General features: G+C 62.8%; 46 protein-coding genes and 1 pseudogene. 26 read left to right on the top strand and 21 right to left on the bottom strand.

The window, feature by feature from the left end; all coding sequences use genetic code 11:
- Positions 1 to 291 precede the first annotated feature (291 nt).
- The gene (locus ATY29_RS21795; RefSeq protein WP_025415643.1) at positions 292 to 807 is read right to left on the bottom strand and encodes a MarR family winged helix-turn-helix transcriptional regulator; all 516 of its coding nucleotides are present in this window, start codon (positions 805 to 807) and stop codon (positions 292 to 294) included.
- A gap of 87 nt (positions 808 to 894) precedes the next feature.
- Here ATY29_RS21795 and ATY29_RS21800 point away from each other — a divergent pair, with 87 nt between their 5' ends.
- Genes ATY29_RS21800 through ATY29_RS21810 form a run of 3 tightly spaced genes read left to right on the top strand, consistent with a single transcriptional unit; the run spans position 895 to position 2,947 of the window.
- Positions 895 to 1,623, top strand: a complete 729-nt coding sequence (locus tag ATY29_RS21800; RefSeq protein WP_097537332.1) for a DUF899 domain-containing protein — start codon at positions 895 to 897, stop codon at positions 1,621 to 1,623.
- Between the two features lie 31 nt (positions 1,624 to 1,654).
- Positions 1,655 to 2,119, top strand: coding sequence for a DUF1579 domain-containing protein (locus tag ATY29_RS21805; protein WP_097537309.1), 465 nt, complete (start codon positions 1,655 to 1,657; stop codon positions 2,117 to 2,119).
- Between the two features lie 48 nt (positions 2,120 to 2,167).
- Complete coding sequence (locus ATY29_RS21810) at positions 2,168 to 2,947, top strand: VOC family protein (protein WP_097537310.1); 780 nt, start codon at positions 2,168 to 2,170, stop codon at positions 2,945 to 2,947.
- Between the two features lie 190 nt (positions 2,948 to 3,137).
- On the opposite strand, the gene ATY29_RS21820 is transcribed toward ATY29_RS21810, so the two are convergent.
- Both ATY29_RS21820 and ATY29_RS21830 read right to left on the bottom strand, forming a co-directional pair.
- Complete coding sequence (locus ATY29_RS21820) at positions 3,138 to 4,658, bottom strand: ABC-F family ATP-binding cassette domain-containing protein (protein ID WP_097537311.1); 1,521 nt, start codon at positions 4,656 to 4,658, stop codon at positions 3,138 to 3,140.
- A gap of 437 nt (positions 4,659 to 5,095) precedes the next feature.
- Positions 5,096 to 6,691, bottom strand: a complete 1,596-nt coding sequence (locus ATY29_RS21830; protein WP_097537313.1) for an ABC-F family ATP-binding cassette domain-containing protein — start codon at positions 6,689 to 6,691, stop codon at positions 5,096 to 5,098.
- Between ATY29_RS21830 and ATY29_RS36945 the strand changes: the two genes are divergently transcribed.
- A complete protein-coding gene (locus tag ATY29_RS36945) occupies positions 6,690 to 6,869 on the top strand; it encodes a hypothetical protein (protein WP_165779447.1) in 180 nt (59 codons plus the stop codon). The two genes, ATY29_RS21830 and ATY29_RS36945, sit on opposite strands and share 2 nt — an antisense overlap.
- A 134-nt stretch (positions 6,870 to 7,003) precedes the next feature.
- Here ATY29_RS36945 and ATY29_RS21835 read toward each other — a convergent pair whose 3' ends face one another.
- Entirely contained in the window at positions 7,004 to 8,572 is a 1,569-nt protein-coding gene (locus tag ATY29_RS21835; RefSeq protein ID WP_097537314.1) for a helicase HerA-like C-terminal domain-containing protein, read from the bottom strand.
- A gap of 197 nt (positions 8,573 to 8,769) precedes the next feature.
- Between ATY29_RS21835 and ATY29_RS21840 the strand changes: the two genes are divergently transcribed.
- Both ATY29_RS21840 and ATY29_RS21845 read left to right on the top strand, forming a co-directional pair.
- Positions 8,770 to 9,162, top strand: coding sequence for a hypothetical protein (locus tag ATY29_RS21840; protein ID WP_003569508.1), 393 nt, complete (start codon positions 8,770 to 8,772; stop codon positions 9,160 to 9,162).
- A 149-nt stretch (positions 9,163 to 9,311) separates the two neighbouring features.
- Positions 9,312 to 9,635: a hypothetical protein gene (locus ATY29_RS21845; RefSeq protein ID WP_003569506.1), complete on the top strand. Its 324-nt coding sequence runs from the start codon at positions 9,312 to 9,314 to the stop codon at positions 9,633 to 9,635.
- 125 nt (positions 9,636 to 9,760) lie between these two features.
- On the opposite strand, the gene zwf is transcribed toward ATY29_RS21845, so the two are convergent.
- From zwf to ATY29_RS21865, 4 genes are all read right to left on the bottom strand, one after another.
- Positions 9,761 to 11,272 (bottom strand): glucose-6-phosphate dehydrogenase, encoded by a 1,512-nt coding sequence (gene zwf / locus ATY29_RS21850; protein ID WP_097537315.1) that lies wholly within the window; start codon positions 11,270 to 11,272, stop codon positions 9,761 to 9,763.
- A gap of 296 nt (positions 11,273 to 11,568) precedes the next feature.
- Positions 11,569 to 12,339, bottom strand: a complete 771-nt coding sequence (gene tam, locus ATY29_RS21855; RefSeq protein WP_097537333.1) for a trans-aconitate 2-methyltransferase — start codon at positions 12,337 to 12,339, stop codon at positions 11,569 to 11,571.
- An 85-nt stretch (positions 12,340 to 12,424) separates the two neighbouring features.
- Entirely contained in the window at positions 12,425 to 13,699 is a 1,275-nt protein-coding gene (locus ATY29_RS21860) for a hemolysin family protein (RefSeq protein WP_097537316.1), read from the bottom strand.
- A 489-nt stretch (positions 13,700 to 14,188) separates the two neighbouring features.
- On the bottom strand, positions 14,189 to 14,668 hold the full coding sequence (locus tag ATY29_RS21865) for a cupin domain-containing protein (protein ID WP_037092438.1): 480 nt from the start codon (positions 14,666 to 14,668) through the stop codon (positions 14,189 to 14,191).
- A gap of 219 nt (positions 14,669 to 14,887) precedes the next feature.
- On the opposite strand from ATY29_RS21865, the pseudogene ATY29_RS21870 reads away from it, so the two are divergent.
- Positions 14,888 to 15,257 (top strand): annotated as a pseudogene (locus ATY29_RS21870) (sugar phosphate isomerase/epimerase family protein); the annotation flags it as partial.
- A 33-nt stretch (positions 15,258 to 15,290) separates the two neighbouring features.
- Here ATY29_RS21870 and ATY29_RS21875 read toward each other — a convergent pair.
- On the bottom strand, positions 15,291 to 16,334 hold the full coding sequence (locus ATY29_RS21875; protein ID WP_003569495.1) for a zinc-dependent alcohol dehydrogenase family protein: 1,044 nt from the start codon (positions 16,332 to 16,334) through the stop codon (positions 15,291 to 15,293).
- 241 nt (positions 16,335 to 16,575) lie between these two features.
- Here ATY29_RS21875 and ATY29_RS21880 point away from each other — a divergent pair, with 241 nt between their 5' ends.
- The gene (locus tag ATY29_RS21880) at positions 16,576 to 17,463 is read left to right on the top strand and encodes a branched-chain amino acid aminotransferase (RefSeq protein WP_097537317.1); all 888 of its coding nucleotides are present in this window, start codon (positions 16,576 to 16,578) and stop codon (positions 17,461 to 17,463) included.
- A 284-nt stretch (positions 17,464 to 17,747) separates the two neighbouring features.
- On the opposite strand, the gene ATY29_RS21885 is transcribed toward ATY29_RS21880, so the two are convergent.
- The gene (locus tag ATY29_RS21885; protein WP_003569492.1) at positions 17,748 to 18,650 is read right to left on the bottom strand and encodes a LysR family transcriptional regulator; all 903 of its coding nucleotides are present in this window, start codon (positions 18,648 to 18,650) and stop codon (positions 17,748 to 17,750) included.
- A 135-nt stretch (positions 18,651 to 18,785) separates the two neighbouring features.
- On the opposite strand from ATY29_RS21885, the gene ATY29_RS21890 reads away from it, so the two are divergent.
- From ATY29_RS21890 to nadE, 4 genes are all read left to right on the top strand, one after another.
- Entirely contained in the window at positions 18,786 to 20,003 is a 1,218-nt protein-coding gene (locus ATY29_RS21890; protein ID WP_097537318.1) for an HlyD family secretion protein, read from the top strand.
- A 99-nt stretch (positions 20,004 to 20,102) separates the two neighbouring features.
- A complete protein-coding gene (locus ATY29_RS21895; RefSeq protein WP_097537319.1) occupies positions 20,103 to 21,722 on the top strand; it encodes an MDR family MFS transporter in 1,620 nt (539 codons plus the stop codon).
- Positions 21,723 to 21,745: 23 nt separating this feature from the next.
- Positions 21,746 to 22,951: an adenylate/guanylate cyclase domain-containing protein gene (locus ATY29_RS21900; RefSeq protein WP_003569489.1), complete on the top strand. Its 1,206-nt coding sequence runs from the start codon at positions 21,746 to 21,748 to the stop codon at positions 22,949 to 22,951.
- A gap of 78 nt (positions 22,952 to 23,029) precedes the next feature.
- A complete protein-coding gene (gene nadE / locus ATY29_RS21905; RefSeq protein ID WP_003569488.1) occupies positions 23,030 to 23,863 on the top strand; it encodes an NAD(+) synthase in 834 nt (277 codons plus the stop codon).
- An 11-nt stretch (positions 23,864 to 23,874) separates the two neighbouring features.
- Here the strand turns inward: nadE and ATY29_RS21910 are convergent, their stop codons facing one another.
- Complete coding sequence (locus tag ATY29_RS21910) at positions 23,875 to 24,546, bottom strand: glutathione S-transferase N-terminal domain-containing protein (RefSeq protein ID WP_097537320.1); 672 nt, start codon at positions 24,544 to 24,546, stop codon at positions 23,875 to 23,877.
- Positions 24,547 to 24,662: 116 nt separating this feature from the next.
- Here ATY29_RS21910 and ATY29_RS21915 point away from each other — a divergent pair, with 116 nt between their 5' ends.
- Positions 24,663 to 25,274, top strand: coding sequence for a TetR/AcrR family transcriptional regulator (locus ATY29_RS21915; protein ID WP_025415664.1), 612 nt, complete (start codon positions 24,663 to 24,665; stop codon positions 25,272 to 25,274).
- On the opposite strand, the gene ATY29_RS21920 is transcribed toward ATY29_RS21915, so the two are convergent.
- Positions 25,242 to 26,513: a multidrug efflux MFS transporter gene (locus ATY29_RS21920; RefSeq protein WP_097537321.1), complete on the bottom strand. Its 1,272-nt coding sequence runs from the start codon at positions 26,511 to 26,513 to the stop codon at positions 25,242 to 25,244. The two genes, ATY29_RS21915 and ATY29_RS21920, sit on opposite strands and share 33 nt — an antisense overlap.
- Positions 26,514 to 26,628: 115 nt before the next feature.
- Between ATY29_RS21920 and ATY29_RS21925 the strand changes: the two genes are divergently transcribed.
- Positions 26,629 to 26,970 carry a nuclear transport factor 2 family protein gene (locus ATY29_RS21925; RefSeq protein ID WP_003569484.1) on the top strand — a complete coding sequence of 114 codons (342 nt, stop codon included), beginning with the start codon at positions 26,629 to 26,631 and terminating at the stop codon, positions 26,968 to 26,970.
- A 25-nt stretch (positions 26,971 to 26,995) separates the two neighbouring features.
- Here the strand turns inward: ATY29_RS21925 and ATY29_RS21930 are convergent, their stop codons facing one another.
- The 3 genes from ATY29_RS21930 to ATY29_RS21940 form a co-directional block, all read right to left on the bottom strand.
- Entirely contained in the window at positions 26,996 to 27,727 is a 732-nt protein-coding gene (locus ATY29_RS21930; protein WP_097537322.1) for a sulfite exporter TauE/SafE family protein, read from the bottom strand.
- 76 nt (positions 27,728 to 27,803) lie between these two features.
- Positions 27,804 to 28,457 carry a class I SAM-dependent methyltransferase gene (locus ATY29_RS21935; protein ID WP_003569481.1) on the bottom strand — a complete coding sequence of 218 codons (654 nt, stop codon included), beginning with the start codon at positions 28,455 to 28,457 and terminating at the stop codon, positions 27,804 to 27,806.
- A gap of 215 nt (positions 28,458 to 28,672) precedes the next feature.
- The gene (locus ATY29_RS21940; protein WP_003569479.1) at positions 28,673 to 28,999 is read right to left on the bottom strand and encodes a hypothetical protein; all 327 of its coding nucleotides are present in this window, start codon (positions 28,997 to 28,999) and stop codon (positions 28,673 to 28,675) included.
- A 223-nt stretch (positions 29,000 to 29,222) separates the two neighbouring features.
- On the opposite strand from ATY29_RS21940, the gene ATY29_RS21945 reads away from it, so the two are divergent.
- Both ATY29_RS21945 and ATY29_RS21950 read left to right on the top strand, forming a co-directional pair.
- Complete coding sequence (locus ATY29_RS21945; protein WP_003569477.1) at positions 29,223 to 29,825, top strand: superoxide dismutase; 603 nt, start codon at positions 29,223 to 29,225, stop codon at positions 29,823 to 29,825.
- Between the two features lie 108 nt (positions 29,826 to 29,933).
- On the top strand, positions 29,934 to 30,779 hold the full coding sequence (locus ATY29_RS21950; RefSeq protein ID WP_097537323.1) for a metallophosphoesterase: 846 nt from the start codon (positions 29,934 to 29,936) through the stop codon (positions 30,777 to 30,779).
- Between the two features lie 201 nt (positions 30,780 to 30,980).
- Here the strand turns inward: ATY29_RS21950 and ATY29_RS21955 are convergent, their stop codons facing one another.
- Complete coding sequence (locus ATY29_RS21955) at positions 30,981 to 31,673, bottom strand: helix-turn-helix transcriptional regulator (protein ID WP_097537324.1); 693 nt, start codon at positions 31,671 to 31,673, stop codon at positions 30,981 to 30,983.
- A gap of 129 nt (positions 31,674 to 31,802) precedes the next feature.
- Between ATY29_RS21955 and ATY29_RS21960 the strand changes: the two genes are divergently transcribed.
- The 4 genes from ATY29_RS21960 (at position 31,803) to ATY29_RS21975 (ending at position 34,452) form a co-directional block, all read left to right on the top strand.
- Complete coding sequence (locus ATY29_RS21960; RefSeq protein WP_097537325.1) at positions 31,803 to 32,438, top strand: LysE family translocator; 636 nt, start codon at positions 31,803 to 31,805, stop codon at positions 32,436 to 32,438.
- 262 nt (positions 32,439 to 32,700) lie between these two features.
- Positions 32,701 to 33,141: a c-type cytochrome gene (locus ATY29_RS21965; RefSeq protein WP_003569471.1), complete on the top strand. Its 441-nt coding sequence runs from the start codon at positions 32,701 to 32,703 to the stop codon at positions 33,139 to 33,141.
- A 133-nt stretch (positions 33,142 to 33,274) separates the two neighbouring features.
- Positions 33,275 to 34,189: a c-type cytochrome gene (locus ATY29_RS21970; protein ID WP_003569469.1), complete on the top strand. Its 915-nt coding sequence runs from the start codon at positions 33,275 to 33,277 to the stop codon at positions 34,187 to 34,189.
- A gap of 50 nt (positions 34,190 to 34,239) precedes the next feature.
- Positions 34,240 to 34,452 (top strand): hypothetical protein, encoded by a 213-nt coding sequence (locus ATY29_RS21975; protein ID WP_097537326.1) that lies wholly within the window; start codon positions 34,240 to 34,242, stop codon positions 34,450 to 34,452.
- On the opposite strand, the gene ATY29_RS21980 is transcribed toward ATY29_RS21975, so the two are convergent.
- Entirely contained in the window at positions 34,449 to 34,943 is a 495-nt protein-coding gene (locus ATY29_RS21980) for a GNAT family N-acetyltransferase (protein WP_097537327.1), read from the bottom strand. The two genes, ATY29_RS21975 and ATY29_RS21980, sit on opposite strands and share 4 nt — an antisense overlap.
- 260 nt (positions 34,944 to 35,203) lie before the next feature.
- On the opposite strand from ATY29_RS21980, the gene dmeR reads away from it, so the two are divergent.
- The 3 genes from dmeR to bla all read left to right on the top strand — a co-directional run bounded on the left by dmeR (position 35,204) and on the right by bla (position 37,512).
- Entirely contained in the window at positions 35,204 to 35,476 is a 273-nt protein-coding gene (dmeR, locus tag ATY29_RS21985; protein WP_003569463.1) for a Ni(II)/Co(II)-sensing transcriptional repressor DmeR, read from the top strand.
- Between the two features lie 24 nt (positions 35,477 to 35,500).
- The gene (gene dmeF, locus ATY29_RS21990) at positions 35,501 to 36,487 is read left to right on the top strand and encodes a CDF family Co(II)/Ni(II) efflux transporter DmeF (RefSeq protein ID WP_003569461.1); all 987 of its coding nucleotides are present in this window, start codon (positions 35,501 to 35,503) and stop codon (positions 36,485 to 36,487) included.
- 107 nt (positions 36,488 to 36,594) lie between these two features.
- Positions 36,595 to 37,512, top strand: coding sequence for a class A beta-lactamase (gene bla / locus ATY29_RS21995; protein ID WP_003569459.1), 918 nt, complete (start codon positions 36,595 to 36,597; stop codon positions 37,510 to 37,512).
- Between the two features lie 346 nt (positions 37,513 to 37,858).
- Here bla and ATY29_RS22000 read toward each other — a convergent pair whose 3' ends face one another.
- Positions 37,859 to 40,198 (bottom strand): glucose/quinate/shikimate family membrane-bound PQQ-dependent dehydrogenase, encoded by a 2,340-nt coding sequence (locus tag ATY29_RS22000; protein WP_097537328.1) that lies wholly within the window; start codon positions 40,196 to 40,198, stop codon positions 37,859 to 37,861.
- 142 nt (positions 40,199 to 40,340) lie between these two features.
- On the bottom strand, positions 40,341 to 41,843 hold the full coding sequence (locus ATY29_RS22005) for a protein adenylyltransferase SelO (RefSeq protein ID WP_097537329.1): 1,503 nt from the start codon (positions 41,841 to 41,843) through the stop codon (positions 40,341 to 40,343).
- Between the two features lie 253 nt (positions 41,844 to 42,096).
- Between ATY29_RS22005 and ATY29_RS22010 the strand changes: the two genes are divergently transcribed.
- Positions 42,097 to 43,554, top strand: a complete 1,458-nt coding sequence (locus ATY29_RS22010) for an MFS transporter (RefSeq protein ID WP_097537330.1) — start codon at positions 42,097 to 42,099, stop codon at positions 43,552 to 43,554.
- A gap of 35 nt (positions 43,555 to 43,589) precedes the next feature.
- Here the strand turns inward: ATY29_RS22010 and ATY29_RS22015 are convergent, their stop codons facing one another.
- Positions 43,590 to 44,114, bottom strand: coding sequence for a DUF1697 domain-containing protein (locus ATY29_RS22015; RefSeq protein WP_025415679.1), 525 nt, complete (start codon positions 44,112 to 44,114; stop codon positions 43,590 to 43,592).
- Positions 44,115 to 44,168: 54 nt separating this feature from the next.
- The gene (locus tag ATY29_RS22020) at positions 44,169 to 46,277 is read right to left on the bottom strand and encodes a S9 family peptidase (protein WP_025415680.1); all 2,109 of its coding nucleotides are present in this window, start codon (positions 46,275 to 46,277) and stop codon (positions 44,169 to 44,171) included.
- A gap of 254 nt (positions 46,278 to 46,531) precedes the next feature.
- Between ATY29_RS22020 and ATY29_RS22025 the strand changes: the two genes are divergently transcribed.
- The gene (locus tag ATY29_RS22025) at positions 46,532 to 46,921 is read left to right on the top strand and encodes a DUF930 domain-containing protein (RefSeq protein ID WP_003569446.1); all 390 of its coding nucleotides are present in this window, start codon (positions 46,532 to 46,534) and stop codon (positions 46,919 to 46,921) included.
- A gap of 96 nt (positions 46,922 to 47,017) precedes the next feature.
- On the top strand, positions 47,018 to 47,812 hold the full coding sequence (locus ATY29_RS22030; RefSeq protein ID WP_097537331.1) for a polysaccharide deacetylase family protein: 795 nt from the start codon (positions 47,018 to 47,020) through the stop codon (positions 47,810 to 47,812).
- The last annotated feature ends 104 nt before the right edge of the window (positions 47,813 to 47,916 follow it).

The raw sequence follows: 47,916 nt of genomic DNA on the forward strand, positions 1-47,916 counted from the left end.
ACACAATCCTCTTTCGCAAGACCGAATGGACGCCACAATACAGCAAAAATTAAACATGGTTGCTCCCCGCAGGCGGGGAGAAGGGGATATGCCGCAACCTTTCCGTTCCTCGCTGGCCTTTCGCAGGGCACGTCCCCTCTCCCCGTTTTACGGGGAGAGGGTTAGGGTGAGGGGCCGCCATCGGCGCCAACCGGAAGCCGTGGCTTGCAGAACCATCCAGGCACACACTGCCGTGTATGGCGGAAACGGCGGCAGATTTCTCGAATATCCCAGAGCGACGTTCAACTCGCCCTATTCGCCCATTGCCCGTGCACTCTGACGCGGCCGGCTTGACGTCCCAGCAGATTTCGGCGTTTCACTCCCTGACAACGCCTGCAGATCCTGCCGCAGCCGCGCCGCACCGCCATCCGGTAGCCCGTCGTCGAGGGCCGCGTGTGTCTCTATCCAGATCGGCAGCGCCCGCGCCAGCACAGCCTTGCCTTCGGCGGTAAGGCTGAGCAGCCGGCCGCGCCTGTCCCTCGGGTTCTCCATCACCATCACCCAGCCCTTGCGCTGCAGCGGCTTCAGCGCCGCCGTCAGCGTCGTCTGGTCCATGGCGAGCAGGGCGGCAACCGGTCCCATCGGTGGCGGCTCCGGCCGGTTCAGCGACATCATCAGCGAAAACTGCCCGTTGGTCAGCCCGGCCGGCCGCAGCGCATCGTCGAACAGCCGGGCCAGCGCCCGCGCCGCGCGCTGCACATGCAGGCACAGGCAGGTGTCGCGCACCAGCAGCGTCGTGGAAAAGGGAATCTCGATCGAATTTGACATGCTCTATTTCTATTGATATCAATCTATTTAGTCAAGGAGAAGGAGATGAGCCGGCTTCACCGGCAGGCGCCGGAGGAGGGCGCATCCATGCAGAATGAAGTTGTTTCCCGTGAGCAATGGCTGGAAGCCCGCCGTGCCCTGCTGCTGAAGGAAAAAGAGGCAACGCGGCTGCGCGACATTGTCAATGCCCAGCGCCTGGCGTTGCCCTGGGTCAAGGTCGACAAGGATTATGGTTTCGAAACGCCCGCGGGCAGCAAATCGCTTGCCGATCTCTTCGACGGCCGCAGCCAGCTGCTGATCTATCATTTCATGCTCGGCCCGGATTGGGATGCCGGCTGCCCCGGCTGCTCCTTCCTGTGTGATCACGTCGATGGCGCCCTGACGCATCTGAACCATCACGACGTCACCTGGGTCGCCGTCTCGCGCGCGCCGCTCGACAAGATCGCCGCCTACAAAAGCCGTATGGGCTGGCAATTTCCCTGGGTCTCTTCCTTCGGCAGCGATTTCAATTTCGATTATCACGTCTCTTTCAGCCCCGAGGATCTTGCCAAAGACAAGGTCTTTTACAATTTCACTCCCATGCCGCCTGATGACGCCAATGACGAGCTACCGGGCATCAGCGCTTTCTACCGCAACGACAAGGGCGAGGTCTTCCATACCTATTCGAGTTATGCCCGCGGCCCGGAGGAGCTGATCGGCACCCTGATGATCCTCGATCGCGCGCCGAAAGGCCGCAACGAGGACGGCACGATGAATTTCGTGCGCCGCCATGACGAATATGAGGAGGCTCCGAAGGCGCCATCCTGCTGTCATTGACATAGGCCACCGTCACTCACGGGAGAAGAGGATGATGAAGACTGCAGAAGTGCTGAAGGAGCATTCCTTCCTGGAAAGACTGGTCGGCGACTTGACCGTCACCGCACCCGAGATGTCCGGCGAGCCCTGGACGGAGACCGTCCGCTCGCTGCACGGCATCTGGTTCGTCGCCGAAGGCACCGGCCGCATGCCGGATGGCAAGCAGGCTACCAGCATCCTGACGCTCGGCTACAACGCCGCAAAGGCCAAGTACGTCGGCAGCTGGATCGGCAGCATGATGGACTTTATGTGGGTCTACGAGGGTGAGCTCCACGCTTCGGGCAATGTGCTGGACCTCTATACGACAGGGCCCGACTTCAACGGCGAAGGTCTTGCCGATTACCGCGAGCAGATCGCCTTTTCCGACGCCGATCACCGCACCTTCATCTCCAGCGCCAGGCAGCCGGATGGCACCTGGAAGCAATTCATGGAAGCGCACTACACCCGCAGGACCTGACAATCACGGCCCCGACCTGGAAAAAGGGCGCCGATAAGGGAGAGTACGATGTCTGAGACGCATGGAAAGTTCATCTGGTGCGAGTTGATGACCCCCGACACGTCGGCTGCCGCGAAATTCTACAGCTCGGTTGTCGGCTGGACCACCTCTGAGATGAAAGTGGAGGGCATGCCGACCTATACGATCTTCGAGGCGAACGGCATCGGCGTCGGCGGCCTGATGGAATTTCCGGCCGAACTCGAGGGAACCGGCATTCCGCCGAACTGGACGGCTTATGTCTGTGTCGACGACGTCGACCAGTCGGCGAGGGACTACGTCGCCAATGGCGGTTCGGTCCGCCGCCCGCCGGAAGACATCCCGACCATCGGCCGGTTCGCCGTCGTCGCCGATCCGCAGGGTGCCGTGCTCTGCATCATGACGCCGGCGCCGATGGACAAAACCTGGCCGGAACTGGCCCCCGATGCCCCCGGCAATATCGGCTGGCACGAACTCTATGCCGGCAACGGCAAAGACGCCGTCTCCTTCTATTCCAAGCTGTTCGGCTGGACGAAGGACAGCGAAATGGACATGGGTCCGATGGGCGTCTACTACCTCTTCGCCCATAATGGCAAGCAGATCGGCGGCATGATGACCAAGCCGGAAAATATGCCGATGCCGTTCTGGTGCTATTATTTCATCGTGCCGACCCTCGATGCCGCGATCGAACGCGTCACCTCAGGCGGCGGCAAGGTCGTCAACGGCCCGATGGAAGTCCCCGGCGGCAGCTGGATCATCCAGGCCACGGACCCCCAGGGCGCCTTCTTCTGTCTTGTGGCGCCGAAGCGGTAGGTTTTATCGCGTCGAGTGGGCCAGCCCCTCATCCGCCTGCCGGCATCTTCTCCCCGCACGCGGGGCGAAGGGGGATAGCAGCGACCTCTTCCTCCATCTCGACGTTGCGTTTGGCACGTCCCCTCTCCCCGTCAATACGGGGAGAAGGTTAGGGTGAGGGGCAGCCCCCTTGGTCCGAACCTCACCCCCATCACCCCGCAACCGAAGCGAAGAATCCCTCCGGGCTCTCCACCTCCACCAGCCTCTTCTTCTCGATCAGCCAGAACCGGTTTCCCACCGCCCGCACGAAACTGCGGTCGTGCGAAACCAGCAGGCAGCTCGCCTCCTGCGCCATCAGTTCACCCTCCAGCGCTTCCTGTCCCTCGATGTCGAGATGGTTGGTCGGCTCGTCGAGCAGGTAAAAGTTCGGCTCGGTCAGCCTGAGCACCAGCATGCCGAGCCGCGCCTTCTGGCCGCCGGAAAGCTGGCGGATCGGTTTTGCCTGCATGTCGATGGTCATGCCGGCACCCGCCAGCAAAGCGCGTGCCCGCTGATCGCCGACGTCGAAGCGGCGGATGATCGTGCCGATCGGCGTGTCCTGGTCGGCAAGATCGGCAAGCGCCTGGTCGCCATAGCCGAGAACGACCGACGGCGTCGCCTTGATGCCGCCCTGTTCCGCCTCTGGTCTTTCGATCGCCTGTTTCAGCATCGACACCAGTCGTGACTTGCCGGCGCCATTGAGGCCGAGCAAGACGATGCGGTCGCCCTGGCAGAGGAACTGTCGGCCGGTCTTGAACAGCAACGTTCCGTCCGGCGTCGTCACCGCCGCGTCTTCCAAGGTCACCAGCACCTTGGCATGCGTGCCGCGATTGGTGAGCCGGATGGCGCCGGCCGAGCGTTCGAGATGCGCCGGCTTTGCCGCATCCTCCAGTTTATCCGCCCGCTGCTTCAGCTGCTTGGTTTTGACGACGAGCAGATCGCTGCCGGAATTGATGCCGATATTGTTGAGCTTTGCCGCCTGTTTGCGCAGTCGCTCCGCCGTCTTCATGTCGCGCTCGTAGCGCCTGGCTTCGGAGGCGTCGGCCTCGTCGAGGGCGGCGCGCGCCCGTGTGTAGGGCAGGGCAAAGATCGGCGATTGCTCCGGCCCCAGGAACAGCGTGCGGTTGGTCGTCGCATCGAGGAAGGCGCGGTCATGGCTGGAGAGGATGACCGGCACGTCGCGCGGCAGGCCATTCAGCCAGCCCTCCAGCTGCGCGATCTTTTCGAGGTCGAGATGGTTGGTCGGCTCGTCGAGCAGCAGCACATCAGGCTCGGTGACCCAGGTGCGGGCAAGCATGGCGAGCCGCTGCCATCCGCCGCTCAAATGCTTGAGCGGCCGCCTGCGCATGACCTCCGGCACTTCAAGCGATTCCAGCGCCACGTCGACGCGCCAGCTCTCGCTCTCGGCCTGATCGGCCGGTAGCGCCTGCAGCACCGCATCGTAGAACGGCGTGTCGAACAGGGCGACCGGCACATTCTGGGCGACATGGCCGATGGTCAGCCCGCGCGCCTTGGTGATCTCGCCCGCGCTCGGCTCCAACGCGCCGGCGATACAGGCAAAGAGCGTCGATTTCCCCCGGCCGTTGGCGGCAACAAGGCCGATGCGGTCGCCTGAATTGACGACGAGGTTCAGATTCGAAAACAGCGGATTGCCCAGCGTCACGCCGAGATTACGGATATTGATGAGGGTCATGATCGTTCTCTGGTCTTGACCGGGGGACGCGATCCCAAGCGTTCAGCCATCACGGGATTGCGCCTATCGAGCCCGGGAAGTTGCAGGAATGGGCGCGAACCTTGGGAAACGGCGCCGCATTGGCCACGAAGGGCAGACCAGGAAGAGATGTCGAAAACGGTCTCTGGTCAGCCCTGCAAACGCGTTTGCAGGGCGTTGACGGGACCACGCTGGCGATTAAACCGGAAATAATGCTGCATGGCGTGATCCTCCTTTCTCGAAAGGGTTGCGGGATTCAATTACCATTGCCGGTGGTAAGAGGCAAGGGAGCCCCAGTAAGCTCAACAGAGCCTCTCCTGAGGTGCCCGCAGCGGCCTCGAAAGGACGCGGTGGGTGCGGCTGATGGCTGATGGACGCAAGAGGCAGTGTCGAGCGCGTCGCTGCGACCCATCCCGAAATTATCCCGCCGGATCACCACCCGACAATTCTAGCCGCCGCCCTATCCCGATGCTCTCGAGAAACGTCTCGTCGTGGCTGACGACCAGCAGCGCCCCGTCATAAGCACGCAGCCCGGCTTCGACCGCTGCGATCGAGTCGATGTCGAGATGATTGGTCGGCTCGTCGAGGATCAGCAGCGGCGGCGGTGCCGAGCCGAGAACGCAGGCAAGGCCGGCACGCAGCAATTGTCCGCCGCTGAGCGTCGAGACAGCCTGCAGCGCCGCGTCGGCCCTGAACATGAAGCGGGCAAGGGCAGCCCGGCAGGTGTTTTCATCGGCCTGACGGTTGATCCGGCGAAAATTATCGCGGATCGAGGCCGACGGATCGAGAAGGCTGACCTTCTGATCGAGCATGGCGAAACCGGTCATGACGCCGATCATGCCGGCCCATGGCTCGAGTTCGCCGGTAATAAGCGAAAGCAGCGTCGTCTTGCCCGAGCCGTTGCCGCCGGTGACGGCAATGCGCTCCGGTCCCGTCACGTCGAAGGAGAGATCGCGGATGACGGGTTCACCCGGCCGATAACCCGCTGTCACGCCATCCAATTTCAGCACGGTTTTGCTCGCGGGTAGCCCGGTCGGCGGCAAAGTGACCGACAAGGGCTGCAGGATCTCGATTTTCTCGCGCGCTGCCTTTGCCTCGTCCAGAGCCTGGGCCCGCCGGCGTTCGGCGAGACGGGCATTGTCGCCGCCGGTCGTTTCGCTCCGCTCCTTCATGCCGCCGAGCATGATGCGCGGGATACCGCCCTTGGCGGCCATCTTCCGCCCAGTGCTATCCCTGTGCGCCTGACGCTCCACCGTCGCCTGCGCCTTGCTCGCGACCTCGGCCATGCGTTTTTCGGCATCGGCGAGATCGTGCTCTGCCGCCGCAAGCTCCAGCGCCTTGCGCTGGCGATAATGGCTCCAGCTGCCGCCATAACGGGTGGCGCCGAGCGACGTCAGTTCGACGATCGCATCCATGCTTTCGAGCAGTTCCCGGTCATGGCTGACGATGATCGCGCCGGCCCGCCAGCCCGATATCAGCGCGATCACCGCCTCGCGGCCGTCGCGGTCGAGGTTGTTTGTCGGTTCGTCGAGCAGCAGAAAATCCGGCTCGGTGAAAACAAGCGCGGCCAGCCCGGCTCGGGTGCGCTGCCCGCCGGATAGCGCGGCAAGCGGCGTCTGCGGCTCTGCGTCGAGCCCGGTGCGATGAAGCGCTGCGGCCATGCGCGCCTCCAGCGTCCAGTCGGCCGATGAAAGCTCGTCGGCCGTCGCCTCGCCGTCTTCGGCCCGACGAAGGACAGCAAGCGCATCGGCCACGCCGAAGAGATCGGCGACGGTCTCATCCGGTGCGACCTGAACGCTCTGACGGAGAATGCCGAGGCTGCCGTTGACGGAGATCGCCCCCGATTGCGGCTTGATGTCACCGCAGACGAGCTTCAACAGCGTCGTCTTGCCGACGCCGTTGCGGCCGACGAGACCGCTGCGGTCCGTCCCGAAGCTCAGATCGAGATCGGAAAAAAGCGGCCGCCCGTCAGGCGTGGCCCATGAAATTTTCGAGAGAGTGATGGATGCAGGCATGGATACGGATTTCCCCATTGGCAAGGCGAACTGGCATTGCGATCGGGTTGAAATCCATTGCGGCACACATCCTGTTGAATCGATGGCAGGGAATTTAGGGAATGAATGCGTGCAGTTCAAGGCGGGGAACGATTACGCAGATGGATCGCTGCCCCTCACCCTAACCCTCTCCCCGTAAACGGGGCGAGGGGACGTGCCATGCGAGAGGTTGCCGAGGGACGAGAGGCTGCGGCATATCCCCTTCGCCCCGTTTACGGCGAGACGGTGCCGGCAGGCGGATGAGGGGCTTCCGACGCGCCGCCGGCGAAATAGCTACCGCTTCAAGCTCCCCAATATCCCGCGCACCAGCGCCCGGCCGACCTGGGTCGCCACTGTGCGCGCCACGCTCTTCATCGCCGCTTCCACCACCGTTTCGCGCTGGTAGCCGGAAGACCTGCCGCGCGATTGGCCGCGGCCCTGCTGATTGTCGTGGTTGCTGCCGCCGAAGCCCGGCAGGTTCCAGCCGGAGGTCGTGCTTTCGGGCTGATGTTGTGCCGCTTCTTCCTGCGCCCGCTTGGCGGCCTCGGCATCGGCCGCCTTCTTGGCGCGCGCCGCCAACAACTCGAAGGCGGATTCGCGGTCGACATCCTCGTCATAGACGCCGAGAACCGGGCTCCTGTCCATGATCTGCTGGCGCTCGCTATCCGTCAGCGGGCCGACGCGGCCGGAGGGCGGGCGGATCAGCGTGCGCTCGACGATCGACGGCGCGCCTTTGGCCTCCAGCGTCGAAACCAGCGCCTCGCCGGTGCCGAGATTGGTGATGACGGTGGCGCAGTCGAAGGCTGGGTTCGGGCGGAAGGTATCGGCCGCAGTCCTCACTGCCTTCTGCTCGCGCGGCGAATAGGCGCGCAGCGCATGCTGGGCGCGGTTGCCGAGCTGGGCGAGAACGGTCTCCGGCACGTCGAGCGGGTTTTGCGTGACGAAATAGACGCCGACGCCCTTGGAGCGGATCAGCCGCACCACCTGCTCGACGCGTTCGGTGAGCACCTTCGGCGCGTCGTTGAAGAGCAGATGCGCCTCATCGAAGAAGAAGACCAGCTTCGGCTTGTCGGGATCGCCCACCTCCGGCAGTTCCTCGAACAGTTCCGACAGCAGCCACAGCAGGAAGGTGGCGTAAAGCCGCGGGTTCATCATCAGCTTGTCGGCGGCAAGCACCGAGATCTGGCCGTAACCATTACTGCTGGTGCGCATGATGTCGGAAATTTTCAGCGCCGGCTCGCCGAAAAAGTGTTCCGCACCCTGCTGCTCGAGAACCAGCAGCGCCCGCTGGATCGAACCCACCGAGGCCTTCGAGATCAGCCCGTACTGGTTGGAAAGCTCGGTGGCGTTATCACCCATATAATTGAGCAGCGAGGTGAAATCCTTGAGGTCGAGCAACGGCAGCCCGGCCTGGTCAGCGAGCTTGAAGGCAATGTTGATGACGCCTTCCTGCGGTTCGGAGGCATCCATCAGCCGGGCGAGCAGCAGTGGCCCCATCTCGGCGACGGTGGTGCGCACCCGGTGACCCTTCTCACCGAACAGATCCCAGAAAATCACCGGGAACTGGTCGAATTCATAATCGGTAAAGCCGATCTGCTCGGCCCGTTTGGTGAGGAAATCCTTGGCTTCGCCCCTGGCGGCGATACCGGAAAGGTCGCCCTTGATATCGGCGGCAAAAACCGGGACGCCGGCCCGCGAGAAGCCTTCGGCCAGCACCTGCAGCGTCACTGTCTTGCCGGTGCCGGTGGCGCCGGTGACCAGGCCGTGGCGGTTGCCGAATTTCAGGTCGAGATATTCCGGCTTGTTGATGCTGTCGTCGGGGTTGCGGCTCGCGCCGATGAAAATCTTGCCATCCTCGATCATCCGCAATTCTCCCTACGGCTCTGCCGTTCTTCAGTCCGAAGACGGGCTATCGCCGCCTTCATCGAACCATCGTTTCTCTGTTATAAGCAGGCAGGCGGATGCCGACAACTGTTTGCATCGAAAGCAAAACCGGACATTGAGTTGCGCTCGAATCTCGATTAACGCTGACGTTAACGTAAAAAAATAGGAGGCTGACGATGAATGAAATTGTGACCCAGATCGCCGATCGTGTGGGCATTGCGCCTGATGTGGCTGAAAAGGCGCTCGGCATGATGCTCGGCTTCCTGCAGCGCGAGGCGGCCGACGGTCCTGTGGCCCGGATGATCGAGGCGATCCCCGGCGGCGCCGATCTCGTTGCCCAGTTCAACGGCGCAGGTGCCGGCGGCGGCGGCTTGCTCGGCGGGCTGATGAACTCGCTCGGCGGCGGCGGCATCATGGGCCTCGGCCAGCAGCTGATGGGCGAGGGCCTCGGCATGGGCGAGATCACCTCGCTCGCCAAGGAGACCATCGCGATCGCCAAGCAGTATGCCGGCGAAGAGGTCGTCGACGAAGTCGTCGCTTCGGTGCCGGGGCTCAGCCAGTTCGTCTGAAAAACGACGGCAGCACCGCAAGAGCCTCGCAGCGTCGCTGCGGGGCTCTTGCGCTCGCTAAACTTTGATCGCCCTTATTCCCCCATGGGGAACAAGGGCGTAGAATTGCTGTTTCTATCAGCATCGCTGAAATCAGAAGGAACAGCATCATGCGCAGGTTTATTGCAGCAGCCTCGATTGCTCTCCTCAGCCTCTCCACCCCGGTCCTTGCCCAGTCCAACATGGGCATGGATGCCAGCGGCCGGTTCGACGGCACGCCGCCGCTCGGCACCGCGCCGGGCGCCGAGACGCAAAGCGGGCTGGTCATCCCGCTCGATTCGATCGAAACCGGCAGCGTCGACAATGGCGCCCCGATCGGCCCTGTCGATTGGGCAAAATGCCCACCGCGCAAGGCCCGTGGAGCGCTTGCCACCGAAGGCGGCAATAGCGGCGCCTCCACAAACCCCGCATGCCGTGACAACGCAAACCAATAGCGTCAGGCAAAGGCGCTGTTTCTAGAGCATGTCGCGCAAAAGTGTGCCGCGGTTTTGCGAGAACGACATGCGTAAGAACAAAGATCTAAAGCGCGAAGAGCGAATCTGAAAGATCGCGACGCGCTTTAGTCCTTCTTGTCGTGGTGGAGGATGACGCCGAGTTCATGCCACCTCCGCCCGTCGCGCTCGATGAGTGCGTCGGCTGAGGCCGGCCCCATGCTGCCGGGCGCGTAAGCGTCGGGCACGCTCTGATCCTTGCCCCAGATATCGAGGAAGGGCTGCACTGCCGCCCAGCCGGCCTCGATGCCGTCGGCACGCTGGAACAGCGTCTGGTCGCCGATGAAGAGATCGTAAAGCAGCGATTCATAGCCTGTTGTTTTGCCGATATCGAATTTGTCGGCATAGCGGAAGTCGAGCGAAACCGGCGTGGTATCGACCGAAAGCCCGGGCGACTTGATCGAGATCTCCATGCTCATGCCCTCGTCCGGCTGCACCTGGATCACCAGCCGGTTCGGCGGCAGGCGGCGGTTGACCTCGGTCTCGCGGAACTGCGCGAAGGGCACCGGCTGAAAGGTGATGACGATCTCGGTGTCGCGCGCCGTCATGGCCTTGCCGGTTCTCAGATAGAAGGGCACGCCGGCCCAGCGCCAGGTGTCGGCATAAAGTTTCAGCGCCACATAAGTTTCGGTCCGGCTGTCGGGCGAGACGTCCTTGCTGTCGCGATAGGCGGGAAGTTCTGCACCGTTCAGCGGGCCGGCCGCATAGGCGCCGCGCACCCCATGCGTCTTCGCCTCCTCGGGCGTATAGATGCGCAGGGCCTTCAGCACCTTGCTCTTCTCGTTGCGGATCGCCTCGGCATCGAAGCTGTTCGGCGGTTCCATGGCGATCATCGCCAGCAGCTGGAAGAGATGGTTCGGCACCATGTCGCGCAGTGCGCCTGTCGCATCGTAGAACTTGCCGCGGCTGCCGACATCGACGATCTCGGCGGCAGTGATCTGTACGTGATCGATATAGCGGCTGTTCCACAAGGACTCGATGATCATGTTGGCGAAACGTGCCGTCATCAGGTTCTGCACCGTCTCCTTGCCGAGGAAATGGTCGAGCCGGTAGACTTGGCTTTCGTCGATTTGGGCAAGAATCTGCGCATTGAGCGCCCGCGCTGAGGCGAGATCGGTGCCGAAAGGCTTCTCGATGGCGACGCGGCGGAAGGTGCCGTCCTTTTCATCGGTCAGGTCATGGGCGGCCAGCTTTTCGACGATCGAGCCGAAGAAGGATGGCGGCACCGCGAGATAGAAGGCGGCATTGGCATTCGGCCCCAGCCGCTTGCCGATCTCGAGGAAAATATTGTCCTTGGTAAAATCTCCCGAGGTATAGGAAATCCGCCGGCGCAGGCTTTCCCAGGCTTCGTCCTTCACCAGCTGCTCTTCGCCGCTCAGATGGCTGAGGAATTCGTCGAGCCGCCCGCGCAGGAACTCGTCGTCACCCGGCTCGATGCCGATGCCGAGAATATGGAGATCCTCGCCGACGAGGCGCTCGCGTGTTAGGTTGATAATCGCCGGCACCAGCAGCCGGCGCGTCAGATCGCCGGTGGCGCCGAAGATGACGAGTGTGACCGGCGGGGTAGGGGCAGCGTCCATATGTGTCATCTCCTGAGATTTTCCGGCCGACTATAATCTGCGCCGGATTTGTCGCAACATATGCGAGTGGGGGTAACAGGCATTTGACAGCATGCGGGGCTTGCCCCTCATCCGCCTGCCGGCACCGACCGGGGTCGAGCCACGGGTCTCGACCCGTCCTTCGGACCCCCGCCTGCGGGGCGAAGGGGATATGCCGCGACCTCTCCCGTCCCTCGCAAACCTCTGGCAAGGCACGTCCCCTCTCCCCGTCAAAACGGGGAGAGGGCTAGGGTGAGGGGCAGGACAGCCGCAGCCGGCTACCCCTTCACCGCCACAATGAAAATCCGCGGAAATCTAAGCAGCACCCGCCCATCCGACAGCTTCGGATAGGCATTTTCCACCCGCTGCAGATAATCCGCCAGAAACGCCTCGCGATATCTCTCGCCGGCATGGGTGAGATAGGGCATCAGCCCGGTTCCCTTCACCCATTCGACGATCGCGGCGGCATCCGCCATCGGGTGATTGTAGATCGTGTGCCAGATATCGACGCGCGATGCCTTGGCGATGAGCCGGGAATAATAGGCGGATGGCGCAGGCAGTCCCTTGCGGCGCACGCTCTTCGCCTCGAAGGCTGTCTTCCAGGGCCCCGCATGGGCGGTCTCCTCCATCGCCAGATGCGAGGGTTCGCCGAGATTGTCGGGCATCTGCACCGCGAGCACGCCGCCTTCGGAAATCCCGTCCATCAGCCGATCGAATATGTCCAGATGGTCGGGCAGCCATTGGAAGACGGCATTGGCAAAGAGCAGATCGGCGGGTTCGGCTGGCTGCCAGCTGCTAAGATCGGCCTCGACAAAGGCGGTGCCCGGAAGCCGTTTGCGCGCCGCCTCGAGCATGTTCATGTCGCTGTCGAGACCCGAGACGCCGTCCGCCCCATAACGGTCGATGATGAGCTCGGTCGAGTTGCCCGGTCCGCAGCCGAGATCGACGGCGCGGCGGAGACTTTGCAGCGGCACTTGCGCCAGAAGGTCTCGTGCCGGCCGTGTGCGTTCATCCTCGAATTTCACATATTGGCTGGCGGACCATGCCATGGCGCTCACTCCTGATTCCACATTCCTGTGGTGGATGCGGATCTTGTCGATGTTGCGGCCGAGAAACGAAGGCACCCGCTGACCGTCACTCCGCAGACACGAGTATCTTGTCGACGCGTCTCCCGTCGAGATCGATGACTTCGAAGCGCCACCCATCTCTGGTGAAGCTTTCGCCCAATTCCGGCAGATGTTTCAACTCTTCCAGCACCAGGCCTGCCACGGTCTGATATTCCAGATCGGCATCGAGCTTGAGATTCAGGAATTCGGCGAATTCGTCAATCGGCGTCCAGCCGGACACCAGGTAGGAACCGTCGTCGCGGCGAGCGATGGCCTGCTCGTCGACCGGTCCCTCCTGCAGCGCTCCCATGATCGCTTCCAGAATGTCGCCCGACGAAACAATCCCTTCGAAATGGCCGTATTCGTCGAAAACCAGCACCATGTGGACGGGCGATTTCCGGATGGCTTCGATCACATTGATAGCGGTTGAAAGGTCTGAAACCACCGGAACGTCCTGCGTCAGAGCCTTGATATCGGCGCTGCCGTGTTCGGACATTGAGTCGTAAAAGTCCTTGACCGGAAGGATGCCGATCACCTCGTCCGAACTGCCTTTGCGAACCGGCAGCCGCGACCGCTTCGTCCGGTGCAGTTGCGCTCGAATTTCATCAAGGCTGTCATCGACATCGATAATTTCGACGTCGCGCCGAGGCGTCATCAGCGCCCGGGCGGTGCGGTCGGCCAGCCGCATCACGCCTGAGATCATCGCCGACTCTTCGCTTTCGATCACGCCGGCGGATTGCGCCTCGGCCAGAACGGTCTTGATCTCTTCGTCGGAGACATTGTCGCCACCTTTGCCCGCTTGGCCGAGAAGCTTGAGCACAAGATTTCCGGAGGCGTTCAGAAGCCAGACGAGGGGCAGCGCAATTTTTGAAAGCACCGCCATCGCCGGCGCGACCTTCGCCGCAACCGCTTCGGGTTCGCGCAGTGCGATCTGCTTGGGAACAAGCTCGCCGACGATCAAGGAGAGATAGGTGATCGCCACGACGACGGAACCGACGCCGAGGGCATCAGCGGCCGTCGATGACATCCCCTGGGCTTCCAGCCATCCGGTCAGACGGCTCCCGAGCGTGGCCCCCGAAAAGGCGCCGGAGAGAACACCGACCAGCGTGATGCCGATCTGCACGGTCGAGAGAAAACGCCCGGGGTTTTCGGCAAGTTTGATCGCTTGCGCTGCACCCTTGCTCCCATTGTCGGAGAGAACCTTCAGGCGGGCCGTTCGAGAAGATACAACAGCCAACTCCGACATGGCGAGCACACCATTCAGGATGGTGAGAAGCACCACAATTCCAATTTCCAGAAACACAGGGACCCTATTCGTTGAGGTTACGATGCCGCATTTATCAGGCGACGTGGCGAGGCGCGGCCGTCGTCATCAAGGACCGCTCCTTTGAAGTGGAATTCATGTGCCGTCGGCAAGAGAGGGCCGGCCATGCCGGGCCTGTCGGCGGCAACGCTTGGGAAAACGGCCCTCTCAGCACGCGCGGTGATAGACCCAGGGCGCGGCCGGTATTGTCACGCCGTCTACAGTCGCCGCCCGCGTCTTCGGCCGGGAGGTCCCGGTTGGAACGGGCGGAGCTTATACTGGATGGGTCGCTGTCAGGCATGGCGCAATTTTGGCGGTGAAACCGATCCGACGCAAGAGGCGCCGGGCGAAAATCCTTTTACCGCACTGTTGCGACAGTTTCGAAACGGCGCGGGGGCCACGTTCTGTTGAGGATTTTAGGGGAGTGTTTCGCATATCTGGGTGATGCCGAAACCCTTCGAAAGGTTTCGGCATCATTCTCTCGCACCGTCAAGCCGCGAGGATGGTAATCCCGTAAGCATTGGCCGCCGCCGTCATCCGGGCGATCGTCTCCACCGACGGACTGGTCTTCGGTGGCTCCGTCGCGCCTTCCGCTTCGATGAATTCCGCCATGTCGCGATCGACGACCGCCGAAAAGACTGCCGGGACGGTTCCGCGGTTGGCATAGCCGTGCACCATGAACGGCGGAATGGTGACGATGTCGCCGGCGTCGGCCTCGATCTCTTCGGGGCCGCTGTCGGTCAGGCGCCAGATCGTCAGGCTTCCCTCAAGGATGCGAAACACCTCGGGGCTCGCATGCGCATGTCTCGGCGTCCGGCTGCCGGGTGGTACGGTGACGTCGAAGAGATTGAGCCATCTTCCGCGGATCCGGAGCCGTCGCTCGATCCGCTCGCCGAGGACGAAGAAGCGCTTCGCCTCATCCCCCGTCTCTTCACCGGAATGCACGTTCACAAATGAGTTGGACATCATGTCTCTTTCTTCTTGCAGGCTTTTTCTTGTTGGCTTTTCTTGCGGGCGCAGCCGATAGACCTTTGCGCCGCCTTTGGCAACCACCGCGATATAGAGGTCAGGAAGCCGATAGCCCCCGATATCGGTGCGGCGGGTCGTTTTCGCAAGACCTGCTGGGCTGCGGCAAATGTGCCGGATTGGCCCCGGTCTTCGAATGCTCCCGGCCTGTAATACCGCCGACTCGAAAACATCGAGGACAAGGATCCGCATATCCGCGTGGCGCTCGCCGACAGTTTCCATTCGCCCGCCGTCGCCGTCTCGATCGATACCGGCCACGCCCATTATGCCCATGGCTACACCGGCGCGCCGCCTGTCGATTATTCCGTCAAGGCCGCCGGCAGCCGCCTGCAGCACGTGCATCTGCAGGATGCCGACGGCTATGCCGACCGTCACACACTGGAGCCTCGGCGAAGGCTCGATCCACTGGCGCGCCGTCTTTGCGGCCCTTGCCAAGCTCGAAAGCAATCCGCGCCTGATCATCGAAATCATGGAGAAATCGAAGATCCTCGCTTCCGCTGCCTATCTCGCCTCGATCGGGGTGGCCGAATAAGGTCCGTTGCCCGGAATTACTACGACACTTCCCTCACGAAAACCGCGTAATCACACTGATCCCCGTCGCCTCCGCCTTGTCGAGTGCCATCAGCGCCGGCACGGCCTCCTCGAGGCTGACGCGGCGTCCGATCAGTTTTTGCGGGGCGATCTTGCCGGCGGCAAGCATCGACAGCATGGCGTCGTAGCGCCAGGCCTGCATGCCGTGGCTGCCGTAGATCTCAAGTTCGTGGCCGATCACCTGGCCCATCGGGATTTGCGGCGTGGCATGTTCCCCGAGCATCAGCCCGACTTGCACATGCCGGCCGCGCCGGCGCAAATTCTTGATCGAGTTGAAACAAGTGACGGGGTGGCCGAGCGCGTCGATCGAGACATGCGCGCCGCCCTTGGTGATCTCGCGCACTGCTTCCGCCACGTCGGCGACGCCTGACGCATTGACCGTCGCCACCGCCCCGCATTCCCGGGCGAAGGCGAGTTTTTCCTCGGATATGTCGATGCCGATTGCATTGGCGCCGAGGGCGGTGGCGATCATGATCGCCGACAGGCCGACGCCGCCGCAGCCATGCACGGCGATCCATTCGCCGGGTCCGGTGCGCGCCTGGTCGGCGACGGCGCGGAACGAGGTGGCGAAGCGGCAGCCGAGGCTTGCCGCCGTTGCATCGTCGATCGTATCCGGCAGGTGCACCAGGTTGGTTTCGGCATAGTCGATCGCCACATATTCGGCGAAGGATCCCCAATGGGTAAAGCCCGGCTGGAACTGGTTCGGGCAGACCTGCTGGTTGCCGGAATGGCATTCCGCGCAATGGCCGCAGCCGGAAACGAACGGCACCGTCACCCGGTCGCCCACCTTGAAGCGCATCACGCCGCGGCCGGTGGCGACGATCTTTCCGGCAAGCTCGTGTCCCGGCACATGCGGCAGGCGGATATCGGGATCGTGGCCCATCCAGCCGTGCCAGTCGCTGCGGCAGAGCCCGCTGGCGCCGACAGAGATGACGACACCGTCCTCGGAGGGCGTCGGATCGGGCAGGGTGCGGATCTCCGGCGCCTGTTCGAAGGCTTCGTAGAACATGGCTTTCACAGGCGTTCTCCCTTATTCGCGTTTGCGTCCATGATCGCATGCGGCGGGCCGCCATTCCAACATGTCATTGCATCATTTTTGCTGATGCACCCATCGCCGGGACCCCTGGTGCCGCGCACGAATATTGCGGCGCGGCGCCATCCCCCGGCATTTTCTTGCTTCCGCATTTCCCGCCCGGATTTGTCCTTGACCCCGCCTGCCGCGGCGGTTTTTGCTTTCTCAACTTCAAAGGGAGGGCAGCATGGCCGTCGATACATCACCGCGTTCAACCACCTGGACTCATGTCGACGGGGAGTGGCTCCCCGGCAATCCGCCGCTGATCGGGCCGACCTCGCATGCCATGTGGCTCGGCTCCACGGTCTTTGACGGCGCCCGCTGGTTCGACGGCATCGCGCCCGATCTCGACCTGCATTGCCAGCGCGTCAACCGCTCCGCCCTCGCCATGGGTCTGAAGCCGGTGAAATCAGCCGAGGAAATCGCCGCACTCGCCTGGGAAGGCATTACCAAATTCAACGGCGCCACGCCGATCTACATCAAGCCGATGTATTGGGGCGAACATGGTTCGCCCGGCAGCGTCGTTTCGGTCGATGCGGAATCGACCCGCTTCGCGCTCTGCCTGTTCGAGGCGCCGATGGGCGGTCATGGCGGCACCAGCCTGACGGTCTCGCCCTATCGACGCCCGTCGCCGGAAACCGCGATGACCGAAGCCAAGACCGGCTCGCTCTATCCCAACAGCGGCCGCATGATCGCCGAGGCGCGCAGCCGCGGCTTCGACAATGCGCTGGTGCGCGATCTCAACGGCAATGTCGTCGAAACCGCCTCGTCCAACGTCTTCCTGGTGCGCGATGGCGTGGTGATGACGCCGGCCGCCAACCGCACCTTCCTTGCCGGCATCACCCGCGCCCGCGTCATGGACCTCTTGCGCAAGGCCGGTTTCGACGTCGTCGAAGCCACGCTTTCCGTCGAGGATTTTCTTGCAGCCGACGAAATCTTCACCACCGGCAACTACTCCAAAGTCGTCGGCGTCGTCCGCCTCGACGACCGCAACCTCCAGGAGGGCCCGGTCACCCGCAAGGCCCTGGACCTCTACATGGACTGGGCCCACGGGAGAAGCGAGAGCGAGGAGTGAGGGTGAGGAGCGGTTCGGCGCGCCGAAGCAATCGATCCAGTGAATCGATTGCAGCGACGAACGCCCGGAGCGCAAGCGCAGGGCCGGGGTGGGGCCATCTAGCAAAATCCAAGTCTGCATCCGCCCCTCATCCGGCTGCCGCCACCTTCTCGCCGTAAACGGGGCGAAGGGACCGTGCCGCAAGCTCTCCGTTTCCACCACGTCTCGCAGGGCGCGTCCCTCTCCCCGGGTGAGGGGCAATTTTCTTGCTGTGAGGGCAGTCTATAGTCCCGATGTCCGCACCCTCACGTCATCCACTTCCGATGCTCCGCAAATCTCTCCGCCAGGAGATCGATGAACAGCCGCACCTTGGTCGCCAGATGGCTGCGGTTGGGATAGACGGCGTTGATGTTGAATTCGATTGGCCGGTAGTCCGGCATGATTTTCACCAGCCGTCCTTCGGCGATGTCGTCGAACACCACGAAACTCGGGGCCAGGAAGATGCCCTGGCCATTCAGCGTCAGGAAGCGCAGCATCTCGGCGCTGTTGGAGATGACGTTGCCGCCGATCTTGACGTTTTCCTGCCGGCCTTCGCTGTCCTCGAAGCGCCATTCCTCGCCATAGGGGTAATAGGCATATTGCAGGCAATTGTGATCGGCGACCTCGGCCGGTCTTTGCGGCATCGGATGACTTTCGAAATAGGCAGGCGAGCAGACGAGCACATGGCGCCAGGGTGTCAGCTTGCGGGCGACGAGCGACGAATCCGGCGGCGGCACGGTGCGGATCACCAGATCGTAGCCGTCCTCGATCATGTCGACCATCCGTTCGCCGATGCTGAAATCGAGCGAGATCGACGGGTAGAGTTCCATATATTCGCTGACGACTGGCAGCAGGAAACGCACGATGGCGCTGCTGGTATAGACCTTCAGCGTGCCGCGCGGCGTGGTGCTCAGCGCGCCGGCCGTCCGGTCCGCCTCATCGAGTTCGGCAAGGATCTGCGAGGAGCGTTCGTAATAATATTTGCCGGTTTCCGTCAGGCTCACCTTGCGCGTCGTGCGGTTGAGGAGGCGCACGCCGAGCCGATCCTCCAGCGATTGCACGTGATTGCCCACCATGGTCACGGACATGTTGAGCCGTCGCGCGGCGGCGGAAAAACCGCCGCATTCCACCACCTTGCCAAAGACGGCAAGGCTTGTCAGTCGATCCATATTGCCCTCGGATTATCCGCTGAGAGTTGATGATCCTTCCCGATATAAGCAGATTATCAGAATGAACGGCAGGGTGCATTTTCCCTTCAATCAAACAGGGCCTCTGAAACGGGCCGGCATTGAAGGAGAAGCACGATGGTTGAGTTGCCCCGCAAGGACGTTTTCGACACTGCCCGGCAGGCCGATGCCGCCCCTGCGGCCGAAGCGCCGAGCGCCGCGGTGGCAGAAGCGCCCGTCGTCGAGGCTCCGGCTACGGAAATTCCGGCGGGGACCGGCCGTAGAATGTTCAAGCGCGCCGTCATTGCCACCGCACTGCTTGCCGGCGTCGCCTTCTCTGCCGATTTCGGCTACCGCTACTGGACGGTGGGTCGCTTCATCGAATCCACCGACGATGCCTATGTGAAGGCGGATTACACCACGGTCGCCCCGAAGGTCGCCGGCTACATCAGGCAGGTGCTGGTCAACGACAATGACACGGTCAAATCGGGCCAGGTTCTCGCCCGCATCGACGACCGCGATTTCCAGGCAGCCCTTGCGCAGGCGAAGGCCGATCTCAAGGCAGCGGAAGCCGCCATCACCAATATCGATGCCCAGATCGCCCTGCAGCAGTCGGTGATCGAGCAGGCGAGGGCGACGATCGATGCCTCGCAGGCCTCGCTGGATTTTGCCGTTTCCGATGCTGCCCGCTCGGCCCGGCTCATCACCAGCGGTGCCGGCACGCAATCCCGTGCCGAACAGACCCAGTCGGCTCGCGACCAGGCCGCCGCCGCCGTCGAGCGTGACCGGGCAGCCCTCGTGGCGGCCGAGAATAAGGTGCCGGTTCTTCAAAGCCAGCGCGAACAGACGGTTGCCCAGCGCGACCGCTCGGCCGCCGCCGTCCAGCAGGCCGAACTCAACCTCTCCTATACTGACATCGTCGCCGCGGTCGACGGCACGGTCGGCGCCCGTTCGATCCGCGTCGGCCAGTATGTCACATCAGGCACGCAGCTGATGGCCGTCGTGCCGCTGCATGCCGTCTATGTCGTCGCCAATTTCAAGGAAACCCAGCTAACCCATGTCCGCCCCGGCCAACCGGTCGAGATCAAGATCGACAGCTTTCCCGACACCGCGATCAGAGGTCATGTCGACAGTGTTTCGCCGGCCAGCGGCCTCGAATTCTCGCTGCTGCCGCCGGATAATGCCACCGGCAACTTCACCAAGATCGTCCAGCGCATCCCGGTCAAGATCGTCATCGACGACGAGGTTCTGAGCGGCCTGTTGCGCTCCGGCATGTCGGTCGAGCCAGAAATCGATACCAAGGCTGCCCGGACCGAGGCGGCAATAGCCGAGGGATCATCCCGCCACGCCGGATAGCGTTCTTCCGCCCTTTTCCGAACGACCATCGATCATTCCTGAATGATCGCCCGAACCCCGTCATGAGAAGGTTTCCGCATAGGCGGAAAGAGATCAGCCATGGCCACTCTTCAGAACGCCGCAAACAACAATTCGCTGGCGCGCCCCGTCACTGCGGCGCCCGTGACGGCCGCTGCCATTAGCCCGGTCCGCACGTGGATGGCCGTCGTCGGCTCGACCCTTGGTGCCTTCATGGCGGTCCTCAACATCCAGATCGTCAACGCCTCGCTTGCCGATATTCAGGGCGCCATCGGCGCCGGCAGCGATGATGGCGGTTGGATTTCGACTTCCTATCTGATCGCCGAGATCGTCGTCATTCCGCTCAGCGCCTGGCTGGCGCGGGTCTTCTCGCTCCGCAATTATCTGCTCGTCAATGCCATCCTCTTTCTGATCTTCTCCGTCGCCTGCGCCTTCGCCGCCAATCTGCAGCAGATGATCATCCTGCGCGCCATTCAGGGTTTTTCCGGCGGCGTGCTGATCCCGATGGCCTTCACCATCATCATCACGCTGCTGCCCAAGCCCAAGCAGCCGATCGGCCTTGCCCTTTTTGCCCTGTCGGCCACCTTCGCACCGGCGATCGGCCCGACGATCGGCGGTTACCTCACCGAGAACTGGGGATGGGAATATATCTTCTACGTCAACCTGGTGCCGGGCGCGCTGATGGTCGGCCTGCTCTTTGCTTCGCTCGACCGGGCGCCGATGAACCTGAAGCTGCTTGCCAAGGGCGATTGGCCTGGTATCGTCACCATGGCGATCGGCCTGGCAGCGCTGCAGACGGTGCTGGAAGAGGGCAACAAGGAAGACTGGTTCGGCTCCGATTTCATCCTTCGCCTGTCTGTTATCGCTGCCGTCTCGCTGACGCTGTTCATCGTCATCGAGCTGAAGGCCGCCCATCCGCTGTTGAACCTGCGCCTGCTGTTGCGGCGTAACTTCGGTTTCGGCATCGTCGCCAACTTCCTGCTCGGCATTGCGCTCTACGGCTCTGTCTTCGTGCTGCCGATCTATCTCACTCGTATCCAGGGCTATAATTCCGAGCAGATCGGCATGGTCCTGGCATGGACCGGCATTCCGCAGCTGCTGCTGATCCCGCTGGTGCCGCGGCTGATGAAACGTTTCGACGTCCGGCTGCTGATCGTTGTCGGCTTTGCGCTTTTTGCCGCCTCGAATTTCATGAATGTCCATATGACCGGCGATTATGCCAGCGATCAGCTGTTCTGGCCGAACATCGTCCGCGCCATCGGCCAGGCGCTGGTCTTCACCCCGCTCTCGGCGATCGCCACCGCAGGCATCGAGCAGGAGAATGCCGGTTCGGCCTCCGCGCTCTTCAACATGATGCGCAATCTCGGCGGCGCGGTCGGCATCGCTTCGCTGCAGACCTTCCTGTCGAAACGCGAACAGTTCCACTCGAACATCCTGACCCATTCGGTCTCGGTATTCGAGGAAGCCACCCGCGATCGCATTGCCAGACTGACCGGCTATTTCATGAGCCACGGCGTCAGCGATCAGGCGCTCGCCGGCCACAAGGCCGTCGTCGCCATCGCGTTCAAAATCCGCAAACAGGCCAATATCATGGCCTTCAGCGACACCTTCTTCCTGCTCGGCGTCGCTCTTGTCGTTGCCCTGCTGGCAAGCCTGCTTCTCAAAAAGCCCGGTCAGCTCTCCGGTGGCGGCGCCCATTAGTTCGTCTGAAGGAGGAGATAGCCATGACGACTGCGATCCATGTTCCAGATGCCGATCGGTTTCAGCCAAAGGCCGCCGGCAATGCCGTCAGCCCCGGCGCGTTGCTCTCCGTGATCGAATGGCTCTCCGGTGACGAATGCCACGCGCTCGACGAGGCAGGCCTCGTCTCCGGCCTCGGCCGCAGACTTCAGGCGTTCGGCCTGCCGGTCGACCGGTTGACGCTGCATCTGATGACGCTGCATCCCGAGCTCATCGGCCGCACCATCGCCTGGGCGCCGGGCGAGCCGGTGGAGATCCACGACCGTGAACATGGCGCCCGCGTCGCCATATCAAACACGCCGCTGCGCAAGGTGATGGAAACCCGCGAGCCGCTGGTCGTCGGCATCGGTGAAAGCGCCCATGGCCGCTGGCAGCATATCGATGTCTTTGCCGACCGCGGCCTGATGCAGCTCGTCATCGCGCCGCTCTGCAATGCCGACGGTCCGGTCAGCGCCGCGGTCTTCGCCACCAGGCGGCCGGGCGGCTTCACCGCAGCCGAGCAGCAGCTGATCGAGCGCATCCTGCCGGCGCTGCGCAACACCAGCGAGCTGCGCATTCTGCGCCAGGTCGAGCTCAGCCTGCTCGATACCTATATCGGCCCGCTGACGGCAAGCCGGATTCTGGCCGGCCGCATCCGCCGCGACGAAATCGAATCGATGCAGGCGGCGCTGCTGCTCTGCGATCTCAGAGGCTTCACCGAATTGTCGAACCGGCTGCCCGGCAGCACCGTGCTTGGCCTGCTCAACGCCTATTTCGACAGGATCGTCCCGGCGATCACCCGCGAGGGCGGCGAACTCTTGAAGTTCATGGGCGATGCGGTGCTTGCCTTCTTCCCGGGTTACGACGCCGCCCACTCCTGCGGCGCCGCGCTGGCGTCGGCCCGCGCCATCCTCGATGAGATCGATCATTTCCACTATGAGGGAATCGGCGTGAAGGCCGGCATCGCGCTCCATTATGGCGATGTCAGCTACGGCAATATCGGCTCCGGCCGCCGCCTCGACTTCACCCTGATCGGCCGCGACGTCAACCTCGTCAGCCGCATCCAGACCGCTTGCAGCGAGTTGGGCGAGCCCTTGCTGATGTCGGCGCCGTTTTGCGAAGAGGCCGGGGCAGGGGACGCCGTCTCCGCCGGGGTGCATCGGTTGAAGGGATTCGCGGAGCCGGTGGAGTTGTTTACGATCGCAAGGTAGAGGGGTGACACACGCTTTACCCTTCCCCTATCTTTCCGCCATAGTGCGCCCAACTCCACCACACCGAGGAAACCACCTGTGACTGTGCTGTCCGACGAACAAGGCGAGATCATCCGCGAACTGGGCGTTGCCGCCGAGATCGATCCCGAGCATGAGATCGAGCGGCGGACCGAATTCCTCAAGGACTATCTCGTGGCGTCGGGCATGCGTGGCTATGTGCTCGGCATCAGCGGCGGTGTCGATTCGCTGACGGCGGCGCTGATTGCCCAGAAGGCGGTGCGCGAGCTGCGGCACAGCGGTCATGCGGCGGAATTCATTGCCGTGCGGCTTCCCTATGGCGTCCAGGCTGATGAGGCCGATGCGGCGAGGGCGCTTGAAACGATCGGTGCCGATCGCACAATAGTGGTCAACATCAAGGCGGCGGCGGATGGGATGCTGGCGGCGGCTCAAACCGGCGGCCTCGCCTTTGCCGATGCCGGCCGGCAGGATTTCATCCTCGGCAACATCAAGGCCCGCCAGCGCATGATCGCCCAGTTTGCGCTCGCTGGCGCGCTCGGCGGCCTGGTGATCGGCACCGATCATGCAGCCGAGGCGGTGATGGGCTTCTTCACCAAATTCGGCGATGGCGCCGCCGATATCCTGCCGCTCGCCGGTCTCAACAAACGCCGCGTCCGCCTGCTGGCAAAGCGGCTCGGTGCGCCGGATGAGCTGGTGTTCAAGGTGCCGACTGCCGATCTCGAGGACCAGCGGCCGCTGCGTCCCGACGAGGAAGCCTATGGCGTCACCTATGACGAGATCGACGATTTCCTCGAAGGCAAGCCGGTCGGCGAAATCGCCCGCCGCCGGATCCTTGCCGCCTATCGCGCAACCGCCCACAAGCGCGCTCTGCCGGTCGCCGTCAACGCTCTCTGAGAGCGCCGACTCTACGGCCGGACCGGCTCGCCTGTCCGCCCGGCCGAGGCGAGATAGGCCTGTGGCGCGAAATAGACGCCGTCGGCATCGAAGGCCTCGAGGTCTTCGGCCTGCAGTGCTTCACGCACCTTCGGGCGTGCCGCCACCCGCGCCATGAAACCGTGCAGATCAGGCCATTGCTTGAGGTCGATGTCGGTCCAGGGCGACCAGTTCAGGCAGACGAAGAGATAGGCATCCGCCACCGTAAAGGCCTCGCCGGTGAGATAAGCTCCGGCGAGACGGCCGTTCAGCCAGGCGAGCCGTTTGGAGATCAGCGCGCGGATCTCCCCATGCACGCCGGAATAGGCCGGGTTGAACAGCAGCACCATTGGCTTGTGCAGCTCGGCGGTGATGAAATTGAGATAGGATTGCACCTCGCTGCGGCTGAGATCACCGAGTTCGGGCAGCAGCGCCGAGCCTTCGGCGAGGAATTGCACGATCGCCGGTCCCTCGGTCAGCACCTTGCCGTCGTCGAGCATCAGGGCCGGCACATAACCGTTGCCGTTGATGCTGAGATAATCCTCGCCGTCGCTGGTCCTATGGGTCTGCCGGTCGACCTGGACGAGTTCGATATCGAGCCCCAGCTCCCGGCAGATGATGTGCGGCGAAAGCGAGCAGGCGGCGGCGTGCATATAGAGTTTCATTGTGGTCTCCTCTCCTCATGAGGGCGGCCGATGCCAACCGCCGACAGTGTTGAATATCTGTACTGTTTCGCATAAAATAATCTCCGTCAAGAATTTAATGCGAAACGGTATAAAATATGAAAGACGAGAAGAAGCGCGGCCGCCCGAGGGGTTTTGACGCCAAGGCAGCACTCGGCAAGGCGCGGGATGTCTTCTGGGACAAGGGATTCTCTGCCGCGTCGCTCGATAATCTGAGTGCGGCGACCAACCTCAACCGGCCGAGCCTTTACGGCGCTTTCGGCGACAAGGAAGCTCTCTATCTCGATGCACTGGAAGGCTATCGGCAGGATGGCATGGGCGTGCTGACGGAGGCGCTCGACCCGTCGCTGCCGCTTCGCGACAATATCGCCCGCGTCTATGCCGGGGCGCTGGCAATCTATCTGCACGGCGAAACCGCCGCCCGCGGCTGTTTCCTGATCGGCACGGCCACCGCCGAGGCGATCCAGCATGAGCGCGTCCGCGAAGTGCTCGGCCGCAGCCTCACCGATTTCGATGGCGAGATCGAAAAACGCATGCGCCTTGCCGTCGAACGCGGCGAGCTTCCTGACAGCGCCGACCCGCAGATGCTGGCAAGGCTCGCCTCCGCCGTCATGCATTCGCTTGCCGTGCGCGCCCGCGCCGGCGACAGCCGCGAGACGCTCGAGGCGATCGCCCGATCAGGCGTCGAGCTGATCTGTGGACGGTCCTAAGGCCAGCTCAGACGTCTGCTGATCCCGCGGACGCACCATCCAGGCATAGACGGCACCCACGACAAGCAGCACCGAGGTGCCGAGGAAAACCGCCCGCATGCCGATATGTCCGCCGACGAAGCCGCCGAGGATCGGGCCGGCCACCTGGCCGACATATTGCGAGGAGATAGAAAGACCGAGAATGCTGCCGGCCGCACTGTCCGGAACGCTGTGGCGGATGACCGCGGCGATGCAGGGCAGCAGCCCGCCGAGGGCTGCGCCCATCAGGAAACGCAGGACGATCAGCTGCCAGGAACTGGTGACGAAGGCCTGCGGAATCAAAAGCAACCCGGCGACGGCGAGCGCGCCTGCGATCACCGGCCAGTGGCCGATCCGGTCGGCGAGTTTGCCGAGCCACGACGCCGAAAGAATGCTGCCGAGGGCGGCCGCCGACATGACGATGCCCGAGATCATCGTCACTTGCGTTTCGACGGCGACGATCTGCGCGACATAAACGGTAATGATCGGCTCGATCGACATGTTGGCGAACATCAAGAGCATGCCGGTCGCCAGCATGGCGATCACAGGCCGCTTGTCGGCGATGGATTTCCAGCCGCCGCTTGCCTTGGCCGCCTGTTTGCGGGCCGGCGATTTCTCCTCCTTGATCAGAAAGGCGGTGGCGAGAAAGGCGAGGAAGATCAGGGCCCCGGCGGCGAGAAAGGTGCCGCGGATGCCGATGATCGGCGGCAGCGCCCCACCGATGAGCGGCCCGACGAGATTGCCGGCCATGATGCCGGAGGAGAGCACGCCGAGCGCCCAGGCCGAGCGGTCTTTCGGCGTCTGCGTCGCCACCAGCACCATCGAGCCGGAGGAATAACCGCCGGCAAGCCCGACGAAGAGGCGCAGCGCCACCAGCTGCCAGACATTGCCGGCCATGCCCATCAGCGAGATCGCCACCGTCATGCCGAGGCTGGCGCGCACCAGCATCAGCTTGCGGCCATAGATATCGCCGAGCCGCCCCCAGAGCGGCGCGACGAGGGCGGCGGCCAGGAAAGTGGCGCCATAGGCAATACCAGACCATTGCACGATCGCCGCATGGTCGGCCACGCCGAGTTCCTCGACATAAAGCGGCAGGAAGGGCAGCAGCAGCGTCATTGCCACGATCGTCGTGAAGGAGCCGATCAGCGAGATGGCGAGGTTGCGCTTCCAGTAGATCGAGCCTGCGCTAACGCTCGCAGCGTTGAATTGCGTATCGGTCATTCCTTGCCTCGGCGTCGATCAGGAAGGCGCAATTGCGCCGAAACTGGATCATTTCAGGTAAAAGTGCTAGACATACTGATTGCGTGATGCAATCGGTTGATCGGAGGATATTGCCATGAACGATATGCGCACGAGGCAACAGACCGTCCGCGATCTCTACGCCGCCTATCTCGACGACCGCAAGGATAAAGTCGTTACCATGCTGACCGAGGATTTCACGTTCTCCAGTCCGCGCGACGACCATATCGACCGGGCAACTTATTTCGAGCGCTGCTGGCCGGAGCAGCCGCTCTTCCGCGCCATCCACATCGAATTCCTGGCGGTCGACGGCGACGAGGCGGCTGTCCGCTACCGCGCTGAAAAACTGGACGGCGAAAGCTTCGCCAATATGGAGAGCCTGCGCTTCCGCGGCGATAGGATCGCCTCCGTCGAGGTCTATTTCGGCCGGACGCTGTAACTCGGCTGGCGGCGATCGGCCGCTTTTACAGGAGCCGCATTGCCGACGTGGCGATGATGACCATCGACACCGCCACCATCAGCGGCCGCACCGGCAGCCGTTTGACGAGGATCGCGCCGAACGGGGCGGCGATGACGCCGCCGATGATCAGGCCGATCGCCGAATTGAGCTCCGACCAGCCGAGCGTCAGGATGAAAGTCAGCGAAATCGTCAGCGTCACGGCGAATTCGGTGAAGTTGGTCGAGCCGATTACCCGTTTTAGGTCGTGCCCGCGGCCGACGAGCGTGCTGGTGACGACCGGCCCCCATCCGCCGCCGCCGATCGCATCGAGCATACCGCCGCAAAAGCCGACGGGCGGCACGGCCCAGTCGCGCACCTCGCGCTTGGCCGGCGGCCGAAAGGCTTTGTAGAGGATCAGCAGGCCAATGGCGATCAGATATGCCGACACGAAGGGTGCAATCACCTTGCCGTCGGTATTGGCCAGCAGATAGGCGCCGATCGCCCCACCGATCATGCCGGCCGGTGCCAGCCGCGCCACCAGCCGCCAATCGACATTGCGATGATAGGCATGCGAGATCCCCGATGCGGCGGTCGTGAACATTTCCGTCACATGGGTCATGGCGCTGGCATTGGCCGCCGGCACGCCGAAGGCGAGAAGGCTCGTGGTCGACAGCACGCCGAAGGCCATGCCGAGCGCACCGTCGACGATCTGCGCGCAAAAGCCAACGACGATGAATAAGAAGAAATCCGATGTCATGCGGGTCCCCTCAGACGAACGGTAGCATCAGAACAGTCGACGCGGGAAAAAATCTTATGTCAGGCGGCCAGTCCTCTCAGCCGACAAATCCGCGCTGCTTCAGCCGGACGATCTTGAAAAAGCCGTTCGGAAAGACCGGCAGGATCTCGGCAGCGTCAAAATCGCCGCGACGCTCGGCCCAGGCGAGGATGCGGTGGATGCGAAAGGCGGAGGACCAGCCGATGTGACGCACCAGCGGCGCCACCGCCGTCTCGATCGCGCCCTGCAGACCGGCGCCGTCGCCGAGTTTGCTGGCGAGGATGATCTCGCCGCCCGGCCTGAGCACCCGGGCGCATTCGTCCAGCGCCCGCTCGGGTTCGGGGATCAACGTGATGACGAAGGGCAGGCTGACCGCATCGAAAGACCGGTCGGCAAAGGCGAGGGCATGCGCATCCATCACCTCTAGCGCGCTGATATGCTGCAACTTTTCGCGCCGCACCTTGTCGCGCGCCCGGGCGATCATGTGTTCGGAAATGTCGATGCCGGTCACCCGGCAGTGTCGCGGGTAATGCCCGAGCGTCAGGCCGGTGCCGACACCGATTTCGAGAATATCAGGCCCGGCCGCGGCGGCGAGTGCGGCAAGCTTGCGGTGGCCATCGCGCAGGATGCCGCGATAGACGCGGTCATAGACCGGCGCCCAACGCTGATAGATTTTCTGCTGATCTTCCGCCCTGCTGCGAAGCTCTGACATGCCGGCACCTCCCCAGAGCAATGCCGGGAAAATTAAAAAACGGTTTTCCAGGAATTGCACAAAACAACAGATGTGAGCGGTTCTGCGCCCTAATAAACGGAACCTCTTTAAGGCCCAGCCTTTCAACTCCTAAGGGTAGGCTCCGGTTCCCCGCGAAATGTGACGCAAGGCACATATTTCACTCGCGACCCTTGGGAGGGCAATGCTGCGGCAGCCTATTTCGCCGGCATGAGCCCGAGGTTTTTGGCGTCGAGCTCGCTGCCGATTTCGACGGATTTCTTCTGCTTGTCGTAGACGCAGATCTGGGCGACGAGCCCCTTTGCGCCCTTCGGCCTGCCCGTCACCAGGGCGAGCGCGTAATGGGCGGAGCCGAAGGGATCGACTGTGGCGGCAGGCGCCTCGATTGCCACCGCCGCCTTCTTGCACTTGGCCTCGACATCGGCTGCCAGCTCCTTCCAGGCTTCATCGGAGGAGGCATAGGCCGCAGTTGAAAAGAAGGGAAGCGCGGCGATGGCCAGAAGCGGGATTATATTCCTGTTCATATCGGGTCTCCGTTGAGCTCTATCACAGGCGAAGCGGTTTTCGCGGCCGCATCCCAGGGATTTGACCAGGCGATTTCCACGCGCAACTTCAGCCCGGCAACTGAGGCAAATTTTCCTCCGGCCGGTCGTTTTTTGATATTTCGCCGGTTGCCTCTCCCCCTTTCCCCTCCTATGTTCCGCCTCACCTGCCGAGACGCAATCTATTGCCAAGAGGAGATCTGACATGGCTTTCGAATTGCCTGAACTTCCCTATGATTACGAAGCGCTTGCTCCCTTCATGTCGAAGGAAACGCTGGAGTTTCACCACGACAAGCACCATAAGGCCTATGTTGACAACGGCAACAAGCTCGCCGCTGAAGCCGGTCTCTCGGACCTCTCGCTCGAAGACGTCGTGAAGAAGTCGTTCGGCACCAATGCCGGCCTCTTCAACAACGCTGCCCAGCACTACAACCATATCCATTTCTGGAAGTGGATGAAGAAGGGCGGCGGCGGCAACAAGCTGCCGGGCAAGCTCGAAGCGGCCTTCGCCTCCGATCTCGGCGGCTACGACAAGTTCAAAGCCGACTTCGCCAATGCCGGCGCCACCCAGTTCGGCTCCGGCTGGGCCTGGGTTTCCGTCAAAAACGGCAAGCTCGAAATCTCCAAGACCCCGAACGGCGAAAACCCGCTCGTCCACGGCGCCACCCCGATCCTCGGCGTCGACGTCTGGGAGCATTCCTATTACATCGACTATCGCAACGCCCGCCCGAAGTATCTCGAGGCCTTCGTCGATAGCCTGATCAACTGGGACTATGTCCTGGAGCGCTACGAAGAAGCCACGAAGTAAGCTATACTGGCTGCTTGCAGATCCGCACCCGGCGCCCCAAACGCCGGGTGTTTCGTTTTGACGGGAAGCCGTCACATTGCTGTCACCGGCCACTCCTAATCACCCACCATGTCCCCTTCCGCTCTTCCCCTGTTCCGCTTCGGCATCATCGCCGACCCGCAATATGCGGCAATCCCCCCGCATGCGGCGATGGACCGCTATTATGCTAAAAGCCTCGCCAAACTCGCCGAGGCGATCGCGGTCTTCAACGGCTGGGAGCTAAGCTTCGTCATGACGCTCGGCGATGTCATCGACCGGAGTTTCGCAAGCTTCGACGATATCCTGCCGGTCTACGAAAAGCTCAGGCACGAAGCGCTTTTCCTGCTCGGCAATCACGATTTCTCAGTCTCGTCAGGCCATCTCTCCGAAGTCGCCGCCCGTCTTGGCATGCCGTCGCCCTATTACAGCTTCTCCCGCCACGGCTGGCGCTTCATCGTGCTCGACGGCAACGAGGTCAGCACCTTCGCGCCGCCCGAAGGCCATCCGCATCGCGACCTTGCCGCTGAGATGCTGGCGGCGCTGCAGGCCAAAGGTGCGGCGAATGCCCATCGCTGGAACGCCGCATTGAGCGACGCGCAGTTCGCCTGGCTCGGCGATGAAATCGCCAACGCTGCCGCGGCCGGCGAAAAGGTCATCGTCATGAACCATTATCCGGTGCATCCGCCCGGCCAGCACGGCATGTGGGACAGCGAGCGCATTGTCGCCCTGCTCGCCGAGCAGCCCAACGTCGTCGCCTATCTCAATGGCCACGACCACGTCGGCAATTACGGCCGGGCCGGCACTTGCCACTTCGTCAATTTCAAGGGCGTGGTCGACACCGAGAAAGAAAACGCCTTCGCCATTGTCGAAGTATATACCGACCGCCTCGAAATCCGCGGCTTCGGCCGCGAAGAGAGCCGCACGCTGGGTTTTTAGGTTCAGACTGCGCATATTTTATTCCGGCTGTGCGCCAAGGGTTGGCAGCAAGATGTCCCTCACCCTAACCCTCTCCCCGTAAAAACGGGGAGAGGGGACATGCCCTGCGAGAGGTTGGTGGGGCATGGAGAGGTCGCGGGATCCCTTCGCCCCGCAAGCGGGAGAAGGTGCCGGCAGGCGGATGGGGGGTTGCGACGCGCTTCAGCCTGGCGCCGGTGCTTCCGTCCACCCGCTGGTCCACAATTCCCGCAACCGATCGCCGTCGCCCTTGAAGAAATCCTCGGCCTCCTCGCAGCGCTCCACCCGGTCGCTGCGGAAATTGCGGATGGCCTGGCGCAGTTCGCACCAGGCGACGATATTTGCCGTCTGCGAATAGTAGATCAGCGCGATCGGCCGGATCGTCCGCTCGCTCGCCCGCCCGAGCTCGTCGCGGTAGGCGAGCATCAGCTTGCACTCGTCACGGATCGCCCGGCGCACGATCGCAAGGTCGAAGCCGGCCGGCTGGGCGATCGAGCCCCAGGCATAAAGCGCCTTGTTGTCCATCGCCTGGCGCAATGGCGCCGGCACGGCGCCCGATATCTTCCGGTTGACCCGGCGCGCGGCCTGCTTGAGTTCTTCGTCCGCCGTCCGTTCGAGCAGCGCCAGCGACAGCACGATCGCCTCCATCTCCTCGATCGAGAACATCAGCGGCGGGAGGTCGAAGCCCGGCCGCATGATGTAGCCGATGCCGCGTCCGCCCTCGATCGGCACCCGCATCGCCTGAAGCGCGGCGATGTCGCGATAGATCGAGCGCACCGTCACTTCGAGCGTCTCGGCCATCATAGCCGCCGTCATCGGTTTTCTGGCGAGCCTGAGGATCTGAATGATCTCGAAAAGCCGCGAGGCCTTGCGCATTTTGCCGCTCCCATCCCTACGCTCCTGACAATACACTGTCAGTTGGGTTTGCGTATAGAGCCGCCTATCGGATTGAAATCAATCAGGCTCTTTCAAAACAGCCCATGGACCGACAAGGCGGTAACTGACATGAACTACCACGAAAACCTCTGGCTCTTCTTCACCCTTCTCTTCGGCATCATCATCGTGCCAGGCATGGATATGCTCTTCGTGCTCGCCAATTCGCTGACCGGCGGCGTCAGGCGGGGGCTCGCGGCGACAGGCGGGATCATGGCAGGCGGCGCCGTGCATTCGGCCTATGGTGCGGCCGGCGTCGGCGTGCTCGTCACCATGCTGCCGCAGCTTTTCAACGTTCTGCTCTTTGCCGGCGTCGCCTATATGATCTGGATCGGCATTTCGCTGATCCGCAGCTCGATTACCGTCGAGGCGGTCGGGCCGGCGACGGCGCGCTCCGGCTGGCGCGCCTTCCGCCAGGGCGCTGTCACCTGTCTGGTCAATCCGAAGGCCTATATCTTCATGTTCGCCGTCTATCCGCAGTTCCTCAAGCCCGAATACGGCCCGGTCTGGATGCAGGGCCTGATCATGGGCGCGATGACGGTCGTCACCCAGTTCGCCATCTATGGCGGGCTTGCGATGACGGCCGGCCGCAGCCGCGACCTGCTGGTCGCAAACCCTGACGTCACTGCCTTTATCGGCCGTTTTGCAGGATTGCTGCTGGTTGCGGTCTCCGCCTTCAGCCTCTGGCAGGGTTGGAAAAGCGCCTGAGCGCGACTGCATGTCGCCTGGAAGTGTGGCGGTTCGGGGACAACGGCATGCATAAAAGCTGCATGTCGCCCGGAAATGTGTAGCGGTTCCGGGATCACGACATGTGGAAAATAGACGACTGTCTATCACATTGTTTTTATGACGATCCGGCAAAAAGTGACTGTCTGCCGCCGTGGATTTTGTCATGCTCCCGGTGCAGATTGGCCGCCGGCCACCTTGGCTGCGGGAAAATGCAGGGAAATTGAGAAAACGGAGAGGAAATATGAATTGGAAAGCAGTAGCTGCCGCCGTTGCGATGGCTGGCATGGCCTTCGGTTCGGTGACCGCCGCCGATGGCACCCATGATTCGCGCATTGCGCTGATGAAGAAGATCGGCGGTTCGGCGGGCGCCATGGCCGCCATCGCCAAGGGCGAGAAGCCCTATGACGCCGAAGCAGTAAAGACGGCGCTGACGACGATCGCCGCAACGGCCAAGGTCTTCCCCGACCAGTTCAAGCCGGGCACCGAGACCGGCGACAAAGAGGCAAGCCCGAAGATCTGGGAAAACATGGACGACTTCAAGGCGCGCGCCGCCAAGCTTTCCACTGACGCCGAAACCGCGCTGGCCCAGCTTCCGGCCGATCCTGCCGCCGTCGGCGCGACGATGAACACGCTTGGCGCCAATTGCGCGGGCTGTCACAAGGCCTATCGTATCAAGGAGTGATAGGCCGTTTGATCTGGAACTTGATAGGCGATCCGCGCCGGCCTTGCCGCCGGCGCGGATCGCCTTATTCTCCGCCCGTGCGAGCTGGCCGCAGGCTCGTTCCGCACAGAAATTTCGCCAAAAGGGGAGGGGCATGATTCGCAGGTTCATCCGGTTACTGCTCTGTCTGATCGGCGTCGCCGTGCTCGGCGGGGGCGCCTTCTATCTCATCACTTCGCCCGATCCGCTGCCGGAGAGCCATTGGGCAGCTCTCGGCGCGCCGGATCCGGCCAACGGCCAGATGATGTTCTGGGCGGGCGGCTGTGTCAGCTGTCATTCAGCCCCCGGTTCCGAAGGCGATGCGAAGCTGACGCTGACAGGCGGTCTGGCGCTGAAGAGCCCTTTCGGCACCTTCCACGTGCCGAACATCTCGCCGGATGAAAAAGCCGGCATCGGCGCCTGGACGCTGGCCGAGTTCGGCAATGCGATGAAGCGCGGCGTCGGCCCTGGCGGCGAGCATCTCTATCCGTCCTTTCCCTATGGCTCCTATGCCCGCATGAGCGACAAGGACGTCAACGATCTCTTCGCTTTCCTAAAAACCCTGCCGAAGAGCCCAAACGTCGCGCCACCGCATGAGTTGCCGTTCCCCCTCAACATCCGGCTGGCGCTCGGCGGCTGGAAATTCCTTTATTTCAACGATCAGCCGCGCGTGGCGCTCGCCAACAGCGACGACAAGATCAAGCGCGGGCAATATCTCGTCGAAGGTCCCGGTCATTGCGGCGAATGCCATACGCCGCGCGATGCGCTCGGCGGCTTCCAGGCAGATCAGTGGCTCGCCGGCGCGCCCAATCCGGAAGGCAAGGGCCGCATACCCGATATCACACCTTCCTCCAAGAGCATTGGCGGCTGGAGCGAGGCCGATATTGCCAGCTACCTCGAAACCGGCTTCACCCCCGATTTCGATTCCGTCGGCGGCTCGATGGTCGATGTGCAGCAGAACATAGCCCATCTGCCGGCCACCGACCGCGAGGCGATCGCCGCCTATCTGAAGGCCGTGCCGGGGCGGTAGATTTAGAGACCAAACCGACCCTTGAACAGCTCGCTCTCGTCATCGACCGCATGCACGCCCGTCTTGCCGCGCGCAACGTGGTGCGTGCGAGCTGGTTCGACGAGACGATGACGCTGATGGAGGCGCGTTTCGCCGAGAGGTTGGAAGACCCCCACGATCTGGCGTCGCCGCGCGCCGCTGCTCTTGCCTTCATCAAGGCCGCGCTCCACCAATGGGCGACGCGGCCGGCGCATGAAGCAGGCGGAAATCACCCACCGGCTTAGGCGATCGACTGCATGTAGCGCATGCCGGTGACCGGACGCGGGGTGAAATCCAGCTGTTCGTAGAACCGGTGCGCCAGCACGTTGCCGGTGGCGGCGCTGACGGAGAGGTAGCCGCAGCCGGCATTGCGCGCGGTCTCGCGGGCCCGGTCGACGAGCAACTGGCCGGTGCCGTGGCCGCGATGGCCGTCGCGCACGAAGAGATGATGCAGGTCCATGCCGCGCTTGCCTTCCTGCGCCCTGTAGAGCGGCACGAGAATGGCGTAGCCGATCAGCCCTTCGCCGGTCTCGGCGACGAGCGCCTGGATCCAGGGCAGCGGGCCGAAGAGATCGCGCTCCAGCTGCTCCGGCGTTGTGCCGGAAGGATCGCCATGATGGGCGGCGAGCAGGGCAATCATCGCGTCGAGCTCGGGCAGGTCGCGCGGCTTGGCGGCGCGGATTGTCACCACCGATGGGCGCATCAGTGAAATTTCGCTGTCTTCGATTTCGGTCATGTCTTCGCGTCCTTTGATAGTCTGCCGTCAGGACGCTGCCGATACAACAAAGCCGCCTGACGGCGGCTTGTTGACAATATGATCTGTCCGGCCGCCCTTTACAGGTACAGCCAAAAATACGAGCGGCTCTGATGCGCGTTTTTGATCATGGATCATCAATCGTCGGAAATGCGGTGTTTGTCAATGGCCGATCGCCGCGCATCGGCAGCGACCCCGCTTTCCCTCTTGATACTATACCCCCCTATGCTACATAAGGGCTCATGTCTCACACCACCCTGCAGAAAAAGAAACTCATCGCCCGCGTCAGCCGTTTGAAGGGGCAGATGGAGGCCGTCGAGCGGGCGCTCGAGGCGGAGCGCCCCTGCGGCGAGATCCTGCAATTGCTTGCCTCCATTCGCGGCGCCCTGACCGGCCTGACCGGCGAGGTGCTGGACGATCACCTGCGCGAACATGTGCTGAATGCCGATGACGACGCGGCAAGGGCCCAGGCGGTCGAAGAAATATCTGAAGTACTGAGAACCTATATCCGCTGAATGCTGTGATGAAGGAGCCTGGGAATGAGTGCCGGGATCGACAAGGCTGGAATGAACGCGCTGGAACATGATCATATCTTCCTCGGCGCCGATCATGCCGTGAACGAACGGCGCATCTGGCTGGTGATCGTGCTGACGGCGGTGATGATGGTGGCGGAAATCGCCGCCGGCACGGTCTACGGCTCGATGGCGCTGGTCGCCGACGGCTGGCACATGTCGACCCATGCCAGCGCACTTTTGATTTCCGCACTCGCCTATCTCTTCGCCCGCAGGCAGGCGCGCAACCCGCGTTTCACCTTCGGCACCGGCAAGCTCGGTGATCTCGCTGGTTTTGCCAGCGCCATCATCCTCGCGCTGATCGCCCTGCTGATGGCCTGGGAAAGCTGGCTGCGTCTTTCAAATCCGGTGCCGATCGGTTTTGCCCAGGCGATTGCCGTCGCGGTGATCGGCCTTGCCGTCAATCTGATCAGCGCCTGGCTGCTGGCCGGCGGCGGTCACGCGCATGGCCATCACGCGCATGGCCACGGGCACCACCATCATGGTGGTCACACCCACGATCATCACGCCCGCGATCATCACGCAAAGCCCGGCGACAACAATATCCGCGCCGCCTATCTGCATGTCGTCGCCGATGCTATGACCTCCGTGCTCGCCATCGCGGCGCTGACGCTCGGCAGCCTCTATGGCTGGCTCTGGCTCGATCCCGTCATGGGCATCGTCGGCGGGCTGGTCATCGCCAACTGGTCCTGGAGCCTGCTGAAATCCTCCGGCGGCGTCCTTCTCGACGTCGTCCCGCACGGCGAGACGCTGCCGGCTGAAATCCGCGAGGCGATCGAGACGGAGGAGGACCGGATCACCGATCTGCATGTCTGGCAGGTCGGCCCCGGCCATCACGCCGCCATCGTTGCCGTCGTCACCGCGACAGCGCGGGAGCCGGCCTTCTACAAGGGCAGGCTTTCGGCGCTGACGGAATTGTCGCATGTGACGGTCGAGGTCACGCGCGCGGCATAATCGCTCGGCGGACAACAAGTTGCTTGGCGGACGACTTCGTCGCCGCGAGGACGAGATGCCGCCGCAATCGCGTCTTAGCTCTGGTCTCCGATTCGCCGGAGGATGTCATGGATCTCAGTCTTACCCGCCGCCTGCTGATGGGCTCGGCGCTTTGCCTGCCTGCTTTGGGACTGCCTGTGCTGGCGCTTCCCGCCAATGCTCAAGAGGGGGCGGAGCAGAAGGCCCGCGAGGACGACGACAACGTCGAGAAGCGCCTTGCCGCGCTGGAAAAACGCACCGGCGGCCGCCTCGGCGTCTCGGTGCTCGACACTGAGACCAGCATTTCCTTCAACTATCGCGGCAGCGAGGCCTTTCCGATGTGCAGCACCTTCAAGGCGCTGGCCGCAGGCTTCGTGCTGGCTCGTGTCGACAAGGGCGAGGAAAAGCTCGACCGGCGGGTGACCTACGGCAAGGACAAGCTCGTCGACTATTCGCCGCTCAGCGAAAAACACGCAGGAGCCGATGGCATGACCATCGCCGAACTCTGCGAGGCGGCGGTGACGGTCAGCGACAATACGGCCGGCAACCTGCTGCTCGAAAGCTTCGGCGGGCCTGCGGGGTTGACCGACTGGCTGCGCTCGATTGGCGACGGCACGACCCGTCTCGACCGCACCGAACCGACACTGAACGAGGGCAAAAAGGACGATCCGCGCGACACGACTAGCCCGGATGCAATGCTCGACACGCTCGGCAACCTGACCCTCGGCTCAATCCTCACCGAGGCCTCTTGCGACAGGCTGATCGCCTGGCTGGTGGCAAGCACAACCGGCGGCGAGCGGCTGAGAGCCGGCCTGCCGGCCGATTGGAAGGTCGGCGACAAGACCGGCACCGGCCCGAACGGCTCCCTCGGCGACATCGCCGTCATCTGGCCCCCCGACCGCGGCCCAATCGTCGCCGCCGTCTATATCGCCGAGGCGACCGTGCCGGTGAAGGAGCTCAACCCGGTGTTCGCCGAGGTTGGCAAGATGATTGTCGAGATGGTTTGAAGCGGGACAAGTGCGAAGCGCTTTCCTTGGGTGTTGTTTGATAACAAAGCGATAGAGGCTTCCGGCGCCCCGCCTCTTGCCGACAGCGTTCCTCAACCTCCGTCATGCTCGGGCTTGACCCGAGCATCCATGGGCCTGACTCGAGCAAGCGGCAACCTTCAAAAATTCGCAGAGGTTTCCGAGTGGTTTTCGTCGGATGTCGTCTCTCCGTTCGGAGTCCACCGCGTGGATCGCCGGGTCAAGCCCGATGATGACGGAGTGTGAGGGAACGCCGGCGATCGAAAAGCTCCAGTATCCGCGGGGCCGATGCCGCGATCGCCTGGAGCTTGTGAGACGATTTCCCCCATCAAGGCAGCGTATACGCAATCACATAATCGCCGGGCGTGGTGCCGACCGAGCCGTGGCCGCCGGCGACCATGACGACATATTGTTTGTTGTCATCGGCCGTATAGGTCATCGGCGTCGCTTGGCCGCCGGCCGGAAGCCGCGCCTGCCAGAGCTCTCGTCCGTTCGTCACGTCATAGGCCCTCAGATAGTTGTCGACGGCAGCACCGAGGAAGGCGACGCCGCCCTTGGTCAGCATCGGTCCGCCGATGCCCGGCACGCCGACCTTGAAGGGCAGGGGCAGCGGCGTCATGTCGTGCACGGTGCCGTTCTTGTGCATATAAGCGATCTTGCCGGTGCGCAGATCGACGCCGGCTACATAACCCCATGGCGGCGCCTGACAGGGGATTTTCAACAGCCCAAGGAAAGGCCCCATGAAGACGCCGTAGGGCGCTCCGTCATTGCGGTTCAGCCCCTGTTCGCTGCCCTTCTCGTCCTGGCCACGCGGCGGAATGTCGGCGGCCGGCACCAGGCGCGAGGTGAAGGCGAGATAGGTCGGCATGCCGAACATGATCTGCCGCTCCGGATCGACCGCCACACTGCCCCAGTTGAAGGTGCCGAAATTGCCGGGATAGACGATCGTCCCCTTCAGCGAAGGCGGCGTGTAGCGGCCCTCGTAGTGGTAGCGGTGGAAGTCGATGCGGCAGGCGAGCTGATCAAACAGCGACACGCCCCACATGTCCTTTTCCTTCAGCGGTTCGGGCGAGAAGGTAAGGTCGGAAATCGGCTGCGTCGGCGACGTATGATCGCCGGAGACCGCGCCGCCTGGCGCTGCGATTTCCTTGACCGGGATGATGGGCTCACCGCTGCGCCGGTCGAGCACATAGAGATCGCCCTGCTTGGTCGGGCCGACAAGGGCCGGAACCACGCTGCCATCCTGCTTCGTCAGGTCGATCAGCGCCGGCTGAGCCGGCACGTCCATGTCCCAGAGGTCGTGATGCACAGTCTGGCGCACCCAACGCAACTGGCCGGTGGCGATATCGAGGGCGACGATCGAGGACGAGAATTTCTCGACATTGTCGCTGCGGCCGATGCCGAGCTGGTCGGGCACCTGGTTGCCGAGCGGGATGTAGACCATGCCGAGCGCCTCGTCGACACTGAAGACCGACCAGCTATTCGGTGAATTTGTGGTGTAGGTCTGGCCGGCGGCGAGCGGCGTCGTCACCTCGGGATTGCCGGAATCCCAGTTCCAGATCAGCGCGCCGGTCTTGATGTCGAAGGCGCGGATGACGCCGGATTGTTCCTCGGTGGAATAATTGTCGTTCACCGCCCCGCCGACGATGATCTTGCCGGCCACCGCGACCGGCGGCGAGGTGGAATAGTAATAACCGGCCGGGTTGAAGCGCATGCCGGTCTCCAGATGCAGCACGCCCTTATCGGCAAAATTGGTGCAGATCTTACCGTCCGCCGCATCGAGCGCGATCAGCCGGGCGTCCGAGGTCGGCAGGTAGACGCGTTCGGCGCAGGGCTGGCCGGCGGCGACGTCAGGATCGGCATAATAGGTGACGCCGCGGCAGGTCTGATGCTGCCGGTTGGGGTTCATGCCCGAATTGGCGTCGTATTTCCATTTCTCCTTGCCGGTCTTGGCGTCGAGCGCGATCGCCCAATTGTGCGGCGTGCAGAGATAGAGCGTGTCCTTCACCTTGAGCGGTGTCACCTGATAGGTCGTCTCGCCGACATCGTCCGGCCGCTTGACGTCGCCGGTCTGGTATCGCCATGCTTCCTTGAGAGTGGAGACGTTCTCCGCGTTGATCTGATCTAGCGGCGAATAGCGCTGGCCGAAAGGTGTGCGGCCATACTGGTGCCATTCTCCATCCGGCACGCTGCCGCCGAAGGCCGGATTGGCGGCGACCTTGTCGGCCGGCAGTTTGCCGGCGAGATCGTGCGGATCTGTCGTCATCGAATAGAAGGCGACCAGGATGGCGAGAATCACCGGCACGGCGAGCGGCCACGGGTTGGCGCCGTAGGTGATGCCGGTCGGGCTGCGGAAGCCGAGCGGCCGGCGGATCCAGGGCGTCAGCAGCCAGAGCCCGAGCAGAATGATCATGCCGCCGCGCGGGCCGAGCTGCCACCAGTCGAAACCCACCTCCCATATCGCCCAGGCCAGCGCTGCGACGACGAGCACCGGATAGACCCAGAGCGCCACCGCCTTGCGCATCAGAAGCAGCCCGGCGGTGATCAGAAATATCAGCCCGGCGAACAGATAGAAGACGCTGCCGCCGAGCGTGACGAGGTAGAGCCCGCCGCCGCCGAGGGTTAGCCCGATGATGATGAAGAGGATGGAGGTGACGACGATCGCCATAAGGCTGTCTCCCGCTTGATTTAGCCGGGTGGAGGATCGGCGGAAAAGTCCCGCCGATCAGCCAGATAGCGCGAAGGAGATGCCTTTCAACGGCCGCATTTGCCGCAGGCCGGCGTCACGGTACGGTTGTATTGAACCCCGCTCACGTCCCGCAGAAGGTCGCGAGCACCTGTTCGCTCGGCTTCGGCGGCTCCATGTAGGCGGCAAAGCCCGGCTGGTCCTCATAGGGTTTCGCCAGCACGGTCAGCAGCGCCTCGAACAGCGAGAAATCGCCGTTTTCCACCGCCGCCTCGATCGCTTGTTCGATCCGATGATTGCGCGGGATGAAGGCCGGATTGACACTGCGCATGGCCATACTGCGCTCAGCGGCCGTCTGCGGATCGCGCGACAGCCTCCCGTGCCATTGCGCAAGCCAGGGCGCGCAGGCCTCCGGTTCGCGAAAACTCGCCGCAAAGCTTGGCTCTGCGGTCTCGTCGCCGGCAAGATCCGACAGCCGCCGGAAGGTGAGGGTAAAATCCGCACCCTGCGCCTGCATCAGCGACAGCAATGCCTGCACCAGTTCGAGATCCCCGTCCTCTTCGCCGGCAAGGCCGATTTTTCCCAGCATGCCAGCCAGCCAATGCGCCTGGAAGCGTTCGCCATAGGATCGGATTACGCCATTCGCCTTATCAACAGCGCCATCGGGCTCTTCGTCGATCAGCGGCAGCAGCGTTTCGCCGAGCCTTGCCAGGTTCCATTGGCCGATGCCGGGCTGGTTGGCATAGGCATAGCGGCCATGCTGGTCGATCGACGAGAAGACGGTTGCCGGATCATAGGCATCCACAAAGGCACAGGGGCCGAAATCGATGGTCTCGCCGGAGACGGTCATATTGTCGGTGTTCATCACCCCATGGATGAAGCCGACATGCAGCCAGCGGGCAATCAGCGACGCCTGGCGCTCGGAGACGGCTGAAAACAGGGCGAGATAGGGATTGTCGGCTTCTTTCAGGGCTGGATAGTGCCGGTCGATGACATAATCGGCGAGCGCCCGCACGCCGTCGGTATCGCCTCTGGCCGCGAAGAACTGGAAGGTGCCGACCCGGATATGGCTGGCAGCCACCCGGGTGAAGACGGCGCCCGGCAGCACCTCTTCACGATAGACCGGTTCGCCGGTCGTCACCGCCGCCAGCGCCCGCGTTGCCGGAATGCCGAGCGCAAACATCGCCTCGCTGACGATATATTCCCGCAGTACCGGCCCGATTGCCGCCCGCCCGTCGCCGCGTCGCGAAAAAGGCGTCGGTCCGGCGCCCTTCAGCTGGATATCGAAGCGTCTGCCGCTGCGGTCGACTACCTCGCCGAGCAGGATCGCCCGCCCGTCGCCGAGCTGCGGCGAGAAGCCGCCGAACTGATGTCCGGCATAGGCCATCGCCAGTGGTTCGGCCCCTTCGGGAACAAGATTGCCGGAGAAGATCGCAGCACCGTCGCGGCGCAAGGCGGCGACGTCGAGCCCGAGTTCGGCGGCCAGCGGCTCGTTCAGCTTGATCAGCCAGGGCTCCGCCACCGGCGTCGGCACTTGCGGCGCAAAGAAGCGCTGCGGCAAACCGACATAGCTGTTGTCGAACGGAAAGGCGGCACCGGGCCGGTTTGTCTGAAGGGCGGAGGTCATGGCTCATAGGTAGGGCCGGGACGGCTGCGGCGCAAGCCGGGTTACCGGGGATAAGGCCCTTCACGGAGAACAGGACGATGCAAGGAATCGTGATCCGCCTTTACCTCTCGGCAAGGCAGCATTGCCATAAAGGACATAGCACTGCCATGTTCGCAGGCGTATAGCAGATCGTCTCCCCTTGGCATTTGCCATGTCATCCCCCGCGGCCTTGCTGCCTCCTGCTCCGCCGCGCCACCGTGAGTGATCCCGGACGATGTCGGATCAGATTTACCAGGCGCCGATGGTTCGGCGCGCCGCGCCCAATTTCCGGGTGATCGCGATGATCGTCGCGAGTGCGATGCTGATGGAAAATATCGATGCGACCGTGCTGGCGACCGCGCTGCCCACCATGGCGCGCGATTTCGCCGTCAGTGCGCCGGCCATGTCGATCGCGCTGACCTCCTATCTCCTCAGCCTGGCGATCTTCATTCCGGCGAGCGGCCGGATGGCCGATAGTTTCGGCTCCCGCACCGTCTTCCGCGCGGCAATCGCCGTCTTCGTGATCGGCTCCATCCTCTGTGCGCTGGCGCCGACGCTGTCCTTCCTGGTGCTGGCGCGGCTGTTGCAGGGCGTCGGCGGCGCGATGATGATGCCGGTCGGGCGCCTTGTGCTGATGCGCAGCGTCGCGCGCAGGGATATGGTCAGCGCCATGTCCTGGCTGCTGGTGCCGGCGCTGATCGGCCCGATCGTCGGCCCGCCGCTCGGCGGCTTCTTCGTCACCTACCTCGACTGGCGCTGGATCTTCTACATCAACGTGCCGATCGGCATCATCGGCATGATCTTCGTCTCGATTTACATCGACGAGGTGAAGGGTAAGGCAAGCGGTCCCTTCGATACGATCGGCTTCATCCTCTCCGGGCTCTCGCTCGGCTCGCTGCTCTTCGGCTTCGAAATGTCGAGCCACGAAGGCGAGGGTGCCTTCTCGATGTTCCTGATATCAGTCGGCCTGCTCTTCGGCATAGCCTATCTCAGGCATGCCCGAAGGCATCCGTCGCCGATCATGGATTTTTCGTTGATGAAGGTGCCGAGCTTCGGGACGTCTGTCATCGCCGGTTCGCTGACGCGCATCACGCAAGGGGCGCAACCCTTCCTGCTGCCGCTGCTTTTCCAGATCGGCTTCGGCCTGTCGGCGGCGGCGGCCGGCCAGATCGTCATCGCGACTGCGCTCGGCTCGCTCGCCATGAAGCCGATGGCGAAATTCGTCTTCAGTCGGCTCGGCTTCCGCCGCAGCCTCATCCTCAACGGCATCCTCGGCACGGTCGGCTATGCGCTCTGCGCCGCCTTCCGGCCGGATTGGCCGATGCCGCTGATCTTCGTCGTGCTGGTGCTCAGCGCCTTCTTCCTGTCGTTCCAGTTCACCGCCTATAACACCATTGCCTATGACGAGATCGACAAGGAGCGGATGAGTTCGGCGACGAGTTTCTACGCGACCTTCCAGCAGCTGATGCTGTCGCTCGGCATCTGCATCGGGGCCTTGGTGCTGCACGGTTCGATGGCCTTCAACAATGTCGAAACGCCTGATCTCGGCGATTTCTCCACCGCCTTCATCGTCGTCACCCTCATCTCGATCACCGCTACCGTCTGGAACCTGCGTTTCTCGCCGACCGCTGGCGAGGAGATCAGCGGCTATAAGGCGAAGCGGACGAAGGTGGCTGGAGAAACAAAGGCTTGACGCGCGTCATTTGAATCAAATTCTGCGCTTCACACTCAGTCCTTATCCTCCATATCAGCCGCCATTTCCGCGAGCTTGCGCACAGTGTTGAGATTGCGCGAGGTGCCGGCTTTCAGCGCCGGCAGCTTCAGTTTCGAGCGGCCGGATCCATTCGGATAATGCACATAGATCTCCCGGCCGGCGAGCTTCGCCTCCTCGCCATCGGGCGCCACTATTTTATCGAGCGCATCGTCGGCTGCCTTTTCGGGCAGGAAGTAGACCAGCAGGAAATTCGGCTTGGCATCGGGGAAGGGAGCTTTGGCGGCAATCGCCTCAAGCTCCTTGCGGGTGCGCACCATCACAGCCGGCCGCTTACCCATCTTCTGGCCGAGCGCCGCGTCGAGCTTTTCCTCGACTGCCGTTTCTTTCTCATCCGAGCGGAACAGCACATTGCCGCTCTGGATGTAGGTCTTCACATCCCTGAAGCCGAGATCCTCGCAGATCGCCTTGAGTTCAGCCATCGGTAGCGAGGCGGTGCCACCGACGTTTACGGCGCGGAGCAGGGCGATATAGATGGGCATTTCTTTCTCCGCGGATGGTGTGCCGTGTCGCACCCCCCAAAACCCCCAAACCCCTCACATCTTCCCCGCCACCTTGATCGCAAACGCATACTCGAACGCGATCTCCTCAAGCCGCTGGAACCGTCCCGACGCCCCGCCGTGGCCGGCGTCCATATTCGTCTTGAGCAGGATCGGCGCCGCGCCGGTCGTCTTCTCGCGCAGCTTCGCAACCCATTTGGCCGGCTCCCAATAGGTGACGCGCGGGTCGGTCAGGCCGCCGAGTGCCAGGATCGGCGGGTAGGCTTTGGCGCCGACATTGTCATAGGGCGAATAGGCAGCGATCTGTTCGTATTCTTCTTTGCTGTCGATCGGGTTGCCCCATTCCGGCCATTCCGGCGGCGTCAGCGGCAGCGTATCGTCCAGCATGGTGTTGAGCACGTCGACGAAGGGAACGGCGGCGATGAGGCCGGCGAATTTCTCCGGCGCCATATTGGCAATTGCACCCATCAGCATGCCGCCGGCCGAGCCGCCTTCGGCGATAATCTTCGCGTAAGAGGTGAACTTCTGTTGATTCAGATAGTCGGCGGCTGCGACGAAGTCCTTGAAGGTATTCGTCTTCTTGTCCATCTTGCCGTCTTCGTACCAGGCGAAACCCTTGTCCTTGCCGCCGCGGATATGGGCGATGGCATAGACGAAGCCGCGGTCGGCAAGCGACAGGCAATTGGTGTTGAAACCGGCCGGAATGGTGATGCCGTAGGCGCCGTAGCCGTAGAGCAGGCAGGGCGCGCTGCCGTCGAGGGCAGTGTCCTTGCGATAGAGCAGGGTGACCGGCACCTTCTCGCCGTCCCACGCCGGAGCGAAGACGCGGCGGGTGACATAGTCGTCGGGATTGTGGCCCGACGGCACTTCCTGCGTCTTCAACAGCGTGCGCTCGCGCGTCACCATGTTGTAGTCGTAGAGCTGCGATGGCGTCGTCATCGAGGAATAGGAGAAGCGGATGATATCCGTGTCATATTCCGCCGCACCCGAAAGCCCCAGCGAATAGGCTTCCTCGGCAAAGGCGATCGCATGTTCCTCGCCGGTCGCCCGGTCGCGGATCATGATCTGCGGCAGCCCGTCTTTGCGCTCCAGCCACAGAAGATGGCGGGCATAGGCCATGTGGCTGATGATCAAAGTGCCGGGCTTGTGGGCAACCACTTCGCGCCAGTTCTCCTTGCCCGGATTGTCCACCGGCGCTTCCATGATCTTGAAATCCTTGGCGCCGCCGTCATTGGTCAGGATGTAGAAGACGTCGCCGCCCTCGGTCAGCGAATATTCGATGCCTTCCTCGCGCGCCGCCACCAGTTTCGGCTCGGCCGTCAGGTCCGTGGTCGACAGCAGCCGGTATTCGCTGGTTTCATGGTCATGAATGTCGATATAGATGACATCGTCGAGCAGCGAGCCGCCGACGCCCATGAAGAAGCCGGCATCGGCTTCCTCATAGACCAGCCGGTCTTCCGACTGCGGCCGGCCGACAATATGGTGGAACACCTTCGAAGGCCGGTGGTTCTCATCGAGCGCCGAATAGAAGAAGCTCTTGCCGTCGGGCGCCCAGACGCCGCCGCCGCCGGTATTCTCGATCCGGTCCGCAAGGTCTTCGCCCGTGGAGAGGTCGCGGACCTTCAATGTGAAGAACTCCGAGCCCTTGTCGTCATAGCCCCAGATGCCGCGGCTGTGGTCGCTCGTATGGTCGAGACCGGCGAGGCGGAAATAGGCCTTGCCGGCCGCTTCCTTGTCGCCGTCGAGCAACACGGTGCGGATCGTCTCGTCGGCAACGTTGCCATCACGGGCAATGCGGAAATAACGCGGCTGTTCGCCGCCGGTGACATAGAATGTGCCGTAGGCATAGGCGCCGTCCTTCATCGGCACCGAGCTGTCGTCTTCCTTGATACGGCCGCGCATTTCGGCAAACAGCGCCTTTTGCAGCGGCTTGGTGTCCTCCATCGCCGCGTTCATATAGGCGTTTTCGGCTTCGAGATACCGGCGGATCTCAGGGTCGAGGATCGACGGATCCTTGAACATCGCCTGCCAATTGTCGGCGCGCAGCCAGGCATAGTCGTCCGTGCGGGTAATGCCGTGGCGCGTATCGGAGATGGGCTTCTTCGGTGCGGCGGGCGGTGTCGGCAGGCTCTTAAAAACGGACAAGGAATGGCTCCGGATCGGGATATCGGGTTGGCAAGAGATAGAGGCGCACTGGTTCGGGATCAAGCGGCAAGGCTGCGCCAAGGCCATGGATAACCTTCCACAGGCTGGGAGGCCGCCCTGCCGGCTCTGCCTTGATGTCACCACAATATTTAAGAATGTCCGCTATCGCTGAGCGAAATTTGCACGTGCCAAGCCCCCGGCAAGCTGCCCGGGGCAAGGTGAAGAATGGACAACAGTAAGGGATTTTCTCCGCAATGCCGAAACGTCTGCTCCTGTTCGTATCCCTCCTTGGCCTTGCTGCCCCCGCCTTCGCCGTCGATCCGGCCATCAAGAAGCAGCTGGAAAAACTCGATCCCTCTACCCGGCTGGAGCAGAGCTGCGACACCGAGGCGATGAGCCGCATCAACAGCGACAGCACCGGCTTCAAGCCCGACAAGGTGATCGCCTATACGTTCAAGGATCCGGTCGCCGGCGACAATTCGCTGCAGGCGCCCGGAGCCGTCTTCCGCAGCAAAGGCGACTGGTACCATCTCTCCTACAATTGCATCACCGGTCCGCAGCATATCAACGTGCGCGAGCTCGACTACCAGATCGGGGAGAAGGTGCCGCGCGAGAAGTGGGACAAATATTATCTTTACGATTGATGCCGCATTTATTCCGGCTGCGGTGACATTGGGCCACATGGCGCCATGCAACTGCACCCGCTAAAATCGACGGACCTAAATCGTAGAAGCCCTGACATGAATCGCATCCTGCTCGCTTCGGCCTTCCTCCTGGCCGCGATATCAGCTGCATCGGCGGACGAACTACCGTCAGCGGCGCAGACCTCGGCGGCAACCACTCCCGCCACGGCGCCGAAGATAAAGCTGGTCGAGCCGCATCTGCATATCGCCCGTTCCAATATTGCCGGCCATGCCCGCATTGCGCTCACCTTCGATGCCTGCATGGGCCAGGCGGACGAGCGCATCCTTTCGACCCTGGTGCGGGAACGCATCCCGGCAACCATCTTCGTCACCGCCCGATGGCTGAAGCATAATCCCGCCGCCCTTGCCGTCTTCCTTGAGAATCCCGATCTCTTCGAACTGGAAAACCATGGCCAGAACCATATTCCGGCTGTCGACACGCCGACGCTGATCTATGGCATCGCCTCGGCCGGCTCACCGCAGGCGGTGAAGCAGGAAGTCGAGGGCGGCGCCGCGGCCATGGTCGCATCGGGCATTCCGGCGCCGCACTGGTTCCGCGGATCGACAGCCAAATATGATCTTTCCGCCATCGGCGAAATCCGCGCCATGGGCTATCGCATCGCCGGTTATTCGGTCAACGGCGACGGCGGCTCGCTGCTCGGCGCCGCGATCACCGAAAAACGCATCGCTTCGGCCAAAGACGGCGACGTTGTCATCTCCCACATCAACCAGCCGACCCATGCGGCGGGCGAGGGGGTGGCCAAGGCGCTGGTCGATCTGAAAGCCAAGGGCACTGAATTCGTCCGGCTCGACGATGTCGACGATATGGGTGACGACAAGACGACGGAGTAGGCTGCGGCTGAAGGTGTGCCGTGTGACACCCCTCCGCCCGGCAGGGCAGAGCGACTGTCTTGGAAGTCAAGCGTTTTGCCATGCTTTCTGGTCCCGGATGATTG

The organism is Rhizobium hidalgonense (assembly GCF_002914525.1).
Lineage (GTDB): Bacteria > Pseudomonadota > Alphaproteobacteria > Rhizobiales > Rhizobiaceae > Rhizobium > Rhizobium hidalgonense.

Excerpts from the sequence above, each read along its gene's own strand:
- ATY29_RS21915 (WP_025415664.1), top strand. The coding sequence starts at position 24,663 with ATGAAAGACGAGAAGAAGCGCGGCCGCCCGAGGGGTTTTGACGCCAAG.
- ATY29_RS21930 (WP_097537322.1), bottom strand. The coding sequence starts at position 27,727 with ATGACATCGGATTTCTTCTTATTCATCGTCGTTGGCTTTTGCGCGCAG.
- ATY29_RS21945 (WP_003569477.1), top strand. The coding sequence starts at position 29,223 with ATGGCTTTCGAATTGCCTGAACTTCCCTATGATTACGAAGCGCTTGCT.
- ATY29_RS22015 (WP_025415679.1), bottom strand. The coding sequence starts at position 44,114 with ATGCCCATCTATATCGCCCTGCTCCGCGCCGTAAACGTCGGTGGCACC.
- ATY29_RS21890 (WP_097537318.1), top strand. The coding sequence starts at position 18,786 with ATGGTTGAGTTGCCCCGCAAGGACGTTTTCGACACTGCCCGGCAGGCC.
- ATY29_RS21980 (WP_097537327.1), bottom strand. The coding sequence starts at position 34,943 with ATGACCGAAATCGAAGACAGCGAAATTTCACTGATGCGCCCATCGGTG.
- ATY29_RS21805 (WP_097537309.1), top strand. The coding sequence starts at position 1,655 with ATGATGAAGACTGCAGAAGTGCTGAAGGAGCATTCCTTCCTGGAAAGA.
- ATY29_RS21885 (WP_003569492.1), bottom strand. The coding sequence starts at position 18,650 with ATGGATCGACTGACAAGCCTTGCCGTCTTTGGCAAGGTGGTGGAATGC.
- ATY29_RS22010 (WP_097537330.1), top strand. The coding sequence starts at position 42,097 with ATGTCGGATCAGATTTACCAGGCGCCGATGGTTCGGCGCGCCGCGCCC.
- ATY29_RS21845 (WP_003569506.1), top strand. The coding sequence starts at position 9,312 with ATGCGCAGGTTTATTGCAGCAGCCTCGATTGCTCTCCTCAGCCTCTCC.
- dmeF (WP_003569461.1), top strand. The coding sequence starts at position 35,501 with ATGAGTGCCGGGATCGACAAGGCTGGAATGAACGCGCTGGAACATGAT.
- ATY29_RS21965 (WP_003569471.1), top strand. The coding sequence starts at position 32,701 with ATGAATTGGAAAGCAGTAGCTGCCGCCGTTGCGATGGCTGGCATGGCC.
- ATY29_RS21950 (WP_097537323.1), top strand. The coding sequence starts at position 29,934 with ATGTCCCCTTCCGCTCTTCCCCTGTTCCGCTTCGGCATCATCGCCGAC.
- ATY29_RS21830 (WP_097537313.1), bottom strand. The coding sequence starts at position 6,691 with ATGCCTGCATCCATCACTCTCTCGAAAATTTCATGGGCCACGCCTGAC.
- ATY29_RS21960 (WP_097537325.1), top strand. The coding sequence starts at position 31,803 with ATGAACTACCACGAAAACCTCTGGCTCTTCTTCACCCTTCTCTTCGGC.
- ATY29_RS21925 (WP_003569484.1), top strand. The coding sequence starts at position 26,629 with ATGAACGATATGCGCACGAGGCAACAGACCGTCCGCGATCTCTACGCC.
- ATY29_RS21975 (WP_097537326.1), top strand. The coding sequence starts at position 34,240 with ATGCACGCCCGTCTTGCCGCGCGCAACGTGGTGCGTGCGAGCTGGTTC.
- ATY29_RS21835 (WP_097537314.1), bottom strand. The coding sequence starts at position 8,572 with ATGATCGAGGATGGCAAGATTTTCATCGGCGCGAGCCGCAACCCCGAC.
- ATY29_RS21955 (WP_097537324.1), bottom strand. The coding sequence starts at position 31,673 with ATGCGCAAGGCCTCGCGGCTTTTCGAGATCATTCAGATCCTCAGGCTC.
- ATY29_RS21910 (WP_097537320.1), bottom strand. The coding sequence starts at position 24,546 with ATGAAACTCTATATGCACGCCGCCGCCTGCTCGCTTTCGCCGCACATC.
- bla (WP_003569459.1), top strand. The coding sequence starts at position 36,595 with ATGGATCTCAGTCTTACCCGCCGCCTGCTGATGGGCTCGGCGCTTTGC.
- ATY29_RS21935 (WP_003569481.1), bottom strand. The coding sequence starts at position 28,457 with ATGTCAGAGCTTCGCAGCAGGGCGGAAGATCAGCAGAAAATCTATCAG.
- ATY29_RS21865 (WP_037092438.1), bottom strand. The coding sequence starts at position 14,668 with ATGATGTCCAACTCATTTGTGAACGTGCATTCCGGTGAAGAGACGGGG.
- ATY29_RS21895 (WP_097537319.1), top strand. The coding sequence starts at position 20,103 with ATGGCCACTCTTCAGAACGCCGCAAACAACAATTCGCTGGCGCGCCCC.
- ATY29_RS21920 (WP_097537321.1), bottom strand. The coding sequence starts at position 26,513 with ATGACCGATACGCAATTCAACGCTGCGAGCGTTAGCGCAGGCTCGATC.
- ATY29_RS22030 (WP_097537331.1), top strand. The coding sequence starts at position 47,018 with ATGAATCGCATCCTGCTCGCTTCGGCCTTCCTCCTGGCCGCGATATCA.
- ATY29_RS36945 (WP_165779447.1), top strand. The coding sequence starts at position 6,690 with ATGGATACGGATTTCCCCATTGGCAAGGCGAACTGGCATTGCGATCGG.
- ATY29_RS21810 (WP_097537310.1), top strand. The coding sequence starts at position 2,168 with ATGTCTGAGACGCATGGAAAGTTCATCTGGTGCGAGTTGATGACCCCC.
- ATY29_RS21970 (WP_003569469.1), top strand. The coding sequence starts at position 33,275 with ATGATTCGCAGGTTCATCCGGTTACTGCTCTGTCTGATCGGCGTCGCC.
- tam (WP_097537333.1), bottom strand. The coding sequence starts at position 12,339 with ATGGCATGGTCCGCCAGCCAATATGTGAAATTCGAGGATGAACGCACA.
- ATY29_RS21840 (WP_003569508.1), top strand. The coding sequence starts at position 8,770 with ATGAATGAAATTGTGACCCAGATCGCCGATCGTGTGGGCATTGCGCCT.
- ATY29_RS21795 (WP_025415643.1), bottom strand. The coding sequence starts at position 807 with ATGTCAAATTCGATCGAGATTCCCTTTTCCACGACGCTGCTGGTGCGC.
- dmeR (WP_003569463.1), top strand. The coding sequence starts at position 35,204 with ATGTCTCACACCACCCTGCAGAAAAAGAAACTCATCGCCCGCGTCAGC.
- ATY29_RS21940 (WP_003569479.1), bottom strand. The coding sequence starts at position 28,999 with ATGAACAGGAATATAATCCCGCTTCTGGCCATCGCCGCGCTTCCCTTC.
- ATY29_RS21900 (WP_003569489.1), top strand. The coding sequence starts at position 21,746 with ATGACGACTGCGATCCATGTTCCAGATGCCGATCGGTTTCAGCCAAAG.
- ATY29_RS21800 (WP_097537332.1), top strand. The coding sequence starts at position 895 with ATGCAGAATGAAGTTGTTTCCCGTGAGCAATGGCTGGAAGCCCGCCGT.
- ATY29_RS21820 (WP_097537311.1), bottom strand. The coding sequence starts at position 4,658 with ATGACCCTCATCAATATCCGTAATCTCGGCGTGACGCTGGGCAATCCG.
- ATY29_RS22000 (WP_097537328.1), bottom strand. The coding sequence starts at position 40,198 with ATGGCGATCGTCGTCACCTCCATCCTCTTCATCATCATCGGGCTAACC.
- ATY29_RS22005 (WP_097537329.1), bottom strand. The coding sequence starts at position 41,843 with ATGACCTCCGCCCTTCAGACAAACCGGCCCGGTGCCGCCTTTCCGTTC.
- zwf (WP_097537315.1), bottom strand. The coding sequence starts at position 11,272 with ATGGACGCTGCCCCTACCCCGCCGGTCACACTCGTCATCTTCGGCGCC.
- ATY29_RS21880 (WP_097537317.1), top strand. The coding sequence starts at position 16,576 with ATGGCCGTCGATACATCACCGCGTTCAACCACCTGGACTCATGTCGAC.
- ATY29_RS22025 (WP_003569446.1), top strand. The coding sequence starts at position 46,532 with ATGCCGAAACGTCTGCTCCTGTTCGTATCCCTCCTTGGCCTTGCTGCC.